The 57,671-nt window shown below is 61.8% G+C and carries 37 protein-coding genes, 2 tRNA genes, 4 rRNA genes and 1 pseudogene (1 of these 44 running past the window's edge); 16 read left to right on the top strand and 28 right to left on the bottom strand.

Translation table 11 applies throughout. The features are described 5' to 3' along the window. Nucleotides 1–191, top strand: a protein-coding gene (locus AC05QJ_RS00220; protein ID WP_476745068.1) for an IS3 family transposase (it extends 1,029 nt beyond the left edge of the window). Within the gene, nt 1–191 belong to an annotated coding region that runs on past the window's edge; the region does not span the whole gene. Nucleotides 192–475: 284 nt separating this feature from the next. Beyond that, a complete protein-coding gene (locus tag AC05QJ_RS00215; protein ID WP_476745067.1) occupies nt 476–1,705 on the top strand; it encodes a nucleoside recognition domain-containing protein in 1,230 nt (409 codons plus the stop codon). Here AC05QJ_RS00215 and AC05QJ_RS00210 read toward each other — a convergent pair. The 9 genes from AC05QJ_RS00210 to AC05QJ_RS00170 form a co-directional block, all read right to left on the bottom strand. Further along, nucleotides 1,687–2,304: an ABC-type transport auxiliary lipoprotein family protein gene (locus AC05QJ_RS00210; RefSeq protein ID WP_476745066.1), complete on the bottom strand. Its 618-nt coding sequence runs from the start codon at nt 2,302–2,304 to the stop codon at nt 1,687–1,689. The two genes, AC05QJ_RS00215 and AC05QJ_RS00210, sit on opposite strands and share 19 nt — an antisense overlap. After that, nucleotides 2,301–3,239 (bottom strand): MlaD family protein, encoded by a 939-nt coding sequence (locus AC05QJ_RS00205; RefSeq protein WP_476745065.1) that lies wholly within the window; start codon nt 3,237–3,239, stop codon nt 2,301–2,303. The genes AC05QJ_RS00210 and AC05QJ_RS00205 overlap by 4 nt, the downstream gene beginning before the upstream one ends. 1 nt (nt 3,240) lies before the next feature. Beyond that, nucleotides 3,241–4,038 (bottom strand): ABC transporter ATP-binding protein, encoded by a 798-nt coding sequence (locus AC05QJ_RS00200; RefSeq protein ID WP_476745064.1) that lies wholly within the window; start codon nt 4,036–4,038, stop codon nt 3,241–3,243. Beyond that, nucleotides 4,035–5,168: an ABC transporter permease gene (locus tag AC05QJ_RS00195; protein WP_476745063.1), complete on the bottom strand. Its 1,134-nt coding sequence runs from the start codon at nt 5,166–5,168 to the stop codon at nt 4,035–4,037. The genes AC05QJ_RS00200 and AC05QJ_RS00195 overlap by 4 nt, the downstream gene beginning before the upstream one ends. 53 nt (nt 5,169–5,221) lie before the next feature. After that, nucleotides 5,222–6,241: a DUF5924 family protein gene (locus tag AC05QJ_RS00190; protein WP_476745062.1), complete on the bottom strand. Its 1,020-nt coding sequence runs from the start codon at nt 6,239–6,241 to the stop codon at nt 5,222–5,224. A gap of 168 nt (nt 6,242–6,409) precedes the next feature. Beyond that, the gene (locus tag AC05QJ_RS00185) at nt 6,410–7,783 is read right to left on the bottom strand and encodes a M16 family metallopeptidase (protein ID WP_476745061.1); all 1,374 of its coding nucleotides are present in this window, start codon (nt 7,781–7,783) and stop codon (nt 6,410–6,412) included. Nucleotides 7,784–7,820: 37 nt separating this feature from the next. Further along, entirely contained in the window at nt 7,821–9,479 is a 1,659-nt protein-coding gene (locus AC05QJ_RS00180) for a Na/Pi cotransporter family protein (protein ID WP_476745060.1), read from the bottom strand. A gap of 194 nt (nt 9,480–9,673) precedes the next feature. Beyond that, a complete protein-coding gene (locus AC05QJ_RS00175; protein WP_476745059.1) occupies nt 9,674–10,450 on the bottom strand; it encodes a TerC family protein in 777 nt (258 codons plus the stop codon). A 70-nt stretch (nt 10,451–10,520) separates the two neighbouring features. Then, nucleotides 10,521–11,828, bottom strand: a complete 1,308-nt coding sequence (locus AC05QJ_RS00170) for a CitMHS family transporter (RefSeq protein ID WP_476745058.1) — start codon at nt 11,826–11,828, stop codon at nt 10,521–10,523. A gap of 333 nt (nt 11,829–12,161) precedes the next feature. Between AC05QJ_RS00170 and AC05QJ_RS00165 the strand changes: the two genes are divergently transcribed. After that, the gene (locus AC05QJ_RS00165; RefSeq protein ID WP_476745057.1) at nt 12,162–12,563 is read left to right on the top strand and encodes a GFA family protein; all 402 of its coding nucleotides are present in this window, start codon (nt 12,162–12,164) and stop codon (nt 12,561–12,563) included. Between the two features lie 3 nt (nt 12,564–12,566). Here the strand turns inward: AC05QJ_RS00165 and AC05QJ_RS00160 are convergent, their stop codons facing one another. The 10 genes from AC05QJ_RS00160 to AC05QJ_RS00115 form a co-directional block, all read right to left on the bottom strand. Next, nucleotides 12,567–14,525 carry a DUF7844 domain-containing protein gene (locus tag AC05QJ_RS00160; RefSeq protein ID WP_476745056.1) on the bottom strand — a complete coding sequence of 653 codons (1,959 nt, stop codon included), beginning with the start codon at nt 14,523–14,525 and terminating at the stop codon, nt 12,567–12,569. Next, nucleotides 14,522–14,842 (bottom strand): DUF2388 domain-containing protein, encoded by a 321-nt coding sequence (locus AC05QJ_RS00155; RefSeq protein WP_075801970.1) that lies wholly within the window; start codon nt 14,840–14,842, stop codon nt 14,522–14,524. Before AC05QJ_RS00155 ends, AC05QJ_RS00160 begins: the two co-directional genes overlap by 4 nt. A gap of 29 nt (nt 14,843–14,871) precedes the next feature. Next, nucleotides 14,872–15,162 carry a DUF2388 domain-containing protein gene (locus AC05QJ_RS00150; protein WP_476745055.1) on the bottom strand — a complete coding sequence of 97 codons (291 nt, stop codon included), beginning with the start codon at nt 15,160–15,162 and terminating at the stop codon, nt 14,872–14,874. Nucleotides 15,163–15,272: 110 nt separating this feature from the next. Beyond that, on the bottom strand, nt 15,273–15,590 hold the full coding sequence (locus tag AC05QJ_RS00145) for a DUF2388 domain-containing protein (protein ID WP_476745054.1): 318 nt from the start codon (nt 15,588–15,590) through the stop codon (nt 15,273–15,275). A 281-nt stretch (nt 15,591–15,871) separates the two neighbouring features. Continuing rightward, nucleotides 15,872–16,084, bottom strand: coding sequence for a DUF1127 domain-containing protein (locus tag AC05QJ_RS00140; RefSeq protein WP_476745053.1), 213 nt, complete (start codon nt 16,082–16,084; stop codon nt 15,872–15,874). Nucleotides 16,085–16,441: 357 nt separating this feature from the next. Beyond that, nucleotides 16,442–17,935, bottom strand: coding sequence for an acetyl-CoA hydrolase/transferase family protein (locus AC05QJ_RS00135; RefSeq protein ID WP_476745052.1), 1,494 nt, complete (start codon nt 17,933–17,935; stop codon nt 16,442–16,444). Nucleotides 17,936–18,113: 178 nt separating this feature from the next. Beyond that, complete coding sequence (locus AC05QJ_RS00130) at nt 18,114–19,550, bottom strand: NAD(P)(+) transhydrogenase (Re/Si-specific) subunit beta (RefSeq protein WP_476745051.1); 1,437 nt, start codon at nt 19,548–19,550, stop codon at nt 18,114–18,116. Nucleotides 19,551–19,552: 2 nt separating this feature from the next. Continuing rightward, the gene (locus tag AC05QJ_RS00125) at nt 19,553–19,870 is read right to left on the bottom strand and encodes an NAD(P) transhydrogenase subunit alpha part 2 (RefSeq protein ID WP_009403440.1); all 318 of its coding nucleotides are present in this window, start codon (nt 19,868–19,870) and stop codon (nt 19,553–19,555) included. An 11-nt stretch (nt 19,871–19,881) separates the two neighbouring features. Then, nucleotides 19,882–21,003 carry a Re/Si-specific NAD(P)(+) transhydrogenase subunit alpha gene (locus tag AC05QJ_RS00120; protein ID WP_476745050.1) on the bottom strand — a complete coding sequence of 374 codons (1,122 nt, stop codon included), beginning with the start codon at nt 21,001–21,003 and terminating at the stop codon, nt 19,882–19,884. A gap of 407 nt (nt 21,004–21,410) precedes the next feature. After that, the gene (locus AC05QJ_RS00115; RefSeq protein ID WP_476745049.1) at nt 21,411–22,337 is read right to left on the bottom strand and encodes a LysR family transcriptional regulator; all 927 of its coding nucleotides are present in this window, start codon (nt 22,335–22,337) and stop codon (nt 21,411–21,413) included. A 164-nt stretch (nt 22,338–22,501) separates the two neighbouring features. Between AC05QJ_RS00115 and AC05QJ_RS00110 the strand changes: the two genes are divergently transcribed. The 8 genes from AC05QJ_RS00110 (at nt 22,502) to rrf (AC05QJ_RS00075) (ending at nt 30,832) form a co-directional block, all read left to right on the top strand. After that, nucleotides 22,502–23,683 (top strand): acyl-CoA dehydrogenase, encoded by a 1,182-nt coding sequence (locus tag AC05QJ_RS00110; RefSeq protein WP_476745048.1) that lies wholly within the window; start codon nt 22,502–22,504, stop codon nt 23,681–23,683. Nucleotides 23,684–23,697: 14 nt separating this feature from the next. After that, entirely contained in the window at nt 23,698–24,918 is a 1,221-nt protein-coding gene (locus AC05QJ_RS00105) for a CaiB/BaiF CoA transferase family protein (RefSeq protein ID WP_476745047.1), read from the top strand. Nucleotides 24,919–25,467: 549 nt separating this feature from the next. Continuing rightward, nucleotides 25,468–27,004 (top strand): 16S ribosomal RNA (locus AC05QJ_RS00100). 84 nt (nt 27,005–27,088) lie between these two features. After that, nucleotides 27,089–27,165 (top strand) — tRNA-Ile (locus AC05QJ_RS00095). A gap of 10 nt (nt 27,166–27,175) precedes the next feature. Next, a tRNA-Ala gene (locus tag AC05QJ_RS00090) sits at nt 27,176–27,251 on the top strand. Between the two features lie 218 nt (nt 27,252–27,469). Next, nucleotides 27,470–30,359: ribosomal RNA gene (locus tag AC05QJ_RS00085) — 23S ribosomal RNA — on the top strand. A 132-nt stretch (nt 30,360–30,491) separates the two neighbouring features. Next, nucleotides 30,492–30,607 (top strand): 5S ribosomal RNA (rrf, locus tag AC05QJ_RS00080). A 109-nt stretch (nt 30,608–30,716) separates the two neighbouring features. Further along, nucleotides 30,717–30,832 (top strand): 5S ribosomal RNA (gene rrf, locus AC05QJ_RS00075). The 16S, 23S and 5S rRNA genes sit together here with 2 tRNA genes alongside, the layout of an rRNA operon. 64 nt (nt 30,833–30,896) lie before the next feature. On the opposite strand, the gene AC05QJ_RS00070 is transcribed toward rrf (AC05QJ_RS00075), so the two are convergent. Genes AC05QJ_RS00070 through AC05QJ_RS00055 form a run of 4 tightly spaced genes read right to left on the bottom strand, consistent with a single transcriptional unit; the run spans nt 30,897 to nt 36,533 of the window. Beyond that, a complete protein-coding gene (locus AC05QJ_RS00070; RefSeq protein WP_476745046.1) occupies nt 30,897–31,364 on the bottom strand; it encodes an SRPBCC family protein in 468 nt (155 codons plus the stop codon). A 23-nt stretch (nt 31,365–31,387) separates the two neighbouring features. After that, entirely contained in the window at nt 31,388–34,819 is a 3,432-nt protein-coding gene (locus AC05QJ_RS00065; RefSeq protein ID WP_476745045.1) for an amino acid adenylation domain-containing protein, read from the bottom strand. Then, nucleotides 34,816–35,760, bottom strand: a complete 945-nt coding sequence (locus tag AC05QJ_RS00060) for a diiron oxygenase (RefSeq protein WP_476745044.1) — start codon at nt 35,758–35,760, stop codon at nt 34,816–34,818. The genes AC05QJ_RS00065 and AC05QJ_RS00060 overlap by 4 nt, the downstream gene beginning before the upstream one ends. Next, on the bottom strand, nt 35,757–36,533 hold the full coding sequence (locus tag AC05QJ_RS00055) for a DUF3050 domain-containing protein (protein WP_476745043.1): 777 nt from the start codon (nt 36,531–36,533) through the stop codon (nt 35,757–35,759). The genes AC05QJ_RS00060 and AC05QJ_RS00055 overlap by 4 nt, the downstream gene beginning before the upstream one ends. Here AC05QJ_RS00055 and AC05QJ_RS00050 point away from each other — a divergent pair. Next, nucleotides 36,423–36,785, top strand: a complete 363-nt coding sequence (locus tag AC05QJ_RS00050) for a hypothetical protein (protein WP_476748049.1) — start codon at nt 36,423–36,425, stop codon at nt 36,783–36,785. The two genes, AC05QJ_RS00055 and AC05QJ_RS00050, sit on opposite strands and share 111 nt — an antisense overlap. 331 nt (nt 36,786–37,116) lie before the next feature. Here AC05QJ_RS00050 and AC05QJ_RS00045 read toward each other — a convergent pair whose 3' ends face one another. Further along, nucleotides 37,117–37,806 (bottom strand): GntR family transcriptional regulator, encoded by a 690-nt coding sequence (locus tag AC05QJ_RS00045; protein WP_476745042.1) that lies wholly within the window; start codon nt 37,804–37,806, stop codon nt 37,117–37,119. 296 nt (nt 37,807–38,102) lie between these two features. Here AC05QJ_RS00045 and lapG point away from each other — a divergent pair, with 296 nt between their 5' ends. Both lapG and lapD read left to right on the top strand, forming a co-directional pair. After that, nucleotides 38,103–38,795 carry a cysteine protease LapG gene (gene lapG / locus AC05QJ_RS00040; RefSeq protein ID WP_476745041.1) on the top strand — a complete coding sequence of 231 codons (693 nt, stop codon included), beginning with the start codon at nt 38,103–38,105 and terminating at the stop codon, nt 38,793–38,795. Nucleotides 38,796–38,804: 9 nt separating this feature from the next. Further along, on the top strand, nt 38,805–40,736 hold the full coding sequence (gene lapD, locus AC05QJ_RS00035; protein ID WP_476745040.1) for a cyclic di-GMP receptor LapD: 1,932 nt from the start codon (nt 38,805–38,807) through the stop codon (nt 40,734–40,736). A 31-nt stretch (nt 40,737–40,767) separates the two neighbouring features. Here lapD and AC05QJ_RS00030 read toward each other — a convergent pair whose 3' ends face one another. Then, nucleotides 40,768–41,109: a tryptophan synthase subunit beta gene (locus AC05QJ_RS00030; protein ID WP_476745039.1), complete on the bottom strand. Its 342-nt coding sequence runs from the start codon at nt 41,107–41,109 to the stop codon at nt 40,768–40,770. A 147-nt stretch (nt 41,110–41,256) separates the two neighbouring features. Beyond that, nucleotides 41,257–52,605, bottom strand: a complete 11,349-nt coding sequence (locus AC05QJ_RS00025) for a beta strand repeat-containing protein (protein WP_476745038.1) — start codon at nt 52,603–52,605, stop codon at nt 41,257–41,259. A gap of 43 nt (nt 52,606–52,648) precedes the next feature. Between AC05QJ_RS00025 and AC05QJ_RS00020 the strand changes: the two are divergent. Both AC05QJ_RS00020 and AC05QJ_RS00015 read left to right on the top strand, forming a co-directional pair. Beyond that, nucleotides 52,649–53,485 (top strand): annotated as a pseudogene (locus tag AC05QJ_RS00020) (ATP-binding cassette domain-containing protein); the annotation flags it as partial. After that, nucleotides 53,475–54,848: an HlyD family type I secretion periplasmic adaptor subunit gene (locus tag AC05QJ_RS00015; protein WP_476745037.1), complete on the top strand. Its 1,374-nt coding sequence runs from the start codon at nt 53,475–53,477 to the stop codon at nt 54,846–54,848. The pseudogene AC05QJ_RS00020 and the gene AC05QJ_RS00015, both read left to right, overlap by 11 nt. Before the next feature lie 177 nt (nt 54,849–55,025). Here the strand turns inward: AC05QJ_RS00015 and AC05QJ_RS00010 are convergent, their stop codons facing one another. Further along, nucleotides 55,026–55,595 carry a xanthine phosphoribosyltransferase gene (locus AC05QJ_RS00010; protein ID WP_042120998.1) on the bottom strand — a complete coding sequence of 190 codons (570 nt, stop codon included), beginning with the start codon at nt 55,593–55,595 and terminating at the stop codon, nt 55,026–55,028. Between the two features lie 66 nt (nt 55,596–55,661). After that, the gene (gene rep / locus AC05QJ_RS00005; protein ID WP_476745036.1) at nt 55,662–57,671 is read right to left on the bottom strand and encodes a DNA helicase Rep; all 2,010 of its coding nucleotides are present in this window, start codon (nt 57,669–57,671) and stop codon (nt 55,662–55,664) included.

Here is a 57,671-nt window from a genome sequence, read left to right as displayed (position 1 = left end):
ATGACTGCTACCAGAACGCGCTGGCCGAGCGAATCAACGGAATCCTCAAAATGGAGCTGCTGTTGAGCAGCCCTGAAGATCTTGAGCAGGCGAGACAGATGGTTGACGAGGCAGTGCAGATCTACAACACAGAACGGCCCCATATGGCCCTGAAAAACAAAACGCCCGATGCAGTGCATCGGGCGTTTTGAGGCCTATCGGCCTACCTGAACAGGTGTAAACCTATTTCAGGACTAGACATGCAAGTTTCAAGCTGCAAGCTGCAAGAAAAAGCCGCCAGCAACGCCACCGCGTTCTCTTGCCGCTTATGGCTTGCAGCTTGAGGCTCAGAGCGTTTCTGAGCTGCAAGCCGCAAGCCGCAAGCAACAGCCGCAGCGACGCAGCCTGCTCTTTCTTGAGGCTTGCAGCTTGCAGCTTGAAGCGACACCGGTTGAGGCGACCGCTATCATCAGCCCATCTCTGGGGGAGTTTTCGGATGCTCAACGGCCTTTGGCTTGGTTTCTTCGTAGTGGCGGCCATCTCGGCCATGGTGCAGTGGCTGGTGGGCGGCAACGCCGGGATCTTCGCGGCGATGGTGGAAAGCATCTTCGCCATGGCCAAGCTGTCGGTGGAGGTGATGGTCCTGCTGTTCGGCACCCTGACCCTCTGGCTCGGGTTCCTGAAGATCGCCGAGCAGGCCGGGATCGTCGAGTGGCTGGCCAAGGTGCTCGGCCCGCTGTTCCGCCGGCTGATGCCGGAAGTCCCGCCTGGCCACCCGGCCCTGGGCCTGATCACCCTGAACTTCGCCGCCAACGGCCTGGGCCTGGACAACGCCGCCACGCCCATCGGCCTGAAGGCCATGCGCGCGCTGCAGGAACTGAACCCCAGCCCGACCACCGCCAGTAACGCGCAGATCCTGTTCCTGGTGCTCAACGCCTCGTCGCTGACCCTGCTGCCGGTGACCATCTTCATGTACCGCGCCCAGCAAGGGGCGATGGACCCGACCCTGGTGTTCCTGCCGATTCTGCTCGCCACCAGTTGCTCGACCCTGGTGGGTCTGCTGTCGGTGGCATTCATGCAGCGCCTGCGCCTGTGGGACCCGGTGGTGCTGGCGTACATGGTGCCAGGGGCACTGCTGCTGGGCGCGTTCATGGCGCTGCTGGCCGGGCTTTCGGCCACGGCGTTGGCGAGCCTGTCGTCGATCCTCGGCAACCTGACGCTGTTCGGCCTGATCATGCTGTTCCTGCTGATCGGGGCGCTGAAGAAGGTGAAGGTGTACGAAACCTTCGTCGAAGGGGCGAAGGAAGGCTTCGACGTGGCGAAGAACCTGCTGCCCTATCTGGTGGCGATGCTCTGCGCCGTCGGCGTGCTGCGGGCCTCGGGGGCGCTGGAGTTCGGCCTGGATGGCATACGCCACACAGTGGAATGGCTGGGCTGGGACACCCGCTTCGTCGATGCCCTGCCCACCGCGATGGTCAAGCCGTTCTCCGGCAGTGCGGCGCGGGCAATGCTGATCGAGACCATGCAGACCCATGGCGTGGACAGCTTCCCGGCCCTGGTGGCGGCGACAGTGCAGGGCAGCACCGAAACCACGTTCTACGTGCTGGCGGTGTACTTCGGCGCCGTCGGCATCCAGCGCACCCGCCACGCAGTGGGTTGCGCCCTGTTGGCGGAGTTGGCCGGGGTGCTCGGCGCTATCGCGGTCTGCTACTGGTTCTTCGGTTGATACTGGTTGCCCTGGGCTACGGTCCAGTCCAGTAGCTGCGCCATCAGGCGGTCGGTGACCTGCCCCAGGCCACTGACTACCGCCGGCACTGCCTTGTCGGCCTGGGGCTGGCGCACTTCGAAATGGCGGCTGGCGAGAATGCGCTGGCTGCGCCCTTCCACCAGCCGGGCGTCCAGGCGGATCACCACACTGATGCCGTCGGCGGTGTACTCGCTCTGGAAGGCCTGAAGCTCACCCACCAGCTCATAGTCGGCCTGCAGGTTGCTGTCGTCGGCACTCAGCCGTGGCACCCGGCCGTCGCGCTGGAAGGCGTCGAGCATGCGGTTGCGCAACAGCACCGGCACCGGGTCGGTCCAGCGTGCGCCGCGGTAGGTACTGACCTGGTTGCCCTCGGGCACCACGGCGATGCGCGGCAGGTTGAACACATCGCTGGCCAGCGGCTTGTTGACCCGCAGCGACCAGCTCACCGGCGCTACCGTCGACGCGCTGGTGCTCGCCGGCAAGCGGTAGACCTGGGCGTTTTCCGGTTTGGGCAGGATCGAGCAGGCGCTGCTCAGGGCGACCAGCAGGGCCAGGGACAGATAACGGGCACCTCTCATGGTGCGAACTCCTTGTTTTGGTCGCGGCCCAGCAGGTAGCCGCTGGGGTCGGCTTCGAGGCGACGGGAAATGGCCTTGAGCGAGTTGAGGGTGTCGCGCAGTTCGCGGATCGCCGGTGACAGCTCGCGGAAGCCCTGGGCGCCGCTGTCGATCGCTTCGCGGTTGCTTTCCAGCAGGGCATCGAGGGTGGCGGTGCTCTGCGCCAGCGAGCGCATGGCCTGGTCGGCACTGTTGGCGATCTCGCTGCCGCGGCTGCCCAGCAAGGCATTGGCGTTGCGCATCAGCTCGCCGGTCTGCTGCAGCGCGGTGCCGGCCTGCTGGCCGACCGTGGAGAGTTGGCGGATTGCCTGGCTGATATCGTCGCGTTGGGCAGCGATGGCGCCGGTGGTCTGCTCCAGATGTTCGAGGGTGGTGCCCAGGCGCGTGGCGTTTTCCTCGGAGAACAGCCGGTTGGCGTTGTGCAGCAGCAGGTTGATGTTGGTCACCAGGTCGCTGCTGTTGGTCAACAGGCGAGCGATGGGCGATGGCGAGGCGATGATCACCGGCAGCTTGCCGCCCTTGCCCACCAGCGGCGGGCTTTGCGGGGTGCCACCGCTGAGCTGGATCAGTGAGGTGCCGGTGACGCCGGTCAGGGTCAGCTTGGCCTGGGTGTCCTGCTTGACCGGGGTTTCGGCGTTGAGGCGAATGCGTGCCAGCACCCGGCGCGGATCCTCGGGGTCCAGGCGCAGGCTGGTGACATCGCCCACCTTGATCCCGCTGTACTGCACGGCGCTGCCCTTGGACAGTCCGGTGACTGGCTCGTTGAACACCACCTCGTAGTCCTTGAAGGTGCTGTCGACGCTGGACTTGGCGAGCCACAGGCCGAACAGCATGGCGCCGGCCACCACCAGGACGGTGACCATTCCGATCAGCACATGGTGCGCGCGGGTTTCCATCTCACGTCTCCTTCAGCGCTGTGGCGGCGTCGTACGCCGCACGGCCGCGCGGGCCATGGAAATAGTCATGGATCCAGGGTTCGTCGAACTGCGCCACCTCGTCGATGGGGGCGGCCACCAGCACTTTCTTCTGGGCCAGCACCGCCACCCGGTCGCTGATGGTGTAGAGGGTGTCGAGGTCGTGGGTGATGAGGAACACGCTCAGGCCTAGGGCGTCGCGCAGGGTCAGGATCAACTGGTCGAAGGCCGCCGCGCCGATGGGGTCGAGGCCGGCGGTCGGTTCATCGAGGAACAGGATGTCCGGGTCCAGCGCCAGGGCGCGGGCCAGGGCGGCGCGCTTGACCATGCCGCCGGACAGCGAGGCCGGGTATTTGTCTGCCGCCGATTGCGGCAGGCCGGCCAGGGCCAGTTTGACCCCGGCCAGGTGCTCGGCGTCATCGCGGCTCAGGCCCGCGTGCTCGATCAGCGGCAGGGCGACGTTTTCGGTGACGGTCAGCGAGGAAAACAGCGCCCCCTTCTGGAACAGCACGCCGAAGCGCCGTTCGATCAGCGAGCGCTCGGTGGGGTTGGCGTCCAGCAGGTCCTGGCCGAACACCCGCACCGTGCCCTCGTTGGGCCGGCGCAGGCCGATGATGCTGCGCAGCAGCACCGACTTGCCACTGCCGGAGCCGCCCACCACCGAGAGGATTTCGCCGCGGTACAGGTCCAGGTCGAGTTGTTCGTGCACGCTCTGCGGGCCGAAGCGGTTGCACAGGCCGCGGACTTCGATCACCGCCTCGCGGGCGTCCGGCCGGCTCACCAGCCCATCTCCATGAAGAACAGCGCGGCCACGGCATCGAGGACGATGACCACGAAGATCGACTGCACCACCGCCGAGGTGGTATGGGCGCCCACCGACTCGGCGCTGCCGCTGACCTTGAAGCCTTCCAGGCAGCCGATGGTGGCGATCAGGAAGGCGAAGAACGGCGCCTTGGCCATGCCCACCAGGAAGTGCTGAACGCCAATGTCGTCTTCGAGCAGCGACAGGAACATCGCCGGCGAGATATCCAGCGACAGCGCGCAGACCACGCCGCCGCCGACGATACCGCAGATCATCGCCAGGAAGGTCAGCAGCGGCAGCGAGATCAGCAACGCCAGCACCCGTGGCACCACCAGCAGCTCCACCGGGTCGAGGCCGAGGGTTCGGATTGCGTCGACTTCCTCGTTGGCCTTCATCGAGCCGATCTGTGCGGTGAAGGCGCTGGCGGTACGGCCGGCCATGAGGATGGCGGTGAGCAGTACGCCGAATTCACGCAGGAAGGAGAACGCCACCAGGTCCACGGTGAAGATGCTGGCGCCAAAGTTGGCCAGTACCGTGGCGCCGAGAAACGCGACCACCGCGCCCACCAGGAAAGTCAGCAGGGCGACGATGGGCGCGGCGTCGAGGCCGGTCTGTTCGATGTGGGCGACCACCGAGGTCAGCCGCCAGCGTCTGGGTTGCAGGGCGCGGCGGGCTAGGGTGGCGATGATCAGGCCGATGAAGCCGAGGATCTGCCGTGAATCCTGCCAGAGGGTGTCTACTGCCCGGCCGATGCGCGACAGCAGTTGGGTCAGTACCGGAATTTCCGCATGGCGGGGCGGGATGCAGAACTCGGTCAGCGAAGCCTGCACGCTGTGCAGCAGATGACGGCTGGCGGCGGGTAGCGGGCTGTCGCTTTCGAGGGCCGCCAGGCGCTCGGGGCCCAGCAGTTCCACCAGCAATGAGGCCCCGGCGGTGTCGAGTTTGCCAAGCTGGCCCAGTTCAACCGCGGTGTCGGCGTCGTATTGACCGCTCAGGGCGGCCGTGCTGCGCTTGAGGCTGGCGTAGTTGGCTAGCGTCCAGTCGCCGCTGAGCCGCAGACAGGCGGGGCTGCGGCTGGTATCGAGAATGACGCTGGCTGGGTTGGTCATAAGCTCCGAACGGTCCGCAGGCACTTTCGTACAAGCGGTAGAGCATAGCGCCACTAAGTGGCAGGCGCTTGACCATCATCAACCACGCGGAAGCGCAGCACACCGATCACTTGCCCGTCCTCGGTCAGCACCCGCACCTGCCAGCGCCCCACCGGGTTGGCCGGGAACACCTGTTTGTGGGTCCAGGCGCGGTAGCCTTCCTTGCGCCCGCCGTTGATGTTCAGGGCGATGCGGTCGACCTCTTTGCCGTTGTGCTGCCACACATGATAGATGCGCTCGTTGAGCCCGCGTGGCGCCTTGATCGCGGTGTAGGCATAGAGCCCGGCGCTGCGGATCTGGCTGGCGCTCACCTGCTTGAGGCTTTCGCCGGGGGTGCGGTTCTGCACTTCGGTGCTGATCGCCACCTCGGTCATCCACAGCGTTGCCGGCGGCACCCAGGAGCGCAGCCACCAGCCGGCGCCGCCGATGGCCAGCGTTACCAGCACCAGGGCCACGGCACGTCGCGCGTTATTGATCGGGAAGCTGCTGGCCAGGCTCGGGAACGACAGCAGCATTGCTACGCCGAGGGCGAGCTTGAAGCTTTCGGCGGTGGTCAGGTGGAGGATGATCGGCAGCGCCGTCAGCATCGCCGCGAACAGCGTCAGGGTGTGCAGGGCCAGGAACAGCCAGCGCCGGGGGGCGACCCACTTGTAGTAGAGCGGGTCGATGATCGACACCAGCCCGGCGGCGCCCAGCAACCCGGTGAAAACCAGCTGGCCGCTGTTCCAGGTGGTGGTAACGAAGAAAAACGGCAGGACGAAGAACAGGCTTTCCTGGTGGATCATCTGCGTCGCGTAACGCAGCAGCGGTTGTGGAATTTCCCGCTTGAACACCCGGGTGAACAGCTGGGTGAAGGTGTTTTCCAGCATCAGCCAGACCCAGCTCACCAGCATCAGCACGGCCACCCAGCTGGCCAGGCTTTCCTGACGATCCACCAGGATAAAACTGCCGATACCGGAAATGAAACCACCGAGCGCGATGACCCCGGGGTAGCGCTTGATCAGTTCGATGAGGCGCTGGATGTAGATAGGCATGGGGGCGTTCGCAAAGGGCTGTAAAAAACGGTTACAAGGATACCTCGGTTTGCGCTGGATGGCAGATTGTCATTGGTCTGCGGGGCCCTCATCGCTGGCAAGCCAGCGCCCACAGTTTGGCGGCGCATGCAGACCTTGTGGGAGCTGGCCTTGCCAGCGATGAGGCCCTCAAGTGCGCCGCCGATACCAGGCCAGACCGCCACCGATCACCACAACCAACCCCAGCACCCCCCACCAGAACAGCTCGTCATACCCCAGCAACGGCTTCTCCACCCGCACATACCCGGCGCTCTTGAACAGCTCCCGCAGCGCCTGGTTCGCCTCTTCCAGGCTCACTTGCCGCAACCGCTGCGCCGGATCGACGAAACGCCCGTCGGCGTAGGCGTTCAGCGCGCCCCAGTAATAGTCCGCCAGCGCGCTGTTGCCTTGGGTGGTCCAGCGTTCGCGGTCGATGGCCGCCGCCTGGATCCGCCCGAAAGTGACAGGGTCCAGGCCGTCATGGCGCAGCCGCTCGATCAGGTCGCGCACCACTGCCTCGGCATCGTCCACCTGATCCCGCTCCAGGTCGGCATTGAGGCTGAGCATCCCGCTGTCGCCGAAGGTCTCGCGCTGGCTCCACGGGCCGTAGGACAGGCCATGCTTCAGGCGCAGTTCCTCATACAGCGCCCAGTCCAGATAGCGCTGTATCAGGTCGAGGGTCTGGTCGTGCTCGTTGTCCAGCACCGGCTCCAGGAACAGCCAGCTCAGGCGCGCTGAATTGCCCAGCAGGCCGCGGGTCAGGCTGCGGTTCTGCTCCGCCTGGCGGGTGACGCCATCCAGCGCCCGGCGCTCGACCGGCTCGACCGGCTCCAGCTCGCCGAAGGTGCGTTCCAGATAGGCCGGCAGCACCTTGTCCAGACCGCCGACGACGATCAGGGTCATATTGTTCGAGGCATACCAGCGCTGGCGGATCTCGTTGACCTGCTCCAGGGTCATGTCCTCGACATCCGAGCGCTCCGCGCATTTCAGGCCCAGTTCCACCGCCAACTGATCGCTGGCGCGATGGCCAACGTCCTGGCGATCGAGCCAGCGCTGCAGGTGCGAGTAATGACCGCCGTCCTCGCGTTCGATGATGCGCTTGGACAGCGCCAGGTCATTCTCGTCGAACTGGGTCTGTTGGAGGATCGCCAGCAGCAGGTCGAGGACCTTGCGCTGGTTGCGCGCCGGCGCCTCGATGACGAAGGTGGTGTCGGCACTGCTGGTGTAGGCGTTCCATTCACCGCCCAGGGCCTGAATACGTTGCTCCAGCCCGCCCTCGCCACTGTCGTCGATGCCGCTGAACATCAGGTGCTCCAGCAGATGTGGCAGTTCCTGCTGCTGGCAGGGGAAGTCGTCGAAGCCGATGCCTACCACCAGGCGGATCGATACGTGGTTGCGCTCGTAGCCGGGCTTGAGCACCACCTGCAGGCCGTTGGGCAGCAGGTAGCCCTCGACCTGATTGCGGTCCAGGGCAAAGGCGGGCAAGGCGCCCAGCAGAAGGCAAACGAACATCAGGCAACGCATGCAGGGCTTTCCTTGCGCGGGTCGAAAGGTTACGGAGTCACGGCGAGTGGATTTCGTCCGGCACGCTATCGATCAGCAGGGCGCCGGTATCGTTTCCACCGAGTACCACATAGGCACTGCTACAGAACAATGAATTCAATCTTTTCATGTCGGCGATCAGTTCCAGGTGCAGCGAACTGGTCTCGATGCTTTGCACCACCTTGCGCTGCAGACGGCTGACGTGGGCGTGAGCCAGGCGCCGTTCCTGGGCGCGGAAGCGGCGTTTTTCCCGCAGCAGCTGGCGGGCGCTTTCCGGGTCGGCGCTGAGGAATACCGACAGCCCGAGGCGCAAGTTAGCCAGCAACTGGCTTTGCAGGCCGGTCAGTTCTTCCAGGCCGACCTCGGAGAACTCACGGCGCTGCGAGGTTTTCTGCTGCTGGATCTTGCGCAGCATGCGTTCGATCAGGTCGCTGGCCATCTTCAGGTTGATCGCCAGTTCGATGATCTCGGCCCAGCGCTGGCTGTCCTGTTCGGCCAGGTCTTCCCGGGGCATCTGCGCCAGGTACAGCTTGATGGCGTTGTACAGCGCCTCGACATCGTCATGCAGGGCACGGATTTCCTGGGTGACGGCGGTCTGGGTGCCTCGCAGCACACCGTTCATGGCTTCGAGCATGGTGTCCACCAGGTCGCCCAGGCGCAGGGTCTCGCGCACGGCGTTGGCCAGGGCCAGGCTCGGCGTGGCCAGCGCGGTGGGGTCGAGATGGCGCGGCGTGGTGTGGCCGTTGGCCTCGGGGCGCTCCGGCAGCAGCCAGTTGCAGGCCTTGGCCATGAGCGTGACGGTGGGCAGCAGAGTCAGGCAGCGCAGGCTGTTGTAGAGCAGGTGGAAGCCGATCACCAGCTCTGACGGGCTGAAGTTCAGGCTGTCCATCCAGTTGACCAGCGGGGTCAGCAACGGAATGGTCAGCAGCAGGCCGATCAGTTTGTACAACAGGCTGCCCAGCGCCACCTGCCGCCCGGCGGTGTTGCGCATGCTGGTGCTGAGGAAGGCCAGCAGGCCGCTGCCGATATTGGCGCCGATCACCAGGCCGATGGCGACGGGCAGGCTGATCACCCCGGCACCGGCGAGGGTGGCGGTCAGCAGCACGGCGGCCAGGCTGGAGTAGGAAATCAGGGCGAACAGCGCGCCAATCAGAGCGTCGAGGAGGATATCGCCGGTCAGCGAGGCGAACAGCACCTTCACGCCCTGGGCGGTGGTGATGGGCGTGGCCGCTTCGACGATCAGTTGCAGGGCGAGGATGATCAGCCCCAGGCCGATGCCCACGCGGCCCAGTTGGCCGGCGCGGGTCTGCTTGCGTGAAAGGAAGAAGATCACCCCGAGGAAAATCAGCAGCGGCGACAGCCACGACAGGTCGAACGTCAGCACCCGGGCCATCAGTGCGGTACCGACGTCGGCACCGAGCATGATTGCCAGCGCTGGCGTCAGTGCCATCAGGCCCTGGCCGACGAACGAAGTCACCAGCATCGCCGTCGCGTTGCTGCTCTGTACCAGTGCCGTGACCAGGATGCCGGCGATGAATGCCAGCGGTCGGCGCGCCATGTTCTGGCTGATCACGCGGCGCAGGTTGGAGCCGTAGACCCGCAGGATCCCGGTCCGGACGATGTGTGTGCCCCAGATCAGCAGGGCCACGGCTGACAGTAGATTGAGCAGGGTCAGCATGGTGGAAGCCCCCTGTTTCCAAGCCCCAGCGAGGGCGAATGAATGAAGCGCAGAGCCTGGCCGTGAGTCCGGCGGTTCTTTGCAGTGCTCTCTTTAAGCTTTAGTCCGCCAGAAGCCTCGGCGCCAGCGGGTCTGTCCTGGCGCACCATGAAAAAAGGCCCCGGAAGGGGCCTTGATTCAGCAGGTGGCCAGTATTACTGACCCGGGATGTCCTTGCGAAGTTTCACCGGTTCCGACGGTTCCTCGTTGCGTTTCTTCGCCATCGCCGTGCGCATGCGGATGTTGATGGCTTCCACGGCCAGCGAGAAGGCCATGGCGAAGTAGACATAACCCTTCGGCACATGCACTTCGAAGGCTTCGGCGATCAGCACGGTACCGACCACGATCAGGAACGACAGCGCGAGCATCTTCAGCGACGGGTGCTTGTCGATGAAATCGCTGATGGCCTTGGCGCAGAGCATCATCACCAGCACGGCGATGACGATCGCGGCGATCATCACCGGTACGTGGGACACCATGCCCACCGCGGTGATCACCGAATCGAGGGAGAACACGATGTCGATGATGGCGATCTGGATGATGGTGTAGAAGAACTTGCCGCCCGCGCCGGCAGCGGGCTCGTCGGCACTTTCGTCTTCGCCTTCGAGGCCGTGGTAGATCTCCTGGGAGCTTTTCCACAGCAGGAACAGGCCGCCGAAGAACAGAATCAGGTCACGGCCGGAAATGCCCTGGCCGAACACATGGAACAGATCGGCGGTCAGGCGCATGACCCAGGTGATCGACAGCAGCAGCATGATGCGGGTAACCATCGCCAGGGCCAGGCCGAAGATCCGGGTGCGCTGTTGCATGTGTTTGGGCATGCGGCTGACCAGGATCGAGATCATGATGATGTTGTCGATCCCGAGCACGATTTCGAGTGCGGTCAGGGTGAAAAGGGCAACCCAGATTTCCGGGCTGGTCAGCCATTCCATGTTTGTTCCTTCGAGCGTAAGACGTCGCGCGCCGGGAAGGCGCGCGAACGGGTGGGATGAATCCGGTTTATTACAGGCTGCTGAACAGCGGGAAAATTCCCATGAGCAGCGCGGCGAACATTATGCACAGGCAGACTAGCACTGCCCACTTGAGGGTGAAGCGCTGGTGGTCGCCGAACTCGATACCGGCCAGGGCCACCAGCAGGTAGGTGGACGGCACCAGCGGGCTGAGCAGGTGAACCGGCTGTCCGACGATCGAGGCGCGGGCCATTTCCACCGGCGAGATACCGTAGTGGCTGGCGGCCTCCGACAGTACCGGCAGCACGCCGTAGTAGAAGGCATCGTTGGACATGAAGAAGGTGAACGGCATGCTCACGATCGCCGTGATCACGGCCAGGTACGGGCCCAGCGCGTCGGGAATCACTGCCAGCAGGCTCTTGGACATGGCTTCGACCATGCCGGTGCCGGACAGGATGCCAGTGAAGATACCTGCGGCGAAGATCAGCCCGGTGACCGCCAGGACGCTGCCAGCATGGGCGGCGATGCGGTCTTTCTGCTGTTGCAGGCACGGGTAGTTGACGATCATCGCGATACTGAAGGCGATCATGAACAGCACCGGCAGCGGCAGCAGGCCGGCGATCAGCGCGACCATCAGGGCGGCGGTGAGGGCGCCGTTGAACCACAGCAGCTTGGGACGACGGGCGTCTGGGTACTGGGAAACGGTGATCTCGCTGTGGTCGACCTCGTCGCCTGGCAGGTGCAGTTCGCCGAGACGGGCGCGTTCGCGCTTGCCGTACATATAGGCAATCACCAGGATGGCCACGACGCCGGCGAGCATGGCCGGGATCATCGGTACGAAGATATCCGACGGGTCGACATGCAGGGCGCTGGCAGCGCGGGCGGTCGGGCCGCCCCAGGGGGTCATGTTCATCACGCCACCGGCGAGGATGATCAGGCCGGCCATGATTCGCGGGCTCATGCCCAGGCGGCTGTACAGCGGCAGCATCGCGGCGCAGCAGATCATGTAGGTGGTAGCGCCGTCGCCGTCGAGGGAGACGACCAGGGCCAGCACGGCGGTGCCGACCGAGACTTTCAGCGGGTCACCCTTGACCAGCTTGAGGATCTTGCGCACGGCCGGGTCGAACAGGCCGGAGTCGATCATCAGGGCGAAGTACAGGATGGCGAACATCAGCATCACGCCGGTGGGGGCGAGCTTGCTGATGCCTTCCAGCATCATCGGGCCGATTTTGCTGGAAAAACCGCCGAACAGGGCGAACAGGATCGGTACCAGGATCAGCGCGATCAAGGCCGACAGGCGCTTGGTCATGATCAGGTACATGAAAGTGATGACCATGGCAAAGCCGAGGAAGGTCAGCATGGGAGTACTCCAGGCGTAGTGCGTCGGGACAGGGACGTGACGGACGGATCAGCGGGCGGGGCGCTGTGGCTGGAGTAGCGGGGGAAAATCAGGGCGCAGGAAGGTACGGAAAGACATCAGAATCACCATTGTTCTTGTTGAGTGAGCCGGGCGTCATCGAAATCGGATGCCCTGGCGCGCCGGTCGCTATGCCGGTGGTGAGGCGATGCTAAGGGGCTAAGCTTTCAGCCAGCTTTCGAGGGTGAAAGGTTCATGTTTCGGCGGTTATGGCCTCTTCTGCGGGGATGGGGCCCTGAAAACATCACAGAATTTGCGCGAAGGAGTGCTTAAACCATGACTCAATTCCAGGAGGGCGGCTGCCATTGCGGCGCCCTGCGCTACCGGGTCGAAGGCCCGTTGACGGATATTGCCCATTGTCACTGCTCGATCTGCCGGCGGGTCAGTGGCGGGCTGCTGATCACCTGGGCGACGGTGCCTTGCGCCGGCTTCCAGTGGTTGGCGGGCACGCCACAGCGCTATGACTCGTCCGCCAGCTGCGTGCGCTATTTCTGCAGCCGCTGTGGTGCCCATGTCGCCCTGACCACTGACCTGAGTCCGGAAACCATCGACATCACCATCGGCACCCTGGATGAACCGGAGGCCGTGCGCCCTGCCCGGCACATCTGGACCGAAAGCCGCCTGCCGTGGCTGCACCTGGACGAGCAATTGCCCGGCGAGCCTCACGAAACCCTGTGAGGCTCAGGGCAGTTCGAGCCCGCCAGCGGCCTTGTGCAAGGCACGCAGGTGCTCGCCGAGCTGCTTGATATTGGCCTCTACTGCCTTGATTTCTGCTGACCGCTGCGGCCCGAGCAAGGCGCGGACTTCCTTGTCGAGGTCGGTGCTCAGGGTTTGCAGTTGCTGTTGGCGCAGGCGACTGCTCTCTTCCAGTTGGCGCCGTTCATCGGCTTGGGGCAGGCCGTAGCCGCCCTCCCCCAGCAATTCCGCCGGTTTGCTCAGGAAGCCGCTGTTGGCGAGGATCTGCTGCAAGGTGTGGTTGGCCTTGGCCACCCCGCCATCGTCCAGCGAGCGGCCGCTGAGATAACGCTGTTTGACCTCGTCCTGGGCCAGCAGCAGTTGCCGGCGCAGCCCGGCCTGCTCCAGCAGCAGCAAGGCGGCGCTGGTGCGCAGGTCGGCGCGGTCGAACCAGATCCGTCGCTTGTCCGCGTCCTGCTCCAGCCAGGCTTCGACCGTGTCCTGCGACACCGGCAACTGCTTTCTGAGGATCTGGAACATCGCCTGGTAGCGGTCGCGGTAGGAATCGAAGCGGTAGCCCAGGCGCAGCGCCTCGCGTGGGTCGTCCAGCACACTGGTGTCGGCCAGCCCGCGGCCCTTGAGCACTTCCAGCAGGCCGTTGGGCATGATGTTGTCGAGGCTGGTCAGGCGTGGGTTGGCGGTGCCGCTGCGCAGCACCTTGAGGGTTTCCACGGCGCAGTTGTTGGACAGGAAGTAGTAGCGGCCATCGTAGCTCCAGTGCATCTCGAGGGCCTGACGCACCAGGTTTTCCAGCTCTTCGCGGGACAGCTTCAGCGGGATCGAGGCGAGGCTGCGCAGTTCGGTCTTGGTGTACTCGTCGATCACCTGTCCTAGCGGCAGCACGAACAGCCGCGACGGATAGGCGCCGACCAGGCCGTCCCAGCTCGAAAGCTGTACATCGTTGACGAAGGCCCGGTACGACAGCACCAGGTGCTGGTCCAGGTCGAGCCGGCAATCGGGACCGCGTGGCCGACCCGGGGCACAGATCACCAGGCGCAACATGCTGTGGCCCCAGCGGCTCACCCAGTTCTGGTTGGCTTCGGCCAGCAGGTAGTCCACCGAATAGACCCGCTCCGGATCGATCTGGCCCAGTGGCTGTTTGGCGAAATCGCTGCCGGCATTGAGAAACGGCAGGGCGGGTTCACAAGGGGTGTGTTCGGGTGCCCAGCCGAAGTGCTTGCTCAGGTACGCCTGCAAGGCCGGGCGGCGACAGGCGTAGCTCGGGTCGAGGAGGAAATACTCCATGTTGACCGCAATGAATTCTTTGGGGCTGCTCAGTTCGTAGCTGTCCGGGGAGCGGGCGATCTGGCGGTTTTCCTGCTCGCGCTCGCCGCGGCGACCGACGTATTGCGGCCAGCCGGCCAGGTCGAGCAGGCGCGGGTCGTCGCTGAGGGTGAAGCGGCGTTCGGGCTGGCCCCGGCATTCGTCCCTCTGCCCTACTTTGCCCTGACTGTCGTGCTGCCATTTGCAGCGGGCGATCAGTTGGCGCTCATCCTCGGGCCAGCGTCGGGCCCGGTCGTAGATATGGGTGATTTCGTGCAGGACGGTGGCCAGCAGTTCCTGGCGTACGGTGCCGTGGGGGCGACCGGTCTTCTGCGTCGCGGCGCTGCCGTCGGCCAGGCCAGGCAACAAACGACGGTTGAGTGCCAGGGTGGATACCAGCGACGCCTGGCCGTAGGCGTCTTGCGGCATGCGCGTGTCCCAACTGACGCTGACGGTACGGTCCAGACGGGTCTTGAAGCTCGGCGGGAGTTTTTCGAGGGCTTCATCCAGCAGCGCCTGGGTGGCCTGGCGCTGTACCGGCGTCAGGCTGTCGTCCTGCAAGACCAGTTGCAGGTCGGCCAGCGCGGGGATGCTGAACAGCGCGAGCGCGCCGCCCAGCAGCCAGTTGCGCAGGGATTTCACAGGGCCAGGATGGCTTCGGCCAGTACCTGGTCGCTGGCGTCACGGGCCTCGGGGACGCGCTGGCGCAAGGTATCGAAGGCGGCTTCCAGTTGCGCGCCGCGGATGTCGCCGTTGCTGGCGACGAAGCTGGCCGCGTCGTCGCGGGCTTCGCGAACGACTTTGGAGTCACGGATCGAGGTAGTGGTGTCGGATGTGAAATCGATCGACCGGCCAAAGGCGCGGACGATGATGTTGCTGGTGGCCACCAGGGTGTGTGCCTGGGCCACGTCGGCCAGCAAGAGGAAGCCGAGGGTGGCGGCGATCAGCGGGTTACGCATGGAACTTCTCCGGGGGAAAACAGGTGTAGCTATTGGACGAGAATTGCCTGTGCCAGTTCAAGGTCGCCTGCATGAAGTTCGGGGTTTTCCTGGCGTAGCCGCTGGATGACCGCTTCAAGGCGTGCGCCTCGCATCCGCCCGTCACTGGCAACGAAGGCGGCGGCGTCATCGCGGGCAGCCAGTACCCACTTGCGGTCGAAGGGTGCGGTCGTGACCTGGCTGGTGGCATAGCCGGTGATGACCAGGGTGGCGGTAGTGGTGTCGAGTGCCAGGGCGGTACCGGGCCCGAGCAAGGCAAGCAGCAGTAACAGATAACGCATGGGAAAGGAGTGCCTCCGGAATCGAGGCGAAACAGGCTATCCCAATGCGAAAGCCCGGACCAGAGCGTCTGGCCCGGCTGTTTTGCATCTTGTTTCCTGCAGGCGGCGGCTCAGATCGCGAGGATGGCCTGGGCCAGTTGCGCATCGCTGGCCTGCAGGGTCGGTACCTGCTGGCGGATGTGAGCGAAGGCGCTTTCCAGTTTCACGCCCCGGATATCGCCGTTGCTGGCAACGAAGCTGGCGGCGTCGTCACGGGCGGCGCGGACGATCTTGTCGTCACGGAAGGAGGAGCTCACATCGGAAGTGGCATCGGTGGAGGCCGCCACGGCACCGACAACGGCGTCGGTCGTGACGACGAAACTGGTGGCCTGGGCGGTGGACGCCAGAGCCAGCAACAGGGCGGCGCCAAGCAAGCGGGTACGGAACATGGTCGATCTCCTCGATAGGACTTTAGTGTTCTGAATGTCAGACGCACGCTCGGCTCGTGGTGCTACGTGATCAGTCAAGCTGAGTGAAACAAGCGTAACACGGAGCAAGCGAAACGGCGTTCAAGCTAAACTGTTATGGTTTGATTTTGTCTTTTGTAAATTGTACTGGTGTCGGCTGCGATGGCTCTGTTTCGCGCCTTCCAGAACGAAAAAACCCGTCAGCAGTCACCTGCGACGGGTTTTTCGGAATTCGGTGCCGGCCATGGCCGGCGGGCCTTGCATTAACGCCAGAACGGCTTGCTCAGCTCTTCGTAGCGTTGTGCTTCGCTGATACCGGCGTCAGCCAGCAGGCGGGCATCCAGGCGAGCCAGTTGGTGGCGGCTGGAGATGCGGCGCTGCCACAGAACCAGGTTGGCCAGCAGACGCAGCGGCAGGGCTGCTTTAGGTTGAGCGTTGTTTTCGAAAACCAGACCGGAACTGAGGGTACGTTCCATGATGTGTCGTCCTTCCGCTTATGGCGGGATGAGATAGTGATTTAACTGGTGCCCATGATCCTCCTCTCCCGTCCATAACAGTAGGTACAGTTCAACAGCATTGTGATGGTCCAGTTAACTGTTTAAGGGTGCTGTTGCACTCGAAAAACGCGAAACTGTACTGGTCTGCTCGTTTTTGGTGCGTTTTTAGGTTTGGAGGGGATGGTGACGGGGTAAATCGAAGGTTTTTTGCCGGTACAGTAGTACAGTTTTTGAATGGTTCTGAGGGCGAACTGTTTTTACGAGGGGATATTCAAGCGCACTGTAGGGTTGCGTTCAGTCCAAGGGCCTGCAGCGCAGGCCCTCGCACAGCGGATCTCAACCCGCCAGCATGCGGCCGGTTTCTTCCAAATTCTCGTGCCAGGCCAGCGCTTCGCGAAGGATGTGCGGCGTATGACCGCCGCGCTCGCAGGCGCGGGTGAAGTAGTCGTTCAGCGCCTCGCGGTAGTCCGGATGCACGCAGTTGTCGATGATTGCCCGGGCACGCTCCCGTGGTGCCAGGCCACGCAGGTCGGCCAGGCCCTGTTCGGTCACCAGGATGTCGACGTCGTGCTCGGTGTGGTCGACGTGGCTGACCATCGGCACCACGCTGGAAATCGCGCCGCCCTTGGCGATCGACTTGGTGACGAAGATGGCCAGGTGGGCGTTGCGAGCGAAATCGCCGGAGCCGCCGATGCCGTTCATCATTCGTGTGCCGCAGACGTGGGTGGAGTTGACGTTGCCGTACAGGTCGAACTCCAGCGCGGTGTTGATGCCGATGATGCCCAGGCGACGTACCACTTCAGGGTGGTTGGAGATCTCCTGCGGGCGCAGCACCAGCTTGTCCTTGTAACGCTCCAGGTTGCCGAACACATCGGCGTTGCGGCGGCTCGACAAGGTAATGGAACTGCCCGAAGCGAAGCTCAGCTTGCCGGCGTCGATCAGGTCGAAGGTCGAGTCCTGCAGTACTTCGGAGTACATGGTCAGGTCTTCGAATGGCGATTCGATCAGGCCGCACATCACGGCGTTGGCGATGCTGCCGATGCCAGCCTGCAGTGGGCCGAGCTTGTTGGTCATGCGCCCTGCCGCCACTTCCTGCTTGAAGAAGTTGATCAGGTGGTTGGCGATGCCCTGGGTTTCGTCATCCGGCGGCAGCACGGTGGACGGCGAGTCGGACTGATCGGTGATGACGATACCGACGATCTTCGCCGGGTCGATCGGGATGGCGGTGCTGCCGATGCGGTCGTCGACCTTCACCAGCGGGATCGGCGTGCGGGTCGGACGGTAGGTCGGGATATAGATGTCGTGCAGACCTTCGAGGTTGGCGTTGTGCGCCATGTTGATCTCGATGATCACCTGCTTGGCGAAGATCGCGAAGCTGGCCGAGTTGCCCACGGAGGTGGTCGGCACGATGTGGCCTTGTTCGGTGATCGCCACGGCTTCGATGACGGCGATATCCGGCAGCTTGAGCTGGGCGTTGCGCAGTTGCTCGACGGTTTCCGACAGGTGCTGGTCGATGAACATCACCTTGCCGTCATTGATGGCCTTGCGCAGGGTGCTGTCCACCTGGAACGGCATGCGCCGGGCCAGGACGCCGGCCTCGGTCAGTTGCTTGTCCAGGTCATTGCCCAGGCTTGCGCCGGTCATCAGGCTGATTTTCAGTGGCGACTGCTTGGCGCGCTCGGCCAGCGCGTGAGGGACGGCCTTGGCTTCACCGGCGCGGGTGAAACCGCTCATGCCGACGGTCATGCCGTCCTGGATCAGGGCGGCGGCATCTTCCGCGCTCATGACTTTACTGTGCAGCGAGGACAAGCGAATACGATCACGGTACATGGATTGTTATCTCGGGCTACTGAAGCTAGGAGCGCAGTCTACTGATTGCGCAATTATTCGGCGCCCGACCAAGGTCGTAGGCGAAGCCCTGAAATAGAGCCTTCTGTCGGCAGGCCGGGAACGAAAAAGCCCCAGCCGGTACCGCGCTGGGGCTTTTTGTCACAGTGCCGTCAGCGGCTTATTCGACCGCTTTGACCATGTCTTCGATGACCTTCTTGGCATCGCCGAAGACCATCATGGTTTTGTCGAGGTAGAACAGTTCGTTGTCCAGGCCGGCATAGCCGCTGGCCATCGAGCGCTTGTTGACGATGATGGTCTTGGCCTTGAAGGCTTCGAGGATCGGCATGCCGGCAATCGGCGATTTCGGATCGTTCTTCGCCGCCGGGTTGACCACGTCGTTGGCGCCCAGAACCAGCACTACGTCGGCCTGGCCGAACTCGGAGTTGATGTCCTCCATCTCGAACACCTGGTCATACGGCACTTCGGCTTCGGCCAGCAGTACGTTCATATGACCGGGCATGCGGCCTGCCACCGGGTGGATCGCGTACTTCACGGTCACACCAGCATGGGTCAGCTTCTCGGTCAGCTCTTTCAGCGCGTGCTGGGCACGGGCCACCGCCAGGCCGTAGCCCGGAACGATGATCACGGTGTCGGCATTGCTCAGCAGGAAGGTGGCGTCGTCGGCGGAGCCGGACTTCACCGGGCGCTGCTCCTTCGAGTCGGTTGCCGCGCCGGCATCGGTATCGCCACCGAAACCGCCGAGGATCACATTGAAGAAGGAGCGGTTCATCGCCTTGCACATGATGTACGAGAGGATGGCACCGGACGAGCCCACCAGCGAACCTGCAATGATCAGCATCGAGTTGTTCAGCGAGAAGCCGATACCGGCCGCCGCCCAGCCCGAGTAGCTGTTGAGCATCGATACCACCACCGGCATGTCGGCGCCGCCGATCGGGATGATGATCAGCACGCCCACGACGAAGGCCAGGGCCAGCATCACGGCGAAGGCGGTGTAGTTGCCGGTGAAGGTGAACACCAGGCCCAGGCCGATGGTGGCCAGGCCCAGCACCAGGTTCAGCTTGTGCTGGCCGGCGAACTGTACCGGTGCGCCCTGGAACAGGCGGAACTTGTACTTGCCCGAGAGCTTGCCGAAGGCGATCACCGAACCGGAGAAGGTGATGGCACCGATGGCTGCGCCGAGGAACAGTTCCAGGCGGTTACCGGTGGGGATCGGGTCGCTGATGCTGCTGACGATGCCCAGGGACTGCGGCTCGACCACGGCGGCGATGGCGATGAAGACCGCGGCCAGGCCGATCATGCTGTGCATGAAGGCCACCAGCTCCGGCATCTTGGTCATTTCGACGCGCTTGGCCATGATCGCGCCGGCACTGCCGCCAACCAGCAGGCCGACGAGCACGTAGGCGATGCCGTCGGTGGCCAGTTCGGCGCCGAGCTTGTAGATCAGGCCGACGGTGGTGAACACCGCCAGTGCCATGCCGAGCATGCCGAACAGGTTGCCGCGACGGGACGTGGTCGGGTGCGACAGGCCTTTTAGGGCCTGGATGAAGCACACCGAGGCGACCAGGTAGAGAAGAGTTACCAGGTTCATGCTCATTTTTACTTCTGCCCCTCAGCCTTTGCGGCCTTCTTCTTGAACATCTCCAGCATGCGCCGGGTGACGAGGAATCCACCGAATACGTTCACCGCTGCCAGAGCCACGGCGAGCGTGCCCATGACTTTGCCCAGCGGGGTGACAGTCAGGGCCGCGGCGAGCATGGCGCCGACGATGACGATGGCGGAGATGGCGTTGGTGACGGCCATCAGCGGGGTGTGCAGTGCGGGCGTGACGTTCCAGACCACGTGGTAACCGACATAGATGGCCAGCACGAAGATGATCAGGTTGTAGACGCCGTGAGAGATCAGCATGTCTTCCATTGTCTGGCTCCTTATCCGTTCTTGCGGATGACCTGGCCGTCGCGGCACATCAGGCACGCGGCGACGATGTCGTCTTCGAGGTTGATCGTCAGCGCGCCGTCCTTGTCGAACAGCAGCTTCATGAAGTCCAGCAGGTTGCGGGCGTACAGCGCCGAGGCATCGGCACCGACCTGAGCCGGCAGGTTGGTCGGGCCGACGATGGTCACGCCGTTCTCGACCACGACCTGGTCGGCCACCGTCAGCGGGCAGTTGCCGCCTTGTGCCGCGGCGAGGTCGATGACCACCGAACCTGGCTTCATCTGCGAAACGGTTTCCGCGCTCAGCAGCGTCGGTGCCTTGCGGCCCGGGATCAGCGCAGTGGTGATGACGATATCGGCCTGTTTGGCGCGCTCGTGCACGGCCTGGGCCTGGCGCTGCATCCAGCTGGCCGGCATTGGCCGGGCATAGCCGCCGACGCCTACGGCGCAGTCGCGCTCCTCGTCGGTCTCATACGGCACATCGATGAACTTGGCACCGAGGGACTCGATCTGTTCTTTCACCGCCGGACGCACGTCCGACGCCTCGATCACCGCACCCAGACGCTTGGCGGTGGCGATGGCCTGCAGGCCCGCCACGCCGGCACCGAGAATCAGCACGCGGGCGGCTTTTACCGTACCGGCGGCGGTCATCAGCATCGGCATGAAGCGCGGATAGTGGTGAGCGGCGAGCAACACGGCCTTGTAGCCGGCGATGTTGGCCTGCGAGGACAGCACGTCCAGGCTTTGGGCCCGAGAGGTGCGCGGCGCGGCTTCGAGGGCGAAGGCGGTGATGCCACGTTCGGCCATCTTGGCGATGAGGTCGTTGTTGAACGGATTGAGCATGCCCGCAAGCACGGTACCGCTCTTGATCTGGCCCAGTTCGCTGTCGTTGGGCGCTACAACTTTCAGGACAAGCTGGGCGCCAAACGCATCGGCGGCGCTTCCAAGTACGGCGCCGACTGCTTCATAGGCACTGTCCGGAATACTGGCGTTCAGGCCGGCTCCACGTTGGACAGTGACCTGATGACCCTGGCCCACCAGTTTCTTGATGGTTTCGGGAGTGGCAGCGACCCGTGTTTCGCCCGTCTGCGTTTCGAGAGGAACACCAATGTGCACGTCGTATCTCCTGCGTGATCTTTTGTAGTTGAACCAGCGCACTGCGGATGGTGCGTCTGGGGCGGCCGATCAGCACGATCCCGCCTGATTCGAGGCGGGGCGCGGCATTTTGCAAGCGATCCGGAATCGCATCAATGGGTTCTGAATGGAAACGACAAACAAACTACAAGTCACCCTGTGACTGTCTGTCGCACCGATACGGCTACAGCCCGTCAAATACGGGCTTTAGCGACATTAGGAGAAAAAATAAAAATTTTCTGACAATTTTCGCTGGGAGAACGAAAAAGGTCGTTTATTGCCGATCAAAACCCCGTAAACAGTGGGGTTTGGCGGGTTTTTGGAGGGCTGCGGAACAGTTGTCGCTTAGGCGACATTTACGTACATCTGTAGGGTTTTTGTTTGTTTGACTACTGGGTCAACAAAGCGCTGTGATCGCTGTGGGATGCGGTATAGCGCTGAGCCTCGGCCACCAACCAATCACGAAAAGCCCGCAAGGAGGCCGATTCGACCTTCCTTTCCGGGATCATCAGGTAGTACGCCTTGATGCTGGACAGCGCGTGAGGGTTGGCGATCACCAGCCGTTTCTCCTCCAGTTCGCGCTGGATCAGGAAGGGTGGGATCAGCGCTACGCCCATCTCATGCATCGCGGCCTGGGCCAGCATCGAGAATAGTTCATAGCGCGGGCCTGTCATGTCGCGGGCGACGTTCATGTCCAGGCTGTCGAACCACTGTCGCCAGGCATAGGGCCGGGTGGTCTGTTGTAGCAGTGGCAGGTGGGCGATGGCCTGCGGTTCCAGTTGGCTGCTCGCGCCCAGGAGCGCCGGGCTGCAGACCGGGACCGGGTTTTCTCCCATCAGCCTGTGGGATTGCGTACCGGACCAATCGGCGTCGCCAAAGTAGATGGCGGCGTCGAAGGGGGTGTCGGCGAACAGGAAGGGCCGGGTGCGGTTGGTGAGGTTGACCGTGACTTCGGGATGGCGCTGCTGGAAGTCTTTCAAGCGCGGCACCAGCCACTGGGTGCCGAAGGTTGGCACCACGGCCAGTTCGATCACGTTGGCGCCCTGCTGGCCCATCACCGACAGCGTGTCGCGTTCCACGGCATCCAGTTGAGTCGCCACGCGGCGGCTGTAGGACAGTCCCGCCTCGGTCAGCTTCACCCCGCGCCGGGAGCGGCGGAACAACTCCACGTTGAGGAATTCCTCCAGGCCTCCAATCTGCCGGCAGACGGCGCCCTGAGTAAGGGACAGTTCCTGCGCTGCCTTGGTGAAGCTCTCGTGGCGGGCTGCGGCCTCGAAGCAGACCAGGGCGGTGGTACTGGGGATCTTGCGCCGCATATACGCCAACCTCACTAATTGATACTGAAAACAGCCTTTGCTGAAGCTATGGAGTGAGAAATTATCACAAGACTATGCGCAATCCTCGTTTGTCGCCCTGCCTGTTCGGGCCTAGGATCAATGCACGACAAAAAACACTCCTTCCCCTTTTCGAGGATTCCCTCATGGCCGGCAAAGCAAGCTTCAACTGGATCGACCCGCTGCTTCTGGATCAGCAGCTCACCGAAGAAGAGCGCATGGTGCGTGACAGCGCCTTCCACTTCGCCCAGGACAAGCTGGCACCGCGTGTGCTGGAAGCCTTCCGTCATGAGCAGACCGATCCTGCGATTTTCCGCGAAATGGGCGAAGTCGGCCTGCTGGGTGCGACCATTCCCGAGCAGTACGGCGGCAGCGGCCTGAATTACGTGTGCTACGGCCTGATTGCCCGTGAAGTGGAGCGCATCGATTCCGGCTACCGTTCGATGATGAGCGTGCAGTCGTCGCTGGTGATGGTACCGATCAACGAATTCGGGACCGAGGCGCAGAAACAGAAGTACCTGCCCAAGCTGGCTTCCGGCGAATGGATCGGCTGCTTCGGCCTGACCGAGCCGAACCATGGATCCGATCCGGGTTCGATGATCACCCGGGCGAAGAAGGTTGACGGTGGCTATCGCCTGAGCGGCAGCAAGATGTGGATCACCAACAGCCCGATCGCCGACGTGTTCGTGGTCTGGGCGAAAGACGATGCTGGCGATATCCGCGGCTTCGTACTGGAAAAGGGCTGGGAAGGCCTGAGTGCACCGGCCATTCATGGCAAGGTCGGCCTGCGGGCGTCGATCACTGGCGAGATCGTGATGGATAACGTGTTCGTGCCGGAAGAAAACATCTTCCCGGATGTGCGCGGTCTGAAAGGTCCATTCACTTGCCTCAACTCTGCCCGCTACGGCATCTCCTGGGGTGCGCTGGGCGCAGCTGAGGCCTGCTGGCACACCGCTCGCCAGTACACCCTGGATCGTCAGCAGTTCGGCCGTCCGCTGGCGGCCAACCAGTTGATCCAGAAGAAGCTGGCCGACATGCAGACCGAGATCACCTTGGGCCTGCAGGGTTGCCTGCGTCTGGGCCGGATGAAGGACGAAGGCACCGCGGCGGTGGAAATCACCTCCATCATGAAGCGCAACTCCTGCGGCAAGGCGCTGGAGATCGCTCGTCTGGCTCGCGACATGCTGGGTGGCAACGGTATCTCCGACGAGTTCGGCGTGGCCCGCCATCTGGTCAACCTTGAGGTGGTTAACACCTATGAAGGTACTCACGACGTGCACGCGCTGATCCTCGGTCGTGCGCAAACCGGTATCCAGGCCTTCTATTAATAAGGAGCCAGCCCATGGGCGCGCTTTCTCATCTGCGGGTTCTGGATCTGTCGCGGGTACTGGCCGGGCCGTGGTCCGGACAGATCCTCGCGGATCTGGGCGCCGAGGTCATCAAGGTCGAGCGCCCGGGCACGGGCGATGATACCCGTGCCTGGGGCCCGCCCTTCCTCAAGGACAGCAGGGGCGACAACACCAGCGAGGCCGCTTATTACCTGTCGGCCAATCGCAACAAGCGCTCGGTGACCATCGACTTCACCCAGCCGGAAGGCCAGCGTCTGGTACGCGAGCTGGCGGCCAAGTCCGATATCGTCATCGAGAACTTCAAGGTGGGTGGCCTGGCCAGCTATGGGTTGGACTATGAAAGCCTGCGTCAGATCAATCCGCAGCTTATCTATTGCTCAATCACAGGCTTCGGCCAGACCGGGCCCTATGCCAAGCGTGCCGGCTACGACTTCATGATTCAGGGCTTGGGCGGGCTGATGAGCCTGACCGGGCGCCCTGAGGGCGAAGAAGGTGCCGGTCCGGTGAAGGTGGGTGTGGCGCTTACGGATATCCTGACGGGGCTGTATTCCACGGTGGCAATCCTGGCTGCCCTCGCCCATCGCGATCAGTATGGTGGCGGCCAGCATATCGATATGGCACTGCTCGACGTGCAGGTGGCTTGCCTGGCCAACCAGGCGATGAACTACCTCACGACTGGGACACCTCCCCGTCGCCTGGGGAACGCGCATCCGAACATCGTGCCTTATCAGGACTTTCCGACTGCGGATGGGGACTTCATCCTCACCGTGGGTAACGATGGGCAGTTCCGCAAGTTTGCTGAGGTGGCTGGTCAGCCGCAGTGGGCGGATGATTCGCGTTTCGCCACCAACAAGCTGCGGGTGGCCAATCGGGCCGAGCTGATTCCGCTGATCCGCCAGGCAACGGTGTTCAAGACCACGGCCGAGTGGGTGAGCCAACTGGAGCAGGCGGGTGTGCCCTGTGGTCCGATCAATGACCTGGCGCAGATGTTTGCCGACCCGCAGGTGAAGGCCCGTGGACTGGCTATCGACATTCCACATCCGCTGGCGGGCAGTGTGCCGCAGGTGGCCAGTCCGATCCGGTTGTCCGAGACGCCAGTTGAGTACCGCAACGCTCCGCCGCTACTCGGGGAGCATACCGAGCAGGTACTGGGCGACGTGCTTGGATTGGCTGCAGTGGATGTGCAGCGTTTGCGTGAGGCTGGGGTGGTTTAGCGGAGCCTCTTCTATATAGAGGGAAAACGGGGGCGTCAGAACTGATTTGAATCAATTTCAAATTAGGGGTTGACGCCCCATTTAATCTCTCTATAATTCGCCCCACTTCCGGCGCAGTCGGAACGAAAAACTCCTTGAGATTCAACGAGTTAAGCGTTCCAGGTAGTATCGGAAGTGCTCCGGTCTTCATCGGAAGCGGTCAAAAAAGGCAGTTGACAGCAGGTTGTAACGCTGTAGAATTCGCCTCCCGCTGAGAGAGATCGCAGCGAGTCAAGTGTTTGAAGTTGAACGAGAAATTCTGAAAGACTTCAAAATAAACGCTTGACAGACTTAGAGGAAGGCGTAGAATGCGCGCCTCGGTTGAGACGAAACGCTCTTAACCAAACGCTCTTTAACAATCGAATCAAGCAATTCGTGTGGGTGCTTGTGATAATGGACTGATAGTCAAAAAGATTATCAGCATCACAAGTGACTATACGAGAAATCGAAATAGTTCATTTTGAGATTGCTGAGCCAAGTTTAGGGTTTTCTCAAAACCCAAGCAGTATTGAACTGAAGAGTTTGATCATGGCTCAGATTGAACGCTGGCGGCAGGCCTAACACATGCAAGTCGAGCGGATGAGAAGAGCTTGCTCTTCGATTCAGCGGCGGACGGGTGAGTAATACCTAGGAATCTGCCTGGTAGTGGGGGACAACGTTTCGAAAGGAACGCTAATACCGCATACGTCCTACGGGAGAAAGCAGGGGACCTTCGGGCCTTGCGCTATCAGATGAGCCTAGGTCGGATTAGCTAGTTGGTGAGGTAATGGCTCACCAAGGCGACGATCCGTAACTGGTCTGAGAGGATGATCAGTCACACTGGAACTGAGACACGGTCCAGACTCCTACGGGAGGCAGCAGTGGGGAATATTGGACAATGGGCGAAAGCCTGATCCAGCCATGCCGCGTGTGTGAAGAAGGTCTTCGGATTGTAAAGCACTTTAAGTTGGGAGGAAGGGCAGTAAGCTAATACCTTGCTGTTTTGACGTTACCGACAGAATAAGCACCGGCTAACTCTGTGCCAGCAGCCGCGGTAATACAGAGGGTGCAAGCGTTAATCGGAATTACTGGGCGTAAAGCGCGCGTAGGTGGTTCGTTAAGTTGGATGTGAAATCCCCGGGCTCAACCTGGGAACTGCATCCAAAACTGGCGAGCTAGAGTATGGTAGAGGGTGGTGGAATTTCCTGTGTAGCGGTGAAATGCGTAGATATAGGAAGGAACACCAGTGGCGAAGGCGACCACCTGGACTGATACTGACACTGAGGTGCGAAAGCGTGGGGAGCAAACAGGATTAGATACCCTGGTAGTCCACGCCGTAAACGATGTCAACTAGCCGTTGGGGTCCTTGAGACTTTAGTGGCGCAGCTAACGCATTAAGTTGACCGCCTGGGGAGTACGGCCGCAAGGTTAAAACTCAAATGAATTGACGGGGGCCCGCACAAGCGGTGGAGCATGTGGTTTAATTCGAAGCAACGCGAAGAACCTTACCAGGCCTTGACATGCAGAGAACTTTCCAGAGATGGATTGGTGCCTTCGGGAACTCTGACACAGGTGCTGCATGGCTGTCGTCAGCTCGTGTCGTGAGATGTTGGGTTAAGTCCCGTAACGAGCGCAACCCTTGTCCTTAGTTACCAGCACGTAATGGTGGGCACTCTAAGGAGACTGCCGGTGACAAACCGGAGGAAGGTGGGGATGACGTCAAGTCATCATGGCCCTTACGGCCTGGGCTACACACGTGCTACAATGGTCGGTACAGAGGGTTGCCAAGCCGCGAGGTGGAGCTAATCTCACAAAACCGATCGTAGTCCGGATCGCAGTCTGCAACTCGACTGCGTGAAGTCGGAATCGCTAGTAATCGCGAATCAGAATGTCGCGGTGAATACGTTCCCGGGCCTTGTACACACCGCCCGTCACACCATGGGAGTGGGTTGCACCAGAAGTAGCTAGTCTAACCTTCGGGAGGACGGTTACCACGGTGTGATTCATGACTGGGGTGAAGTCGTAACAAGGTAGCCGTAGGGGAACCTGCGGCTGGATCACCTCCTTAATCGACGACATCAGCCGTATCATGAGCTCCCACACGAATTGCTTGATTCCTTGAAGAAGACGATTACGGTAACAGCTCTTAACTGGGTCTGTAGCTCAGTTGGTTAGAGCGCACCCCTGATAAGGGTGAGGTCGGCAGTTCGAATCTGCCCAGACCCACCAGTTTCTTGTTGGGGCCATAGCTCAGCTGGGAGAGCGCCTGCCTTGCACGCAGGAGGTCAGCGGTTCGATCCCGCTTGGCTCCACCATCCACTGTTTCCTGTCAAAGCTTAGAAATGAATATTCGGCTCGAATATTGATTTCTGATCTTTATCAGAATCGTTCTTTAAAAATTTGGGTATGTGATAGAAAGACTGATGAAGCACTTTCACTGGTGTTTTGTCAGGCTAAGGTAAAATTTGTGAGTTTTCATGAATTTTCGGCGAATGTCGTCTTCACAGTATAACCAGATTGCTTGGGGTTATATGGTCAAGTGAAGAAGCGCATACGGTGGATGCCTTGGCAGTCAGAGGCGATGAAAGACGTGGTAGCCTGCGATAAGCTTCGGGGAGTCGGCAAACAGACTTTGATCCGGAGATCTCTGAATGGGGGAACCCAGCCATCACAAGATGGTTATCTTGCACTGAATACATAGGTGCAAGAGGCGAACCAGGGGAACTGAAACATCTAAGTACCCTGAGGAAAAGAAATCAACCGAGATTCCCTTAGTAGTGGCGAGCGAACGGGGACTAGCCCTTAAGTTGATTTGAGATTAGTGGAAGGCTCTGGAAAGTGCCGCCATAGTGGGTGATAGCCCCGTACACGAAAATCTCTTGTCAATGAAATCGAGTAGGACGGAGCACGAGAAACTTTGTCTGAATATGGGGGGACCATCCTCCAAGGCTAAATACTACTGACTGACCGATAGTGAACCAGTACCGTGAGGGAAAGGCGAAAAGAACCCCGGAGAGGGGAGTGAAATAGAACCTGAAACCGTATGCGTACAAGCAGTGGGAGCCTACTTTGTTAGGTGACTGCGTACCTTTTGTATAATGGGTCAGCGACTTATATTCAGTGGCGAGCTTAACCGAATAGGGGAGGCGTAGCGAAAGCGAGTCTTAATAGGGCGTTTAGTCGCTGGGTATAGACCCGAAACCGGGCGATCTATCCATGGGCAGGTTGAAGGTTAGGTAACACTGACTGGAGGACCGAACCGACTACCGTTGAAAAGTTAGCGGATGACCTGTGGATCGGAGTGAAAGGCTAATCAAGCTCGGAGATAGCTGGTTCTCCTCGAAAGCTATTTAGGTAGCGCCTCATGTATCACTCCAGGGGGTAGAGCACTGTTTCGGCTAGGGGGTCATCCCGACTTACCAAACCGATGCAAACTCCGAATACCTGGAAGTGCCGAGCATGGGAGACACACGGCGGGTGCTAACGTCCGTCGTGAAAAGGGAAACAACCCAGACCGTCAGCTAAGGTCCCAAAGTTATGGTTAAGTGGGAAACGATGTGGGAAGGCTTAGACAGCTAGGAGGTTGGCTTAGAAGCAGCCACCCTTTAAAGAAAGCGTAATAGCTCACTAGTCGAGTCGGCCTGCGCGGAAGATGTAACGGGGCTCAAACCATACACCGAAGCTACGGGTATCACTTAGGTGATGCGGTAGAGGAGCGTTCTGTAAGCCTGTGAAGGTGAGTTGAGAAGCTTGCTGGAGGTATCAGAAGTGCGAATGCTGACATGAGTAACGACAATGGGTGTGAAAAACACCCACGCCGAAAGACCAAGGTTTCCTGCGCAACGTTAATCGACGCAGGGTTAGTCGGTCCCTAAGGCGAGGCTGAAAAGCGTAGTCGATGGAAAACAGGTTAATATTCCTGTACTTCCGGTTATTGCGATGGAGGGACGGAGAAGGCTAGGCCAGCTTGGCGTTGGTTGTCCAAGTTTAAGGTGGTAGGCTGAGATCTTAGGTAAATCCGGGATCTCAAGGCCGAGAGCTGATGACGAGCGCTCCTAGAGCGCGAAGTGGTTGATGCCATGCTTCCAAGAAAAGCTTCTAAGCTTCAGATAACCGGGAACCGTACCCCAAACCGACACAGGTGGTTGGGTAGAGAATACCAAGGCGCTTGAGAGAACTCGGGTGAAGGAACTAGGCAAAATGGCACCGTAACTTCGGGAGAAGGTGCGCCGGCGAGGGTGAAGGACTTGCTCCGTAAGCCCATGTCGGTCGAAGATACCAGGCCGCTGCGACTGTTTATTAAAAACACAGCACTCTGCAAACACGAAAGTGGACGTATAGGGTGTGACGCCTGCCCGGTGCCGGAAGGTTAATTGATGGGGTTAGCTAACGCGAAGCTCTTGATCGAAGCCCCGGTAAACGGCGGCCGTAACTATAACGGTCCTAAGGTAGCGAAATTCCTTGTCGGGTAAGTTCCGACCTGCACGAATGGCGTAACGATGGCGGCGCTGTCTCCACCCGAGACTCAGTGAAATTGAAATCGCTGTGAAGATGCAGTGTATCCGCGGCTAGACGGAAAGACCCCGTGAACCTTTACTATAGCTTTGCACTGGACTTTGAATTTGCTTGTGTAGGATAGGTGGGAGGCTTTGAAGCGTGGACGCCAGTTCGCGTGGAGCCATCCTTGAAATACCACCCTGGCAACTTTGAGGTTCTAACTCAGGTCCGTTATCCGGATCGAGGACAGTGTATGGTGGGTAGTTTGACTGGGGCGGTCTCCTCCTAAAGAGTAACGGAGGAGTACGAAGGTGCGCTCAGACCGGTCGGAAATCGGTCGTAGAGTATAAAGGCAAAAGCGCGCTTGACTGCGAGACAGACACGTCGAGCAGGTACGAAAGTAGGTCTTAGTGATCCGGTGGTTCTGTATGGAAGGGCCATCGCTCAACGGATAAAAGGTACTCCGGGGATAACAGGCTGATACCGCCCAAGAGTTCATATCGACGGCGGTGTTTGGCACCTCGATGTCGGCTCATCACATCCTGGGGCTGAAGCCGGTCCCAAGGGTATGGCTGTTCGCCATTTAAAGTGGTACGCGAGCTGGGTTTAGAACGTCGTGAGACAGTTCGGTCCCTATCTGCCGTGGACGTTTGAGATTTGAGAGGGGCTGCTCCTAGTACGAGAGGACCGGAGTGGACGAACCTCTGGTGTTCCGGTTGTCACGCCAGTGGCATTGCCGGGTAGCTATGTTCGGAAGAGATAACCGCTGAAAGCATCTAAGCGGGAAACTTGCCTCAAGATGAGATCTCACTGGAGCCTTGAGCTCCCTGAAGGGCCGTCGAAGACTACGACGTTGATAGGTTGGGTGTGTAAGCGCTGTGAGGCGTTGAGCTAACCAATACTAATTGCCCGTGAGGCTTGACCATATAACACCCAAGCAATCTGCGCGGAAGCCGGATTGTGGTGGTGAAGACGAATGAACCGAAGATTCGTGAACCCACAAAGATCACATACCCGATTTGCCGAAGCGTCGAAAGACGAGTTGGCACACAGAATTTCTTGACGACCATAGAGCATTGGAACCACCTGATCCCATCCCGAACTCAGCAGTGAAACGATGCATCGCCGATGGTAGTGTGGAGCTTCTCCATGTGAGAGTAGGTCATCGTCAAGATTAAATTCCGAAACCCCTATCTGCATACGCAGGTAGGGGTTTTGTCTTTAAGTAGAAGTACCAAGAATTTCGCCGGGTTGTTTCAACAGCAGTCTGGCACACAGAATTTCTTGACGACCATAGAGCATTGGAACCACCTGATCCCATCCCGAACTCAGCAGTGAAACGATGCATCGCCGATGGTAGTGTGGAGCTTCTCCATGTGAGAGTAGGTCATCGTCAAGATTCAAATCCAGAACCCCTGTCTGCATCGCAGACAGGGGTTTTGTCTTTCTGGCGTCCGGAAAGCTCAGCTCAGCAGATTACGCACATTGTTCATCGCGTCGTCGGCAAACTTCTGCAGGAACGCCTGGAACGCGGGCAAGGTGTCGAGGCCCCCGGAATACGGCTCGCCCTGGATGGTCCAGACAGCGCGGCTCACGCCTTGTCCCAAATCCTGCACCTCCATGGCAGCCCAGAGATTGCCGATGTTCAAGCTGGTGTGAATCAGGCTCCAGGTCATGGTCATTGCCTGATCGTCGCGTGAGTTGAGCTGCTCGATGACGAAGTTGTTGTCTTTGAAGAATTTCTTGCGGATAGAGCGCACGCCACTGCCCGTCATTTCAATATGACTCAGCGCAGGAATGAAGACCGCAAAACCTGCAAAGTTGCCCACGATATTCCACACACTGGCGGGTTCGGCTGCGATGTCGACTTGTGACACGACCCGGCACCCTTCAGGGTTGCGGATCAACGTATCGGGTTTGAGTGCTTGCATGGTGTTGCTCCTTTCTGTGGGGATCAGATGAACTGGATGTCACGCAGGTACCGGCAGCCTCGCTCCAACAGTGCCGGGCTCTTTTCCGGGTAGCGTTCGCCCATGCGCTGAACGCCCGCGCGGGCGTTGGCATGATCGATATGTGAGATATCGCCGATGTCTTCCTCGAAGCCTTCGAGGTAGAAGCCGAGGACGTCGTACAGCGCGTTATCGGAATCGACGCGTTGTAACTGCCGCTGCCACTGCTCGACGCTGACCATCGCGAACTCGCGTCCGCTCTCGTGGAATGCGGCCAGGTACTGTTTCCAGCGCAACGGCTCGGGGTTGTGGAGATTGAAGACCGTTTCGCCTGCGCGATAACGGCTGGCATGAAAGGCGACAAAGCGGGCCAGGAAGTCCACCGGCATCAGGTCGAAGTCCAGATCCAGCGCCGGAACCTGACCCAATTGCAGTGATCCTTTGAGCATCAGCATCAGCCGATTCCTGTGCGGCTGACAGACGCCGCTCTCGGTATTGAAGGTGATGTTTCCGGGCCGAAACAGATTGACCCACACGCCTTGCTGACGGGCGCGTTCCAGCACGCGCTCACCCACCCATTTGCTCAGGTTGTAGCCATTGCGGATGTACAGCGGCGGTGTCGAGGCGGGCGGCTGCTCCAGCACGCGGCCGTGCTCATCTTTGGCGCTGCATGCAGAGAGGGTGGAGATGAAGTTGAAAATCTTCTTGCGGCGCCCTTCGCACAGCTTCAGGCATTCGAAGAGCGGCTCCACGTTGTCTGCCGCCAGCGCCGGGTAGTCCAGCACATGATTGACCTGTGCCGCGTTGTGCACCAGAGCGCCGTAGCAGTTATCCAGATCGTTGTAGTCCGTTTCGCTCAATCCCAGGCGGGGCTGTCGAAGGTCGGCCTCCAGCACGCGAATCCGCCCCCAGTCCAGCGATTCGACGCGATTGTCATCCACTGCCTGGGCGAAGCGCTGTTCAGCCGAAAAGCCGCCGGCGCTCCGTACCAGGCAAGCCACCTCGGTGGCCCCCCAGTCCAGTAGTGCCTGAACGATATGCACGCCGAGAAAGCTGTTGGCCCCGGTGACGATCACGCAGTGCACATCACCGAGTCGGTCTATCGGCAGCACCTGCAGACCCAGGTCTCGCTCAGCATCGGCTTGGGCCTGTACAGGAGGGGAACTCGAACCGGAGCGCTCGCCGGCAAGTAATCCGGCCAGCCGCTGCACCGTTGGCAATTCGATGAAGCGATTGATCGGGATGCCCCGCCCGAACCGTTCGCGAAGCGTGAGGAGCAGTCGTGACAGCAGGATCGAGTGGCCACCCAGATTGAAGAAGCTATCGTCGGCAGAGATATCAGCTTCGGGCAGCTCCAGCAGCTCGCTCCAGATCGTCAGTACTTGCTGCTCAAGGGCCCCGGCAGGCGAGATACGTTGCCGCTCCGTGTCCAGCAGTACCGGAAGCTCCAGCAGTGCTTTTCGGTCAACCTTGCCATTGGCGGTGCGCGGCAGTTGCGTCAGCTCTTGATAATGCAGCGGACGCATGTAGTCCGGCAGGTGCTGCGCAGCGTGCTGGCGCAGTGCGTTGATCGCATCGGCGTGGCAAGGTCGTGCGAGAAAAGCCAGTACCCGCCGTTGCCCGTCGATCACGACCGCCGCCTGAGCGAACAGCCGGCTACTGCGCAGGCAATGCTCGATCTCCTCCGGTTCGACCCGGAAACCGCGGATCTTCACCTGATTGTCACGGCGTCCGCAGATCTCGATACCCTGGTCACACCAGCGTGCCATATCGCCGCTGCGGTACAGGCGCAGGTTGTCGCCACCCGGCAGGTCCAGCCGGATGAACCGCTCGTGGGTCAACACAGGGTTATTCAGATAGCCGAGGCCGACACCAGGCCCCGCGATGTAGAGCTCGCCGGCGACGCCCTGGGGGACCGGGTTCAACTGTTCGTCCAGGAGCAACACCCGGGTATTGGCGATCGGTTGGCCCAGATTGCGATTGCTGTCGTGCGCCGCGAAGACCCTCGTGGTCGCCAGGACCGTGGTTTCGGTCGGGCCGTAGATGTTGTGCAGATGACAGCGCCCGGCCAGACGCTCGATGACCTCCGGCTCGCACACGTCGCCGCCCGTGATCAGATGTTCCAGGCTGCAGCCCTCCAGCGTCAGAAGACTCAGCAGCGCCGGCGGCAGGAAGGCGTGGCTGACGTCCTGTTGGCGGATCAGCGTTTTCAGCTGCGCAGGGTCCCTGCGTTGTGCCTCGCTGGGCACGACCAACTCGGCGCCACTGATCCAGGTGGGCAGGATGTCCAGCAGAGAAGCGTCGAAGTTGATCGTCGAAAACTGCAGCACCCGGCTTCCCGGGCCCAATCCAACATGGTCGCTGTACCAGCCCTGGAAGTGGCTGATGTTGCCTTGGCTGAGCACCACGCCCTTAGGCTGCCCGGTGGTACCGGAGGTATAGATGGCGACACAGGGCTCATGTGCGCAAGGGCGCCGCCGCATCATGCCCGCCAGAGGCAGTGCCGCCGGGGCGGGCAAGCGGCTCAGCTCGAGGCTGGGAATGGACTGATTTCCTGCCGGGAAATCCCCGTCATGAATGACGACCGCGGCCAAGGCGTTCTGCAGGATGAAGTGCACGCGTTCCCGCGGTGTTCCCGGATCCAGTGGCAGATAGACCGCGCCGCAACCCAGGACTGCCAACAGGCTTGCATACAACCCCAGCGACTTCGGCAGGCAGACCGCGACCAGTGGCGAATCATCGGACGCGGGCAGAAGTGGCAACAGCCGTTGCTGAATCGCCAACGCCTGGGCATGCAGTTGCGCGTAGCTGATGCGGTGTCCATCCAGATTCAGCGCAGTGCGCCTGGCATGAGCCTCAAAGCTTTGCTCCAGTCGTTCGATAACTGGGGTTCCGCTTTCCTCCAGCAGCCCCGGCCGCTCATTCAGATTGAAGGCATGCAGGTAGGCCAGCCGGTCCAGCCAGTGCAACGGATGCTCACGGACGTGCCGCATCGGGCTGACAACAGGCGCCTGGCTCAGGTAGTCCGGGTTTCGTGAGAAGCGGCTGACATGCAGTGCTACCCGCTCTTGCAGGGCATTGAGCGCCATCACACGCAATTGCTGGCCGTTACCGGAGCGCTCCTTCGGCAAAGGCTGTCGGTCTATCAGGCGCTGAGCTTTCGCGCTGCCGGTCCAGCACAGTATCTCCAGCTCGGGCAGCTCATCGTGGCCGGGCGTATCGCTGCCGATCCGCAAGCCCAGGTACGCACACCCCTTGAACTGCGGCAGTTCCAGACTGCCGTCCTCTATCAACAGGTGCGGCAGGGGGTGGCCGGCAGCCGTCAGTTCCGTTTCGCTGGACACATGACGCAGCGAATGGCCGTGCTGCTCCAGGTCTTCGCGAAGCCGAGCGAGGGCTAGGCTTTGCCCGGCCAGAAGAATGTCCAGACGCCTCATGACGGCCTCCCCGATGGCAGGTAGTCGACCAGCGCCGCTTGCACACAGGGCGCGTCGAGCAGTGAGCTGCTTCTGAAAAAGCGCAGGATGTTGCCCAGCAGTGGATGCTGGTGGTTGATCGGCCAGGCCATGGCCGTGACCTCTTCGCGCAGGGCCGCGGCCACATGGGCGGGTACATCGAGGGCGGCGATCAGTTGGATGTCGAAGGCTTTCTGCAGGTCGTTGGTGAGATAGTGGCGGATGAACAACGGCAGCAACCGGGCGATTACATGACGATCCGGCTCGGACGCCTGGCTCCAGTAGATCCGTGTCAGTCGTGCCCAGAAGGTCGAGTGGCGGCCTTCGTCGAGCAAGTGGTCGGCCATCAGTCCCTTGATCGACGGTTTCACGCTGTCGTCACGGGCGAAGGCAGCGACATCGTCGGTCAGGGTGTTCTCGGCGATCCCTACGCAAATCAGCTCCATTGCGTCGCGCAGGTGCTCGGGCGCCCGTTCCAGGACGGCGGGAATGGCCCGGCTCAGTTCGATTTCGGCTGGCAGGGCGATGGGCTGGATACCGGTCAGCGCGATGGTCTGCTGCATGAAGTCCATGGCCACCAGGGCGTGATAGTCCTCATCGACCACGACGGTCATGGCGTCATAGCGACAGGCGAAGGGAAAACGCACGGCGAAGCGGTCCTTGGCGATAGCCCGGGCGGTTCGGTCGACAATTTCCGTTTCGAAGATCACCACGTCGTTGATGAACTTGTAGAGGCTCTGCACCAGGGCGAAGTCGCGCAGGTGCGGGCATTCGCGCAGGAAGGTGGCGCTGAGTACCAGCGGCTGGCGGCTCAGTGGATAGATGAGCCGCTGGTCGTCTTCCACCAGGCGCCGAGGACGGGTGCGGATGCTCGCCCGACTCTCCCAGGCGTCGGCGAACGATTGATAGTCGAGACTGTTCATACACTGGCCTCGGCAATTTCGGCGTGCATCGAAAGACGTAGCCGGTCCCAGAACGCGATACGGCTTTCCACGGCCGCAATGGCGGCCTCGTGAACCTCGCGCTCGCGCTGTGCATCGCCGGCCACCAGCCGTTCCAGCAACTGCGTAGCGGCCGGGCCGTGGTCTTCGGAATCGACTTCGATATGCCGCTGCAGGTAGTAGCGGAAGGTGGGGGCCTGGCTGCCGGTGATGCCCCAATCGTCGAGGATGCGCTGGAACATGGTCGGTATGACGCTTTCACGACCATGCAGGAACGCTGCGGCGACGGCGTGGGCAGGTGCGTTCAGGGCGACGTCCAGGGTCTGCTCGACGAAGTGCCGCGCCGCTTCGCTGGCGCCCGCCTGGCGCAGGGCGCTGTGGTGATCCAGACCTTCACGCTGCAGGGCAACGAAGCATTCGATGCTGTCCGTACGGGCACCCACTTCGCGCATGGCATCCAGATACAATTCGAAATGGCTGTAGTGCCCGTGATCGAGACGGTCGTCCGATTCTTCGCCCAGTACGATCTCGTTGATCAAGCGTGCCGCTTTCGGGTCCCTTGGGGGGAGCCAGGGAAGCTGGATGCAGGTCAGTTCCTGCTGCAGGCGCTTGGTCAGCGACATGAAGTCCCACACCGCGAACACATGGGTTTCCATAAATCGGCGCAATACGGCAAGAGAATCTATTTCAGCAAATACCGGATGTCTGGAAAGTTCGGATTTCTTTTCATTCAGCAGTTGTTCGAGATGAGTCATTGCACGTTCCTTCTGTGGCTCACGGTTGCGAAAGTTAGTGGCGTTGACGTTGTTCGTGGCGAACAGGGTCCTGGGCTAAATGGCCCTGCATTGCAGAAAGTTCAGCGACATTGCCGGCCCGCGAAAGACGGGGTCATCGCCTGTCCATGGGGCGTTGCGGCCGGTAATGAAAAAGCTAAGGCAACTTCCAAGTCGCCCGCAAGTGGTGTTTTGAATATATTTGATTCTGCTGTTTTTGAAGTGCGAGACTAACTAATAAAACAACGTGAGGATGTTTTACTTGAATGAAAGTGTCCGCCTTTCCAAATAAATGGAAAAGTTGATGAGTGAGTGAGCGAATGCCACGCTCCGGGCACTGTCCGAGGGCGAGAAGTTCGGGAATCGACTATTAGGGGCAGTTGATCGTTGTCGGCCATTGCCCGGGGTTACGCCTCCTCTTCAGGTCCGAAAAAGGCAAGCGAGCTGGCCGTACCGCAGCCGATCATTGCTCCCTTGCCGGACCTTTAGAGTGTGCAGAAAACCGCTGACCTGTCATTGGCAGGCGAGGAGGGGCCGCGGGGAGGGTGGACGAAGGAAGCAGAAGTCAGGGCTTCTGCTTGTCCAGATAGTTGCGAATGGTCTTCATGGCGTTGCGCAAGTGACGTTGCAGCACGACGATCGCTTCGTCGATCGCTTTGTCGTTGGCGGCGTCGACCAGGCCGTTATGGTCATCCTGAGTCAGTTTGCCCAGGCCCATGGACGAGAGGTGGAAGCGCAGGAAGCGCTCTTCCTGGCACAGCTCGTTGTCGATCAGGCGCAGCAGCTTCTTGTTCCACGCCTTGCTGTACAGCGTCATGTGGAACAGCCGGTTGAGACGGCCGATTTCCGCGTGGCGGGTCTCGTTTTCCAACTGGCTGATGTACTCACGGGCCAAGGCGATGTCGCTGGCGTCGAGCAGCGGGATGGACTGGCGCAAGGCTTCGCTTTCGAGCATCTCGCGCAGTTCGTAGGTTTCGACGGCATCCTCACCGATCAGTGGTGCGACCACCGCTCCCTTGTGGGCCACCACTTGTAGCAGGCCTTGGGCCTCAAGCTGGCGCAACGCCTCGCGCACCGGCATGCGGCTGACGCCGAAGAGGGTTGCCAGCTCTTGCTGCCGCAAGGCCATGCCGGGTGCGAGACGACCATCGAGAATGGCGCCGCGCAGGCGTTCTTCGATCACGCTACGCGCCAGATGTGCGGGTACCTGCTCGTCGCCCAGGATGCTGCTCAGGACTCTGGTTTTTCCGGCCACGCTACTTCTTCTCCAATAATTGGATCCAATCAAGCTAGTAATGGAGACGATCCCTGTCAAACCGCCGACGGCGCATTGCTGCTAAGCCACATGCCTTGGGAACCGGGGGCTGAAACGATACGCGGTGCCAATCCTGAATGAACTTTTCCGGGAAGGAAAGAGTCTCGCCGGGCTATGCGTCAACCAATTGTCGGAGGCTTGCGCGGGTGATGTCGCAGTGATTGTCCTGTGCCATTGTTTTTTGTCTGGCCAGCCTTCACCATCGGCGTTTTCCAGGGACTTAGCGGGCAGTCGCCTTGCCGATACGTTGGGCTGTTCATCTGACCTTGCGCCGGGCTGGAATGGCCCTGTTGCTTGGCCTGGCGTTGCTGGGCGGGTTGCGCGCGGACTGGGATTTCTCCCAGATCAGCCGCAAGGCCCAGGCGCTTTACGGGCCGCTTGGTGCGGGGCAGCAGCGCATCGATGCCTGGCAGCAATTGCTGGCGACGCAAAAGCAGCTCAGCGAGACCGAGCGCCTGCAGGTGGTCAACCAGTTCTTCAACCGCCAGTTGCGCTACGCAGAGGACATCGACCTGTGGCACGAAGTCGATTACTGGGCGACCCCGATCCAGTCGCTGATCAAGGGCGCGGGCGATTGCGAAGACTATGCCATCGCCAAGTATTTCAGCCTGCGCCGCCTCGGCATCCCCGCGGACAAGCTGCGTATCACCTACGTCAAGGCCCTGCGCCAGAACCGCGCGCACATGGTCCTGACCTACTACTCAAGCCCTGACGCCATGCCGCTGGTACTCGACAGCCTGATCGACGCGATCAAGCCGGCCAGCCAGCGCACCGACCTGTTGCCGGTGTACGCCTTCAACGGCGAGGGTTTGTGGCTGACCGGCGCCGCCGGAAACAAGAAAGTGGGCGATACCAAGCGCCTGTCGCGCTGGCAGGATCTGTTAAAGAAGATGCAGGCAGAAGGATTTCCTGCCGAGCCGGTCTACTGAGGAGCTCAGATGTCACTGTTCAAGCAATTGTTGCTCGCTATCTGCCTGTTTCTGGTGGTCGCTTTCAGCGGCAGTTTCATGGTGAGTCTGGAAAGCTCGCGTAGCCAGTACGTCAACCAGTTGCGCTCCCATGCGCAGGACGCGGCGACCGCGCTGGCCCTGTCATTGACGCCCAACCTGGATGACCCGGCGATGGTCGAGCTGCTGGTCAGCTCGATTTTCGACAGCGGCTACTACGCCAGCATCCGTGTGGTGGACCTTGGCTCCAATGCACTGCTGGTGGAGCGCCATGCCGATCCCGATCCGGGCGGCGTGCCGCAGTGGTTCATCCAGCTGATTGGCCTGGAGGCTGCGGGTGGCGATGCCATCGTCATGCGCGGGTGGCAGCAGGCCGCGCGGGTCGAAGTGGTCAGCCACCCGATGTTCGCCCTGGCCAAGCTGTGGCAGAGCGCCCTGGGCAGCCTGGGCTGGCTGTTGCTGTGTGGTGCCCTGAGTGCGGTGGCGGGGGCCCTGTTGCTGCGCCGCCAGCTCAAACCGCTGGATTACATGGTCGAGCAGTCCCATGCCATCGCCCGCCGGGAGTTCCTCAGCCTGCCGGACCTGCCGCGCACCCCCGAACTGCGCCGGGTAGTACAGGCCATGAACCAGATGGTCGAGAAGCTCAAGGCGCTGTACAAGGAGCAGGCCGAGCGCAGCGAGAAGCTGCGGGTCGAGTCCTACCAGGACAGTCTCACGGGCCTCGCCAACCGCCGTTACTTCGAGATGCAGCTCAATGCGCGTGTCAGTAACCTCGATGAGGCGAGTGACGGCTACCTGTTGTTGCTGCGGGTCCAGGACCTGGCCGGCTTGAACCAGCGTCTGGGCGGCCAGCGCACCGACCAACTGCTCCAGGCGGTCGGTCAGCAGTTGCAGCGCACCTGCGCCCGTTATCCGGAAACCAACAACCTCATCACCCGCAGCCGCGGTGGCGAATTCGCCGTGCTGGCACCGGGGCTTACCCATGACGATGCGATCCAGTTGGCCGAAGCGCTGGAAGCCAGCCTGCGCGGTATTTCCGATGTCACCCCGTCGGCCTGTATCGGCCTGGCGCCATTCAGCCCGGGCGATGAGCCCAAGGCCTTGCTGGCGCTTGCCGACGAGGCCCTGGCCCGCGCCCAGAGCCAGCCTGAACCGTCCTGGGTGTGCCTGGAGCAAGGCTCGGCGGCACAGGCCAGCGATACCCACCGCCAGTGGCGCGAGATGCTGGACCAGGCCCTGAGCCACGATCGCTTCCAGTTGTTCTTCCAGCCCGTGGTGGACAGCAACGACCTCGACCGCGTGCTGCACCACAAGGTGCTTTCGCGGCTGCTCGACGACCAGGGCCAGACCATCGCCGCCGGCCGCTTCCTGCCAGCACTGGAGCGTTTCGGCTGGACCACCCGACTGGACCTGCTGATGCTGGAGAAGGTCCTCAAGCAGATGCACGGCCACGACAAGTCCCTGGCCCTGAACCTATCGGCGACCACGGTGAACGATGCGGCCAGTCTGCAGAAGGTCTTCGATCTGCTGGCGCAGAACAGCGCCCTTGGCGCGCGCCTGACCCTGGAGATCGCCGAGGAGCAGTTGCCCGAGCAAGCGGTCCTGGAGCAGTTGACCCGACGCCTGCGCACCCTCGGCTTCAGCCTCAGTCTGCAGCATTTCGGCGGGCGCTTCAGCATGATCGGCAACCTCGCGCATCTTGGCCTGGCTTACCTGAAGATCGACGGAAGCTACATCCGCGCCATCGATCAGGAGCAGCACAAGCGCCTGTTCATCGAAGCCGTACAACGGGCAGCGCATAGCATCGACCTGCCGCTGATTGCCGAACGGGTCGAGACGGAAGGCGAGTTGAAGGTCTTGCGGGAAATGCAGATTCAGGGCGTGCAGGGGCGCCTGGTGGGAGAACCCGCGCCCTGGGCATGAGGACGGCCCTGATCGCAGGGCCGACAAAGGTTCAGATCAAGCCGCCGTGCTCGTCTTCGTCGATCAGGTTGTTCAGCCCGCCAAGGGCGGCACGGGCGGTATTGCGGTTAAGCAGCTTGGCCTGGGCACCGGGCGGCAGGTCAGTGATGCTGATCACGCCTTTGGTGGTCAGCACATCAATGAGGTCTTCCAGCACCCGGATCATGTCCAGGTCGCTCTGCTTGAGCTGTTTGAGGCTGTTCTCGACCACATCGTCAGCAAACCATTCCTGAACTTCGGCGTGATCGGCAGGCAGTGTTTCCGTGGCTTCGGCAAAGGCGGCCGCTTCGACCCGGAGCAACTGGCCTGCCGTATCGCGTTGCACGTAGAACATGGTCATTCCTCGTGATTGGGGATCCATCATCTTTTTCTTCTTCAGCAGCGTAGGCCATGTGGGGCGCAAGAGTATGCGCCCCACATGGCCTGCAGGCAAAAACCGCTGTGGCATGCCGGCCCGCGAGGGCCGGCATGGGTGCAGCGATCAACTGTTGTTGTGGTCGATCTTGATCGTCGGGTCTGCACCGGTTACCAGCGAGTTGATCGTGGTATTGGACCAGTTCACCCCTTCGAGCTTGATCGTCACGTCCGCATTGGCAATGCCGCCAGTAGCGTTGAGTTTGCCCTCGGTGCTGACCTGCAGCGTCGACTCGCCGTTGACCGTGGTGATCTTCAGGTAGTTGTCGATGGTACTGGCCTTCTCGCCCTGCAACAGGTCGCTCAGGTCCAGACGGTCACCTTCGGCCGGCTTGAAGTCCTTGATGATGTCGTTGCCGGTATCGCCTGCCTTCCAGATGAAGGTGTCGGCACCGCCGCCGCCGGTCATGGTGTCGTTACCCTTGCCGCCGAACAGCAGGTCGTTGCCTTCGCCACCGAGCAGGGTGTCGTTGCCGCTGCCACCCAGGAGGATGTCGTTGCCGGCACCGCCGTCGAGGGTGTCGTTGCCGCCCTGGCCGAACAGGATGTCGTTGCCGTTGCCGCCGGACAGTATGTCGTTGCCGTCGCTGGTCCGCGAAATATCGAACTCGCTGATGTGCTCGGTGACGTACTGGTGCAGCACCCGGCCATCCACGGCCGACACATCCAGCCCGGTTTTCCCGGCGACATAGGCCTGCAGCGCCTCGGCACCGTTGCCCGAAATGTTGTCGAACAGGATCAGGTCGCCGAACACGATGTCGTTGCCGTCGCCGGCATTGACCGTATCGTTGCCCGGCAGCGTCGCCTCGGTGTGGCCGAGAATGGCGTTGGCGAGGTTGCTCGGGTCGATGTTGGTCTGCGGCACGCCGTCGGAGTCATACGGCTTCAGGTCGCTGGTGTTGACGCCGCTGTTCAGGCCGATGGCCTCGACCGTGGACAGTGCCTTCAGGGTCGCGAAGCTTGCCAGCGAGTTGCTGCTGGTGTCCGAGTCGGTGTAGCTGCCCTGGCCGGCCAGGCTCGACAGCTCGTAGGTACCGTCGCCCTCGGCATGCAGGGTACCGCTCAGCGACGAGTAGTAGCTGCCGTTCTTGTACAGGTTCAGGTTGCCGTTGCTGTCGATGGTCAGGCGGTTACTGCTGTCGATGTTGACATTGACCACCTGGCCGAGCTTGTAGCCGATCGACGTCAGGTAGCCGTCCATGGTGACCTCGGCCTTCGACCCGCTGCCTTTCACCAGCGTCGGGTTGGTGCGCTCGCCGCTCTGGTAGTAGGTCGGCTGGCCGTCGGTGATGAAGAACGTCTGGTTGCTGGCGCTGACGCCGGCAGTCTTGAGGGCCTGGAACCAGTTGGCGGTGGTCTTGAACGCGTCCTCGTAGTTGGTACCGCCACCGGCGGACATCGAGGTCAGGGCGTTCTTCAGGGTTTGCAGGGCACCGCTGTCGGCCAGGTTGACCGACACCGTGGTTTTCACCTGGGTGGCGAAGTCCACCAGCAGGATGTTGACCGTACCGGAGCTTGCGCCCTGGACGCTGTTGGACAGCGTGGTGAACACCGACTGCAGGGCCTTCTGCGCCGCATCCACACCATCGGACTTCATACTGCCCGAGGTGTCGACGATGAATGCCAGGTTGTAGTTCTGCCCCGGTACCACGTGCAGGCCGTTGATGTCGGCGACGATCACGTCGTTGCCGTCGGTGCCGGTCCAGGTGTCACTGTCGGCCGTGGCGTTGACCACCGCGTAGGTGTCCGCGTAGACCGTGACCTTGATCGTGCCGGTGGTGCTGGCAGCGCTGCTGTTGACGGTCTCGGTGGAGGTCGAGGTGACCGACACGTTGAAGCTGCCGGTGTAGTACGCCGGTGGCTTGATGGTCAGGGCATTGAGGTTCCAGCCGGTCACGTCCACGGCGGTGCTGCCCACGGTGACGCTGTGGCCGGCGTTGTCGGCCACCACCGAGCCGGTCGGGATACCGCCGAGCTTGAGGCTCAGGGTTTCCGAGCCGTCGGTATCGGTCAGCGCGGTGCTGATGCCCACCAGCTTGACGGTGCCGTTTTCGCCGCTTTCGTTGAGCTTGTAGGCGTCGTAGTAGCCCTTGCCGCTGGTGCCGTGGAAGTCGGTGATGGTCACCCCGGCCGCCGCCAGTGCCGCGGTGGTCGGGTACAGCGCGGTACCGGCCTGGCTCAGGTCGATCGCCGTGGCGCCGTTGATCGACACGTTGACGTCATAGCTGCCCGGGCCCGCTTGGTTGTAGTGGTAGATCTCGACGGTGTAGTAGCCGCTCTTGGTCGGGGTGAAGGTGCCATTGAGCTGGCCACCGGCGCCCCAGGTGGTACTGGCCACGTCCTTGCCGCCTACGACCACCGCCAGGCTGTCGTCGCCGACACCGGTGAACTTGTAGGTCTTGCCGGCTTCCATGTACATCAGGCCGGACGTCTTCGACGCAGTACCTGCGGCAACATCCGAGGCCGACTGCACGTTGGTGACGATGGCCGAGGAGTTCGCCTTGCCGGCGGCGGCATCGATCACCGACTTCAGGGTGGCGGCGTCGGCGCCGTTACCGCTGGTACCCAGGCCGGAGAGGCCGGTCCAGATTTCCTTGGTCAGGCCGATCGAGGCCACGGCATTGCTGCCGATGGACAGCGTCGGGGCGTCCGCGACCGGGGTGATATCGACTTTCAGCGTCGCTTCGTTGCCCAGTGCCTGGCCGTCGTACGGCTTGAACTTGATCTGCGCGTAGTCCGCCTGCTGGTTGCCCACGCCGGTGCCGCCGTTGGCGGTGACGCCCGACTGGTTGGCCAGCGGCACGAACTTCAGGTTGCCCGCATCGATGTCGGCCTTGCTGAACACCTTGCCGGCATCGGCGGCGGTCAGGGTCTTCCAGGTGGTGCCGTCCTTGTATTGCAGGGTGCCATTGGCCGGCAGCTGAGTGATGGTGATACCCAGGGCGCTCGGCAGGTTATCCAGGTCGCTGACGCCGAGGCTGCTCCAGGTCAGGGCCAGGTCGGTGTCCTCGGTTCCGGTGATCTCGCCACCGGCAGCGGTCGGCGCATCGTTCACCGGCACCACGTTGACCGTGGTGGTGGCGACGTTCGAGGTGTTGACCCCGTCGGTTACCGTCACGGTGATGATCCGCGGCGTGCTGCTCGGGTCATCGCTGGTGTTGATGAAGGTGATGTTCTTCAGGCGCTGGATGTACTCGGCGATGGTCCCGGTGCCGCTCAGGGTCAGCACGATCTTGTCGTTGGTGTTGACCGCGTTGATGGTGATGCCACCCACGCTGTTGCCCAGGTTCAGCGCGTCGCCAGCCATGCGGTTGGTCAGGGTCACGGTGGCACCGGTCATCAGGGTGCTGTCGTAGTCGGTGATGCTCAGGTCCACGTCGCCGATGGACACGCCGGAACCGGCCTGGCCCTCGGTGAAGGTGACCTGGTAATCCGCTCCGGTCTTGCCGCTGGAGTCGTTGGCGTCCAGGTCCAGCACCGGTGCCGGCTCGAAGATCGAGGTGGTGACGCTGCCCAGGGTCGGGCTGACCACCACGCTCTCGAAGTTGCCGCCGCTGGCCGAGTCGATCTTGACGGTGAACTGCTCGGTGCCCTCGGTGACCAGGTCCTTGATGGTCGGGATGGTGAAGTCGACCTTGCTCGCGCCGGCCGGGATGGTCACGGTGGTCACGCCGGTGTAGTCCGAACCATTGGTGGCGGTGCCGGAGTAGCTCAGCTTGACCGTGACCGCCGATTGCGACGGGTTGCTCAGGTTGATCGTGTAGGTACCGGTCGCACCTTCCGCCACCGCCGTGCTGCCGGTGATGCTGATGGTGGTCGGCGTGTTGGTATCGGTGATCTGGGTGACCGCCGCCGTGTTGCTGTAGGTCAGGTTCTCGAAGCCGCCGCCGGTCGCGCCGGTGATCTTGGCACTGACGTTGGTCGCGTCGATGTACGGCGTATCCGCTGGTGCGGCCACGGTGATGCTGTTGGACAGCTGGTCCTTGGCGATGACGATGGTCGAACCGTTGGACAGGGTCACCGTCACTGCCGACGCGGCCGGGTTGGTCAGCGTCGCGGTGTAGGTGATCTGTCCGCCTTCGGCTACGGAGCTGGTTGCGCTCAGGCTGACGGTGGTGGTGTCGATCGGGCCATCGGTGACCGTGGTCGAGGTGGTGCCAGACGCGTCGAGTTTTTCGAAGTTGCCGCCGGTAACGCCGGTGATGCTGTTGGTGAGCGTCGGGTTGGCGGTGTACGGGTTGTTCGGCGCGGTGTAGTTGACCGAGCCGCTGGTGGCGTTGACCGCGATGGTGATCTGCTGGCCGTTGGCCAGGCTGATCACCAGCGGTGCGACGGTAACCGGCGAACTGACGGTCGCGGTGTACACCACGGTGCCGCCCTCGACCACGCTCGGGGTCGCGGTCAGGGTCACGGTCGAGGTGTCGATCGTATCGGTCACCGAGGTCACCGCCGGAGTGGTAACGACGTTCACCCTCTCGAAATCACCGCCGGTCGTGCCGGTGATGCTGGCGCTGACGTTGGTGTTGTCGATGTACACGGTGTTGCGCGGCGCATCGACGGTCACGCTGCCTTCGGTAGCGTTCTTGGCGATGGTGATCGTGGAGCCGTTGCTCAGGCTCACGGTCATCGCGCTGCCAGCCGGGTTGGAGAGCTTGGCGGTGTAAGTGATCTGGCCGCCTTCCTGAACCGTGTTGGTGGCGGTCAGGGTGACGTTGGTGGTGTCGAGGTTGTTCGGGTTGTCGGTCACCGCGGTCGACGGCGTGCCGGTGGCGACCAGTTTCTCGAAGTTGCCGCCGGTCATGCCGGTGATGCTGTTGGTCAGCGGCGCGTTGGTGGCGTAGACGTTGTTTGGCGCGACGTAGTTGACCGAGCCGGTGGTGGCGTTGACGGCGATGGTGATCTGCTGGCCGTTGGCGAGGCTGATCACCAGCGGTGCGACGGTCACTGGCGAACTGACGGTTGCGGTGTACACCACCGTACCGCCTTCCACCACGCTCGGCGTGGCAGTCAGGGTGACAGTGCTGGTGTCGATGGTGTCGGTCACCGCCGTTACCGCCGGCGTGCTGCTGACGTTCAGCTTCTCGAAATCACCTCCGGTGGTGCCGGTGATGGTTGCGCTGACGTTGCCGCTGTCGACGTACACGGTATTGCGCGGCGCATCGACCGTCACGCTGCCTTCGGTGGCGTTCTTGGCGATGGTGATGGTCGAGCCGTTGGACAGGCTCACGGTCATCGCGCTGCCGGCCGGGTTGGTCAGCTTGGCGGTGTAGGTGATCTGGCCGCCTTCCTGGACAGAACCGGTGGCGGTGAGGCTGACGCCGGTGGTGTCCAGGTTGTTCGGGTTGTCGTTGACGGTGGTCGACGGAGTGCCCGCGGTGTCCAGCTTCTCGTAGTTGCCGCCGCTGGTGCCGGTGATGCTGTTGGTCACTGGCGCATTGGTGGCGTAGACGTTGTTCGGTGCGGTGTAGTTGACCGAACCGCTGGTGGCGTTGACGGCGATAGTGATCTGCTGGCCGTTGGCCAGGCTGACCACCAGTGGCGAGCCGGTAACCGGAGCGCTGACGGTGGCGGTGTAGGTGATGACGCCGCCTTCGACCACGCTTGGGGTTGCGGTCAGGGTCACAGTCGAGGTGTCGATGGTGTCAGTGACCGAGGTCACGGCTGCCGTTGGGCTAACACTTACCCGCTCGAAGTCACCGCCAGTAGTGCCGGTGATGGTCGCGCTGACGTTGGTGTTATCCACGTACACGGTGTTGCGTGAAGCATCGACGGTGACGCTGCCCTCGGTGGCGTTCTTGGCGATGGTGATGGTCGAGCCGTTGGACAGGCTCACGGTCATCGCGCTGCCGGCCGGGTTGGTCAGCTTGGCGGTGTAGGTGATCTGGCCGCCTTCCTGGACAGAACCGGTGGCGGTGAGGCTGACGCCGGTGGTGTCGAGGTTGTTCGGGTTATCGTTTACGGTAGTCGACGGGGTGCCCGCGGTGTCCAGCTTCTCGTAGTTGCCGCCGCTGGTGCCGGTAATGCTGTTGGTTACCGGAGCGTTGGTGGCATAGACGTTGTTCGGTGCGGTGTAGTTGACCGAACCGCTGGTGGCGTTGACGGCGATAGTGATCTGCTGGCCGTTGGCCAGGCTGACCACCAGTGGCGAGCCGGTGACCGGCGCGCTGACGGTGGCGGTGTAAGTGATGACGCCGCCTTCCACGACACTCGGTGTGGCCGTGAGGGTCACGGTGCTGGTGTCGATGGTATCGGTCACCGAAGTCACGGCTGCCGTTGGGTTGACGCTTACTCGCTCGAAGTCACCGCCGGTAGTACCGGTGATGGTCGCGCTGACGTTGGTGTTGTCCACATACACGGTGTTGCGCGGAGCATCGACGGTCACGCTGCCTTCGGTGGCGTTCTTGGCGATGGTGATGGTCGAACCGTTGCTCAGACTCACGGTCATCGCGCTGCCGGCCGGGTTGGTCAGCTTGGCGGTGTAAGTGATCTGGCCGCCTTCCTGGACAGTGCCGGTGGCGGTGAGGCTGACGCCGGTGGTGTCGAGGTTGTTCGGGTTGTCGTTGACGGTGGTCGACGGGGTGCCCGCGGTGTCCAGCTTCTCGTAGTTGCCGCCGCTGGTGCCGGTGATGCTGTTGGTCACTGGCGCATTGGTGGCGTAGACGTTGTTCGGTGCGGTGTAGTTGACCGAACCGCTGGTGGCGTTGACGGCGATAGTGATCTGCTGGCCGTTGGCCAGGCTGACGACCAGTGGCGAGCCGGTGACCGGCGCGCTGACGGTGGCGGTGTAGGTGATGACGCCGCCTTCGACCACGCTTGGAGTCGCCGTCAGGGTCACGGTGCTGGTGTCGATGGTGTCGGTAACCGAGGTCACGGCTGCCGTTGGGCTGACGCTTACCCGCTCGAAATCACCGCCGGTAGTACCGGTGATGGTCGCGCTGACGTTGGTGTTGTCGACGTACACGGTGTTGCGTGGTGCATCGACGGTGACACTGCCTTCGGTAGCGTTCTTGGCGATGGTGATGGTCGAGCCGTTGCTCAGGCTCACGGTCATCGCGCTGCCGGCAGGGTTGCTCAGCTTCGCGGTGTACGTGATCTGGCCACCCTCCTGGACCGTGTTGGTGGCGGTCAGGGTGACGTTGGTGGTGTCGAGGTTGTTCGGGTTGTCGGTCACCGTGGTGCTTGGAGTACCAGCAGTGTCCAGTTTTTCGTAATTGCCGCCGCTGGTGCCGATGATGCTGTTGGTTACCGGTGCGTTGGTGGCATAGACGTTGTTCGGCGCGGTGTAGTTAACCGAGCCGGTGGTGGCGTTGACGGCGATAGTGATCTGCTGGCCGTTGGCCAGGCTGACGACCAGTGGCGAACCGGTGACTGGTGCGCTGACGGTGGCGGTGTAGGTGATGACGCCACCTTCGACCACGCTTGGGGTAGCGGTCAGAGTGACAGTCGAGGTGTCGATCGTGTCGGTCACCGAGGTCACGGCCGCCGTCGGGCTAACACTTACCCGCTCGAAGTCACCGCCGGTAGTACCGGTGATGGTCACGCTGACGTTGGTGTTGTCCACGTACACGGTATTGCGCGGCGCATCGACGGTCACGCTGCCTTCGGTAGCGTTCTTGGCGATGGTGATGGTCGAGCCGTTGCTCAGGCTCACGGTCATCGCGCTGCCGGCCGGGTTGGTCAGCTTGGCGGTGTAGGTGATCTGGCCGCCTTCCTGGACGGTGCCGGTGGCGGTGAGGCTCACCCCGGTGGTGTCCAGGTTGTTCGGGTTGTCATTGACGGTGGTCGACGGGGTGCCCGCAGTGTCCAGTTTCTCGTAGTTGCCGCCGCTGGTGCCGGTGATGCTGTTGGTCACTGGCGCGTTGGTGGCATAGACGTTGTTCGGTGCGGTGTAGTTGACCGAGCCGGTGGTGGCGTTGACGGCGATAGTGATCTGCTGGCCGTTGGCGAGACTGACCACCAGTGGCGAACCGGTGACCGGCGCGCTGACAGTGGCGGTGTAAGTGATGACGCCGCCCTCGACCACGCTTGGGGTCGCGGTCAAGGTGACGGTCGACGTGTCGACGCTGTCAGTGACGGCAGTTACAGCTGCGGTTGGGCTAACTTCCAGGTGCTCGAAGTCGCCGCCGGTGGTGCCAGTAACGGTGACGCTAACGTTGCCACCATCCACATAAACGGTGTTCTGCGGCGCCGGAAGGGTAATCGAACCTTCGCTCAAGCCCTTACCGATGGTGATGGTCTCGCCGTTGCTCAGCGAAACCTTCATCTCGGTGCCGGTCGGGTTGGTCAGGCGAACGGTGTAGACGATTTCGCCGCCTTCCTGGACGGTGCCGGTCGCGGACAGGGTCAGGCCGGTGGTGTCCAAGCGTGCCGGATCGTCGGTCACGACGGTGGTCGGGGTGCCGGCGGTTTCCAGGTGCTCGTAGTTGCCGCCAGTCACGCCGGTGATGCTGTTGGTCAGCGGCGTGTTGGTGTTCAGGACGTTGTTCGGTGCGATGAAGTCCACCGAACCGCTGCTCGAATTCACTGGAATAGTGATCGACTGGCCGTTAGCCAGGCTGATGACCAGTGGGGTGCCAGTCACTGGCGAGGTGACCGAAGCGACGTAGGTGACTACGCCACCCTCTACGGCCGAAGCGGTGGCGGTCAGGGTGACGGTCGACGTGTCGACGCTGTCAGTGACGGCAGTCACAGCTGCGGTCGGGCTGACTTCGAGGTGTTCGAAGTCACCGCCGGTGGAGCCAGTAACGGTCACGCTGACGTTACCGCCATCGACGTACACAGTGTTCTGTGGAGCCGGAACGGTAATCGAACCTTCCGAAAGGCCCTTACCGATGGTGATGGTCTCGCCGTTGCTCAGCGAAACCTTCATTTCGGTGCCGGTTGGGTTGGTCAGGCGGACGGTGTAGACGATTTCTCCGCCTTCCTGGACGGTGCCAGTCGCGCTCAGAGTCAGGCCGGTGGTGTCCAGACGCGCTGGATCGTCGGTGACGACGGTGGTCGGAGTACCGGCGGTTTCCAGGTGTTCGTAGTTGCCACCAGTGACGCCGGTGATGCTGTTGGTCAGCGGGGTGTTGGTGTTCAGGACGTTGTTCGGGGCGATGAAGTCGACCGAACCGCTCGAAGCGTTGACCGGGATAGTGATGCTTTGGCCGTTGGCGAGGCTGATCACCAGCGGGGTACCAGTCACTGGCGAGGTAACGGAGGCGACGTAGGTGACTACGCCACCTTCCACGGCACTGGCAGTTGCCGTCAGGGTGACGGTACTGGTGTCGACCGAGTCAGTGACGGCAGTTACGGCTGCAGTTGGGCTGACTTCCAGGTGCTCGAAGTCACCGCCGGTGGAGCCAGTAACCGTCACGCTGACGTTGCCGCCATCGACGTACACGGTGTTTTGCGGCGCTGGAACGGTAATCGAACCTTCGCTCAAGCCCTTACCGATAGTGATGGTCTCGCCGTTACTCAGCGAAACCTTCATTTCGGTGCCGGTCGGGTTGGTCAGGCGGACGGTATAGACGATCTCGCCGCCTTCCTGAACGGTGCCGGTGGCCGACAAGCTCAGGCCGGTGGTGTCCAGACGCGCTGGATCGTCGGTGACGACGGTAGTCGGAGTGCCGGCGGTTTCCAGGTGCTCGTAGTTGCCGCCAGTCACGCCAGTGATGCTGTTAGTCAGCGGGGTGTTGGTATTCAGGACGTTATTGGGCGCGATGAAATCGACCGAACCGCTGCTCGAATTCACTGGAATAGTGATCGACTGGCCGTTAGCCAAGCTGATAACCAGCGGAGTACCGGTAACTGGCGAGGTGACGGAGGCGACGTAGGTGACTACGCCACCTTCCACGGCACTGGCAGTTGCCGTCAGGGTGACGGTACTGGTGTCGACCGAGTCAGTGACGGCAGTTACGGCTGCTGTCGGGCTGACTTCCAGATGTTCGAAGTCGCCACCGTTAGTGCCGGTGACAGTGACGCTGACGTTGCCGCCATCCACATACACAGTGTTTTGCGGCGCCGGAACGGTAATCGAACCTTCCGAAAGGCCCTTACCGATGGTGATGGTTTCGCCGTTGCTCAGCGAAACCTTCATTTCGGTGCCGGTCGGGTTGGTCAGGCGAACGGTATAGACGATTTCGCCGCCTTCCTGAACGGTGCCAGTCGAGCTCAGGGTCAGGCCGGTGGTGTCCAAACGTGCCGGATCGTCGGTCACGACGGTGGTCGGGGTGCCGGCGGTTTCCAAGTGTTCGTAGTTGCCGCCAGTCACGCCGGTGATGCTGTTGGTCAGCGGCGTGTTGGTGTTCAGGACGTTATTAGGCGCGATGAAGTCGACCGAACCGCTGGAAGCGTTAACCGGAATAGTGATCGACTGGCCGTTGGCCAGGCTGATGACCAGTGGAGTACCAGTTACTGGCGAGGTGACCGAAGCGACGTAAGTCACCACGCCGCCCTCTACCGCACTGGCGGTAGCGGTCAGAGTGATAGTCGACGTGTCGACGCTGTCAGTGACGGTAGTCACGGCCGCGGTCGGGCTGACTTCAAGGTGTTCGAAATCACCGCCGGTGGTGCCAGTAACGGTCACGCTGACGTTACCGCCATCGACGTACACAGTGTTCTGCGGAGCCGGAACGGTAATCGAACCTTCCGAAAGGCCCTTACCGATGGTGATGGTTTCGCCGTTGCTCAGCGAAACCTTCATTTCCGTGCCAGTTGGGTTGGTCAGGCGGACGGTGTAGACGATTTCGCCGCCTTCCTGGACGGTGCCGGTCGCGGACAGGGTCAGGCCGGTGGTGTCCAAGCGTGCCGGATCGTCGGTCACGACGGTGGTCGGGGTGCCGGCGGTTTCCAGGTGCTCGTAGTTGCCACCGGTGACGCCGGTGATGCTGTTGGTCAGCGGCGTGTTGGTGTTCAGGACGTTATTAGGCGCGATGAAGTCGACCGAACCGCTGGAGGCGTTGACCGGAATGGTGATGCTTTGACCATTCGCGAGGCTGATGACCAGCGGAGTACCAGTCACTGGCGAGGTGACCGAAGCGACATAAGTCACTACGCCGCCCTCTACCGCGCTAGCGGTGGCGGTCAGGGTGACGGTCGACGTGTCGACACTGTCAGTGACGGCAGTCACGGCCGCGGTCGGGCTGACTTCGAGGTGCTCGAAGTCGCCGCCAGTAGTGCCAGTAACGGTCACGCTAACGTTGCCGCCATCGACGTACACGGTGTTCTGCGGAGCCGGAAGGGTAATCGAACCTTCCGAAAGGCCCTTACCGATAGTGATGGTCTCGCCGTTGCTCAGCGAAACCTTCATTTCGGTGCCGGTCGGGTTGGTCAGGCGAACGGTATAGACGATCTCGCCGCCTTCCTGAACGGTGCCGGTCGCGGACAGGGTCAAGCCAGTGGTGTCGAGGCGTGCCGGATCGTCGGTGACCACAGTGGTCGGAGTACCGGCGGTTTCCAGGTGCTCATAGTTGCCGCTGGCCGGTTTGCTGACCCGCTACCAGCAGGCCAAGGTCACCATGGTCTCCACCGACCAGATGATGGAACTGCCCCAGGAGCGCAATTTCGAAGAGCGCCCGCTGAGCCGTCAGGTGCTGCAAGGCGCCATCGAATTCCGCGGTGTCGACTTCACCTACCCCAACCAGCAGAACGTGGCGCTGAAGAACATCAACCTGGCGATCCGGCCGGGCGAGAAGGTCGGCATCATCGGCCGCAGCGGCTCGGGCAAGAGTTCCCTGGCCAAACTGGTGGTCGGCCTGTACGAAGCCGATGCCGGTTCGCTGCTGGTGGACGGCGTGGACATCCGCCAGATCGACGTCAGCGAATTGCGCCACAACATCGGCTACGTGCCGCAGGACATCCAGTTGCTCGCCGGTACGCTGCGCGACAACCTGGTCAGCGGCGCCCGCTACGTCGAGGACGAAATGGTCCTGCAGGCCGCCGAACTGGCGGGCGTGCACGAATTTGCCCGGTTGCACCCGCAAGGCTATGAACTGCAAGTGGGCGAGCGCGGCCAGAACCTTTCTGGCGGTCAGCGGCAGAACGTCGCCCTGGCCCGCGCGCTGTTGCTGAACCCGCAGATTCTGCTGCTCGACGAACCCACCGCTGCCATGGACAACACCGGTGAAGAGCGCCTCAAGCAGCGCCTGCAGGCCGTAATCGAAAACAAGACCGTGGTGCTGGTGACCCACCGCGCCTCGCTGCTGACGCTGGTCGACCGGTTGATCGTGATCGACCGTGGCCAGATCGTCGCCGACGGCCCGAAAGCGGCCGTCATGGATGCGCTGAAGAAGGGGCAGATCAGTGTTGCTTAAGTCAGGAGTGGGGCGGTTCAAGGATGTCTTGCGCGGCTATTTCAAGGGCTCGCAGTCCTTTGGTGGCGAGCCGCTGCCCGAGGTCAACAAGGCCTTGGTGGAGGATGCACCGCGCATCGTGCGGCTGACCATCTGGGGCATTATCTGTTTCTTCCTGTTCATGGTGCTGTGGGCCAATTTCGCCGTGCTGGACGAAGTCACCCGGGGCGACGGCAAGGCCATTCCGTCTTCCAAGCTGCAGAAGATCCAGAACCTGGAAGGCGGTATCGTCGCCCAGATCTACGTCAACGAAGGCCAGGTGGTGGAAGCCGGCGCGCCGCTGCTGCGGCTGGATGACACCCGTTTCGTCTCCAACGTCGGCGAAACCGAGGCTGACCGTGTTGGCCTGGCGCTGCGGGTCGAGCGCTTGAGTGCCGAGGTCGAGGATCGCCCGTTGAACATCGACGGCGAGCTGCGCAAGGCCGCGCCGAGCCAGGCGGCCAGTGAAGAATCCCTGTACCAGAGCCGGCGCCAGCAATTGCAGGATGAAATCGGAGGTTTGCAGGAGCAATTGGTGCAGCGTCAGCAGGAGTTGCGCGAGTTCAGCTCCAAGCAGGCGCAGTACCGCAACAGCCTGCAGTTGCTGCGCCAGGAAATCTCCATGTCCGAGCCACTGGTGGCCCAAGGGGCGATCTCCCAGGTGGAAGTGCTGCGGCTCAAGCGTGCCGAAGTGGAAAACCGCGGCCAGCTGGATGCTACCTCGCTGGCGATTCCGCGGGCCGAGTCGGCGATCAAGGAGGTCGAGCGCAAGATCGACGAAACCCGTGGCAAATTCCGCAGTGACGCCCTGACCCAGCTCAACGAAGCGCGTACCGACCTGAACAAGGCCCAGGCCACCGGCAAGGCGCTGGAAGACCGGGTCAGCCGGACCCTGGTCACCTCGCCGGTGCGGGGGATCGTCAAGCAGGTGCTGGTCAACACCATCGGCGGCGTGATCCAGCCGGGCAGCGACCTGGTGGAGATCGTGCCGCTGGACGACACCCTGCTGGTAGAAGCGCGCATCCGGCCCCAGGACATCGCCTTCCTGCATCCGGGCCAGGAAGCCATGGTCAAGTTCACCGCCTACGACTTCACCATCTACGGTGGCCTCAAGGCCAAGCTGGAACAGATCGGCGCCGACACCATCACCGACGAAGAGGGCAACACCTTCTACCTGATCAAGCTGCGCACCGACCGCAGCCATCTGGGCTCGGATGAGAAGCCGCTGCTGATCATCCCCGGCATGGTGGCCTCGGTGGACATCATCACCGGCAAGAAGAGCGTGCTGAGCTACCTGCTCAAGCCGATCATCCGCGCCCGCGCCGAGGCCCTGCGCGAACGTTGAGGGCCCTATCACTGGCAATGCCAGCTCCCACAGGGTACGTGGGCGCCACCTGACCTCGTGGGAGCCGGCGTTGCCGGCGATGAAGCCATCACTGGCAACGGTAAGCTTCCAGCCATGAAAAAGCCCGCCGCCACATCACTGTGGCGGCGGGCTTTTTACATCCGGCGAGGGATCCGGTCAGAGGAAGGTGACCTGGCCGCCTTCCAGCGATTTGACCCGGGCCAGCGACTCGACGCGGTAGCCCTGCGCGTCCAGCTCGGCGCGGCCGCCCTGGAACGATTTCTCGATGACGATACCCAGGCCGGCAACGGTTGCGCCGGCCTGCTTGATGATCGAGATCAGCGCCTGGGACGCCTTGCCGTTGGCCAGGAAGTCGTCGATGACCAGTACGCGGTCGCTGCTGTTGAGGTGGCGCGGCGAGATGGCCACGGTGTTCTCGGTCTGCTTGGTGAAGGAATACACCGAGGCGGTCAGCAGGTTTTCCGTCAGGGTCAGTGACTGGTGCTTGCGCGCGAAGATCACCGGTACGCCCAGCTTCAGGCCGGTCATCACCGCCGGGGCGATGCCCGAGGCTTCGATGGTGACGATCTTGGTCACGCCGGAATCGGCGAACAGGCGGGCGAATTCGTCGCCGATCAGTTGCATCAGCGCAGGGTCGATCTGATGGTTGAGAAACGCATCGACTTTCAGTACCTGATCGGAAAGCACGATGCCTTCTTCGCGAATCTTCTGGTGCAGTGCTTCCACTGGTGTTTCCTCGGATGTAAGCAAAAGGCCCCGGCACAGGGCCAGGGCGATTGAAAGGGTGATTATCTACCGTTTGAGCATGGCACGGATATCGGCCAAGGCCGTATTGCCGCGCGCTGCCTTGACCTCGACGGGTGCGTCGTCCAGTCCTTCCCAGGCCAGATCGTCGTCCGGCAGCTCATCCAGGAAGCGGCTCGGCGAACAATCGATGATCTCGCCGTACTGCTTGCGCTTGGCGGCGAAGGTGAAGGCCAGGGTCTGGCGCGCCCGGGTGATGCCGACGTACGCCAGGCGGCGCTCTTCCTCGATGGTGTCGGCCTCGATGCTGGAGCGGTGCGGAAGGATCTCTTCCTCCATGCCCATGATGAACACGTAGGGGAATTCCAGGCCCTTGGACGCGTGCAGGGTCATCATCTGCACGCCTTCGGCGCCGTCTTCCTCTTCCTGCTGGCGCTCCAGCATGTCGCGCAGTACCAGCTTGCCGATGGCGTCCTCGATGGTCATGTCGCCGTCCTCGTCCTTCTCCAGCGTGCTTTTCAGCGCGTCGATCAGGAACCAGACGTTGCCCATGCGGAAGTCCGCGGCCTTGTCGCTGGAACTGTTGGTGCGAATCCAGTTTTCGTAGTCGATGTCCATCACCATGCTGCGCAGCGCGGCGATCGGATCTTCCAGCGCCACCTGCTCGCGGACCTTGTCCATCCAGGTCTTGAAGCGGTGCAGGCGGTCGGTGAAACGGGTATCGAGATGCTCGCGCAGGCCCAGCTCCTCGCTGGCGGCGTACATCGAAATCTTGCGCTCGGTGGCGTAGTTGCCGAGCTTCTCCAGGGTGGTGGAGCCGATTTCCCGGCGCGGCACGTTGATCACCCGCAGGTAGGCGTTGTCATCGTCCGGGTTCACCAGCAGGCGGAAGTAGGCCATCAGGTCCTTCACTTCCTGACGACCGAAGAAGCTGTTGCCGCCAGACAGGCGATACGGCACCTGGTGGTGCTGCAGCTTCAGCTCGATCAGCTTGGCCTGGTAGTTGCCGCGGTAGAGGATGGCGAAGTCGCTGTATGGGCGGTCGGTACGCAGGTGCAGGCTGAGGATCTCCATGGCCACGCGCTCGGCCTCGGCTTCCTCGTTCTTGCAGCGGATCACGCGGATCTCGTCGCCATGGCCCATCTCGCTCCACAACTGCTTCTCGAACGCGTGGGGGTTGTTGGAGATCAGCACGTTGGCGCAGCGCAGGATGCGGCTGGTGGAGCGGTAGTTCTGCTCCAGCATGACCACCTTGAGCGACGGGTAGTCGTCCTTGAGCAGCATCAGGTTTTCCGGCCGCGCGCCGCGCCAGGCGTAGATCGACTGGTCGTCGTCGCCTACCACGGTGAACTGGTTGCGCGTGCCGATCAGCATCTTCACCAGCAGGTACTGGCTGGCGTTGGTGTCCTGGTATTCGTCCACCAGCAGGTAGCGCACGCGGTTCTGCCACTTTTCGAGGATATCGGTGTGCTCCTCGAACAGCTTTACCGGCAGCAGGATCAGGTCGTCGAAGTCCACCGCGTTGAACGCCTTGAGCGTGCGCTGGTAATGGGCGTAGACGATCGCGGCGGTCTGCTCCTTGGGGTTGCGGGCCTTTTCCAGCGCCTCGGGCGGCAGGATCAGGTCGTTTTTCCAGGCGCCGATCATGTTCTTGATCTCGTCGACGCCGTCGTCCCCCGAGTATTCCTTCTGCATGATGTCGGTCATCAGGGCTTTCACGTCGGTTTCGTCGAAGATCGAGAAACCGGGCTTGTAGCCCAGCCGCTGGTGTTCCTTGCGGATGATGTTCAGACCCAGGTTGTGGAAGGTCGAAACCGTCAGTCCGCGGCCCTCGCCCTTGCGCAGCAGGGTGCCGACCCGTTCCTTCATCTCCCGCGCGGCCTTGTTGGTGAAGGTCATGGCCACGATGTACTGGGCGCGGATGCCGCAGTTCTGGATCAGGTGGGCGATCTTGCGGGTGATCACGCTGGTCTTGCCGGAGCCTGCGCCGGCGAGTACCAGGAGCGGGCCGCCGACGTAGTTCACGGCTTCTTGCTGCCGGGGATTGAGTCGGGACAT

This window comes from Pseudomonas sp. TUM25319, assembly GCF_056388475.1.
This window is presented reverse-complemented; position numbering and strand designations above follow the sequence as displayed.

Bases quoted from the DNA above. Each gene is read 5' to 3' on its own strand.
- AC05QJ_RS00215 (WP_476745067.1), top strand. From the start codon at position 476: ATGCTCAACGGCCTTTGGCTTGGTTTCTTCGTAGTGGCGGCCATCTCG.
- AC05QJ_RS00210 (WP_476745066.1), bottom strand. From the start codon at position 2,304: ATGAGAGGTGCCCGTTATCTGTCCCTGGCCCTGCTGGTCGCCCTGAGC.
- AC05QJ_RS00205 (WP_476745065.1), bottom strand. From the start codon at position 3,239: ATGGAAACCCGCGCGCACCATGTGCTGATCGGAATGGTCACCGTCCTG.
- AC05QJ_RS00195 (WP_476745063.1), bottom strand. From the start codon at position 5,168: ATGACCAACCCAGCCAGCGTCATTCTCGATACCAGCCGCAGCCCCGCC.
- AC05QJ_RS00190 (WP_476745062.1), bottom strand. From the start codon at position 6,241: ATGCCTATCTACATCCAGCGCCTCATCGAACTGATCAAGCGCTACCCC.
- AC05QJ_RS00185 (WP_476745061.1), bottom strand. From the start codon at position 7,783: ATGCGTTGCCTGATGTTCGTTTGCCTTCTGCTGGGCGCCTTGCCCGCC.
- AC05QJ_RS00180 (WP_476745060.1), bottom strand. From the start codon at position 9,479: ATGCTGACCCTGCTCAATCTACTGTCAGCCGTGGCCCTGCTGATCTGG.
- AC05QJ_RS00175 (WP_476745059.1), bottom strand. From the start codon at position 10,450: ATGGAATGGCTGACCAGCCCGGAAATCTGGGTTGCCCTTTTCACCCTG.
- AC05QJ_RS00170 (WP_476745058.1), bottom strand. From the start codon at position 11,828: ATGCTGACCTTCCTCGGCTTTGCCATGGTCATCACTTTCATGTACCTG.
- AC05QJ_RS00165 (WP_476745057.1), top strand. From the start codon at position 12,162: ATGACTCAATTCCAGGAGGGCGGCTGCCATTGCGGCGCCCTGCGCTAC.
- AC05QJ_RS00155 (WP_075801970.1), bottom strand. From the start codon at position 14,842: ATGCGTAACCCGCTGATCGCCGCCACCCTCGGCTTCCTCTTGCTGGCC.
- AC05QJ_RS00150 (WP_476745055.1), bottom strand. From the start codon at position 15,162: ATGCGTTATCTGTTACTGCTGCTTGCCTTGCTCGGGCCCGGTACCGCC.
- AC05QJ_RS00145 (WP_476745054.1), bottom strand. From the start codon at position 15,590: ATGTTCCGTACCCGCTTGCTTGGCGCCGCCCTGTTGCTGGCTCTGGCG.
- AC05QJ_RS00140 (WP_476745053.1), bottom strand. From the start codon at position 16,084: ATGGAACGTACCCTCAGTTCCGGTCTGGTTTTCGAAAACAACGCTCAA.
- AC05QJ_RS00135 (WP_476745052.1), bottom strand. From the start codon at position 17,935: ATGTACCGTGATCGTATTCGCTTGTCCTCGCTGCACAGTAAAGTCATG.
- AC05QJ_RS00130 (WP_476745051.1), bottom strand. From the start codon at position 19,550: ATGAGCATGAACCTGGTAACTCTTCTCTACCTGGTCGCCTCGGTGTGC.
- AC05QJ_RS00125 (WP_009403440.1), bottom strand. From the start codon at position 19,870: ATGGAAGACATGCTGATCTCTCACGGCGTCTACAACCTGATCATCTTC.
- AC05QJ_RS00115 (WP_476745049.1), bottom strand. From the start codon at position 22,337: ATGCGGCGCAAGATCCCCAGTACCACCGCCCTGGTCTGCTTCGAGGCC.
- AC05QJ_RS00110 (WP_476745048.1), top strand. From the start codon at position 22,502: ATGGCCGGCAAAGCAAGCTTCAACTGGATCGACCCGCTGCTTCTGGAT.
- AC05QJ_RS00105 (WP_476745047.1), top strand. From the start codon at position 23,698: ATGGGCGCGCTTTCTCATCTGCGGGTTCTGGATCTGTCGCGGGTACTG.
- AC05QJ_RS00070 (WP_476745046.1), bottom strand. From the start codon at position 31,364: ATGCAAGCACTCAAACCCGATACGTTGATCCGCAACCCTGAAGGGTGC.
- AC05QJ_RS00065 (WP_476745045.1), bottom strand. From the start codon at position 34,819: ATGAGGCGTCTGGACATTCTTCTGGCCGGGCAAAGCCTAGCCCTCGCT.
- AC05QJ_RS00060 (WP_476745044.1), bottom strand. From the start codon at position 35,760: ATGAACAGTCTCGACTATCAATCGTTCGCCGACGCCTGGGAGAGTCGG.
- AC05QJ_RS00050 (WP_476748049.1), top strand. From the start codon at position 36,423: ATGGGTTTCCATAAATCGGCGCAATACGGCAAGAGAATCTATTTCAGC.
- AC05QJ_RS00055 (WP_476745043.1), bottom strand. From the start codon at position 36,533: ATGACTCATCTCGAACAACTGCTGAATGAAAAGAAATCCGAACTTTCC.
- lapD (WP_476745040.1), top strand. From the start codon at position 38,805: ATGTCACTGTTCAAGCAATTGTTGCTCGCTATCTGCCTGTTTCTGGTG.
- AC05QJ_RS00030 (WP_476745039.1), bottom strand. From the start codon at position 41,109: ATGTTCTACGTGCAACGCGATACGGCAGGCCAGTTGCTCCGGGTCGAA.
- rep (WP_476745036.1), bottom strand. From the start codon at position 57,671: ATGTCCCGACTCAATCCCCGGCAGCAAGAAGCCGTGAACTACGTCGGC.